The sequence below is a fragment of the Streptomyces sp. NBC_01012 genome (assembly GCF_045162755.1).
Lineage (GTDB): Bacteria > Actinomycetota > Actinomycetes > Streptomycetales > Streptomycetaceae > Streptomyces.
On sequence record NZ_CP108688.1, the window covers coordinates 916887 to 974128 of the forward strand.

At 70.4% G+C, this 57242-nt stretch carries 50 protein-coding genes and 1 pseudogene (2 of these 51 cut by a window edge); 18 read left to right on the forward strand and 33 right to left on the reverse strand.

The window, feature by feature from the left end; genetic code table 11:
• From OG623_RS04085 to OG623_RS04160, 16 genes are all read right to left on the reverse strand, one after another.
• A protein-coding gene (locus OG623_RS04085) for an alkaline phosphatase family protein (protein ID WP_406144348.1) crosses the window boundary here: on the reverse strand, positions 1-1303 show its 5' portion. 95 nt of this gene lie to the left of the window's left edge; the window shows 1303 of its 1398 coding nt (coding positions 1-1303); its start codon is at positions 1301-1303; the stop codon falls past the left edge of the window.
• The gene (gene eboE, locus OG623_RS04090; RefSeq protein WP_406144350.1) at positions 1300-2475 is read right to left on the reverse strand and encodes a metabolite traffic protein EboE; all 1176 of its coding nucleotides are present in this window, start codon (positions 2473-2475) and stop codon (positions 1300-1302) included. The genes OG623_RS04085 and eboE overlap by 4 nt, the downstream gene beginning before the upstream one ends.
• 3 nt (positions 2476-2478) lie before the next feature.
• On the reverse strand, positions 2479-3327 hold the full coding sequence (locus OG623_RS04095; protein WP_406144351.1) for a TatD family hydrolase: 849 nt from the start codon (positions 3325-3327) through the stop codon (positions 2479-2481).
• Complete coding sequence (locus tag OG623_RS04100; protein ID WP_406144352.1) at positions 3324-3962, reverse strand: EboA domain-containing protein; 639 nt, start codon at positions 3960-3962, stop codon at positions 3324-3326. Before OG623_RS04100 ends, OG623_RS04095 begins: the two co-directional genes overlap by 4 nt.
• Complete coding sequence (locus OG623_RS04105; protein ID WP_406144354.1) at positions 3956-4822, reverse strand: sugar phosphate isomerase/epimerase family protein; 867 nt, start codon at positions 4820-4822, stop codon at positions 3956-3958. Before OG623_RS04105 ends, OG623_RS04100 begins: the two co-directional genes overlap by 7 nt.
• Positions 4819-5994, reverse strand: a complete 1176-nt coding sequence (locus OG623_RS04110) for an SCO3242 family prenyltransferase (protein WP_406144356.1) — start codon at positions 5992-5994, stop codon at positions 4819-4821. Before OG623_RS04110 ends, OG623_RS04105 begins: the two co-directional genes overlap by 4 nt.
• Positions 5991-7163, reverse strand: a complete 1173-nt coding sequence (locus OG623_RS04115) for an inositol-3-phosphate synthase (protein ID WP_406144357.1) — start codon at positions 7161-7163, stop codon at positions 5991-5993. The genes OG623_RS04110 and OG623_RS04115 overlap by 4 nt, the downstream gene beginning before the upstream one ends.
• Before the next feature lie 38 nt (positions 7164-7201).
• On the reverse strand, positions 7202-10918 hold the full coding sequence (locus OG623_RS04120; protein ID WP_406144359.1) for a ThuA domain-containing protein: 3717 nt from the start codon (positions 10916-10918) through the stop codon (positions 7202-7204).
• A 351-nt stretch (positions 10919-11269) separates the two neighbouring features.
• The gene (locus tag OG623_RS04125; protein WP_406144360.1) at positions 11270-12277 is read right to left on the reverse strand and encodes a sugar phosphate isomerase/epimerase family protein; all 1008 of its coding nucleotides are present in this window, start codon (positions 12275-12277) and stop codon (positions 11270-11272) included.
• A gap of 11 nt (positions 12278-12288) precedes the next feature.
• Positions 12289-13509, reverse strand: coding sequence for a Gfo/Idh/MocA family protein (locus tag OG623_RS04130; protein WP_406144362.1), 1221 nt, complete (start codon positions 13507-13509; stop codon positions 12289-12291).
• A gap of 47 nt (positions 13510-13556) precedes the next feature.
• Positions 13557-14597, reverse strand: coding sequence for a substrate-binding domain-containing protein (locus OG623_RS04135; RefSeq protein ID WP_406144363.1), 1041 nt, complete (start codon positions 14595-14597; stop codon positions 13557-13559).
• A gap of 79 nt (positions 14598-14676) precedes the next feature.
• Positions 14677-15732 carry an ABC transporter permease gene (locus OG623_RS04140; protein ID WP_406144364.1) on the reverse strand — a complete coding sequence of 352 codons (1056 nt, stop codon included), beginning with the start codon at positions 15730-15732 and terminating at the stop codon, positions 14677-14679.
• A complete protein-coding gene (locus OG623_RS04145) occupies positions 15729-17255 on the reverse strand; it encodes a sugar ABC transporter ATP-binding protein (RefSeq protein ID WP_406144366.1) in 1527 nt (508 codons plus the stop codon). Before OG623_RS04145 ends, OG623_RS04140 begins: the two co-directional genes overlap by 4 nt.
• A 313-nt stretch (positions 17256-17568) precedes the next feature.
• Positions 17569-18750 carry an ROK family protein gene (locus OG623_RS04150; protein ID WP_406144368.1) on the reverse strand — a complete coding sequence of 394 codons (1182 nt, stop codon included), beginning with the start codon at positions 18748-18750 and terminating at the stop codon, positions 17569-17571.
• Between the two features lie 257 nt (positions 18751-19007).
• Positions 19008-19685 carry a GntR family transcriptional regulator gene (locus OG623_RS04155; RefSeq protein WP_406144370.1) on the reverse strand — a complete coding sequence of 226 codons (678 nt, stop codon included), beginning with the start codon at positions 19683-19685 and terminating at the stop codon, positions 19008-19010.
• 74 nt (positions 19686-19759) lie between these two features.
• Entirely contained in the window at positions 19760-20710 is a 951-nt protein-coding gene (locus OG623_RS04160) for a beta-ketoacyl-ACP synthase III (protein WP_406144371.1), read from the reverse strand.
• Between the two features lie 289 nt (positions 20711-20999).
• On the opposite strand from OG623_RS04160, the gene fdhD reads away from it, so the two are divergent.
• Both fdhD and OG623_RS04170 read left to right on the forward strand, forming a co-directional pair.
• A complete protein-coding gene (fdhD, locus tag OG623_RS04165; RefSeq protein ID WP_406144373.1) occupies positions 21000-21848 on the forward strand; it encodes a formate dehydrogenase accessory sulfurtransferase FdhD in 849 nt (282 codons plus the stop codon).
• 236 nt (positions 21849-22084) lie between these two features.
• A complete protein-coding gene (locus tag OG623_RS04170; RefSeq protein WP_406144375.1) occupies positions 22085-22570 on the forward strand; it encodes a hypothetical protein in 486 nt (161 codons plus the stop codon).
• Positions 22571-22897: 327 nt separating this feature from the next.
• Here OG623_RS04170 and OG623_RS04175 read toward each other — a convergent pair whose 3' ends face one another.
• A complete protein-coding gene (locus tag OG623_RS04175) occupies positions 22898-24097 on the reverse strand; it encodes a pentapeptide repeat-containing protein (protein ID WP_406144376.1) in 1200 nt (399 codons plus the stop codon).
• Positions 24098-24225: 128 nt separating this feature from the next.
• Between OG623_RS04175 and OG623_RS04180 the strand changes: the two genes are divergently transcribed.
• Genes OG623_RS04180 through OG623_RS04190 form a run of 3 tightly spaced genes read left to right on the forward strand, consistent with a single transcriptional unit; the run spans position 24226 to position 25829 of the window.
• Positions 24226-25017: a DUF1963 domain-containing protein gene (locus tag OG623_RS04180; RefSeq protein ID WP_406144378.1), complete on the forward strand. Its 792-nt coding sequence runs from the start codon at positions 24226-24228 to the stop codon at positions 25015-25017.
• 1 nt (position 25018) lies between these two features.
• Positions 25019-25147 carry a transposase gene (locus OG623_RS04185; RefSeq protein ID WP_406144380.1) on the forward strand — a complete coding sequence of 43 codons (129 nt, stop codon included), beginning with the start codon at positions 25019-25021 and terminating at the stop codon, positions 25145-25147.
• Positions 25148-25181: 34 nt separating this feature from the next.
• On the forward strand, positions 25182-25829 hold the full coding sequence (locus OG623_RS04190) for a dihydrofolate reductase family protein (protein WP_406144382.1): 648 nt from the start codon (positions 25182-25184) through the stop codon (positions 25827-25829).
• Positions 25830-25848: 19 nt separating this feature from the next.
• Here OG623_RS04190 and OG623_RS04195 read toward each other — a convergent pair whose 3' ends face one another.
• The 3 genes and pseudogenes from OG623_RS04195 to OG623_RS04205 all read right to left on the reverse strand — a co-directional run.
• Positions 25849-26061, reverse strand: a complete 213-nt coding sequence (locus OG623_RS04195; protein ID WP_406144383.1) for a DUF397 domain-containing protein — start codon at positions 26059-26061, stop codon at positions 25849-25851.
• Positions 26062-26096: 35 nt separating this feature from the next.
• Positions 26097-26294: a DUF397 domain-containing protein gene (locus tag OG623_RS04200; RefSeq protein WP_406144384.1), complete on the reverse strand. Its 198-nt coding sequence runs from the start codon at positions 26292-26294 to the stop codon at positions 26097-26099.
• Positions 26288-27118: pseudogene (locus OG623_RS04205) on the reverse strand (helix-turn-helix domain-containing protein); the annotation flags it as partial. The gene OG623_RS04200 and the pseudogene OG623_RS04205, both read right to left, overlap by 7 nt.
• A gap of 176 nt (positions 27119-27294) precedes the next feature.
• On the opposite strand from OG623_RS04205, the gene OG623_RS04210 reads away from it, so the two are divergent.
• From OG623_RS04210 to OG623_RS04225, 4 genes are all read left to right on the forward strand, one after another.
• The gene (locus OG623_RS04210; RefSeq protein ID WP_406144386.1) at positions 27295-27582 is read left to right on the forward strand and encodes a hypothetical protein; all 288 of its coding nucleotides are present in this window, start codon (positions 27295-27297) and stop codon (positions 27580-27582) included.
• Positions 27579-27860 carry a hypothetical protein gene (locus OG623_RS04215; protein ID WP_406144388.1) on the forward strand — a complete coding sequence of 94 codons (282 nt, stop codon included), beginning with the start codon at positions 27579-27581 and terminating at the stop codon, positions 27858-27860. Before OG623_RS04210 ends, OG623_RS04215 begins: the two co-directional genes overlap by 4 nt.
• Positions 27861-28009: 149 nt before the next feature.
• Entirely contained in the window at positions 28010-29236 is a 1227-nt protein-coding gene (locus OG623_RS04220; RefSeq protein ID WP_406144389.1) for a helix-turn-helix domain-containing protein, read from the forward strand.
• Positions 29233-29883 carry a hypothetical protein gene (locus OG623_RS04225; RefSeq protein ID WP_406144391.1) on the forward strand — a complete coding sequence of 217 codons (651 nt, stop codon included), beginning with the start codon at positions 29233-29235 and terminating at the stop codon, positions 29881-29883. The genes OG623_RS04220 and OG623_RS04225 overlap by 4 nt, the downstream gene beginning before the upstream one ends.
• 43 nt (positions 29884-29926) lie before the next feature.
• On the opposite strand, the gene OG623_RS04230 is transcribed toward OG623_RS04225, so the two are convergent.
• The gene (locus OG623_RS04230; protein WP_406144392.1) at positions 29927-30961 is read right to left on the reverse strand and encodes a bile acid:sodium symporter family protein; all 1035 of its coding nucleotides are present in this window, start codon (positions 30959-30961) and stop codon (positions 29927-29929) included.
• Between the two features lie 127 nt (positions 30962-31088).
• On the opposite strand from OG623_RS04230, the gene OG623_RS04235 reads away from it, so the two are divergent.
• The 3 genes from OG623_RS04235 (at position 31089) to OG623_RS04245 (ending at position 35039) form a co-directional block, all read left to right on the forward strand.
• Positions 31089-31982, forward strand: a complete 894-nt coding sequence (locus OG623_RS04235; protein ID WP_406144394.1) for a LysR substrate-binding domain-containing protein — start codon at positions 31089-31091, stop codon at positions 31980-31982.
• Between the two features lie 265 nt (positions 31983-32247).
• The gene (locus OG623_RS04240; RefSeq protein WP_406144396.1) at positions 32248-34047 is read left to right on the forward strand and encodes an AMP-dependent synthetase/ligase; all 1800 of its coding nucleotides are present in this window, start codon (positions 32248-32250) and stop codon (positions 34045-34047) included.
• A gap of 155 nt (positions 34048-34202) precedes the next feature.
• Entirely contained in the window at positions 34203-35039 is an 837-nt protein-coding gene (locus OG623_RS04245; protein ID WP_406144398.1) for an aldo/keto reductase, read from the forward strand.
• Between the two features lie 69 nt (positions 35040-35108).
• Here OG623_RS04245 and OG623_RS04250 read toward each other — a convergent pair whose 3' ends face one another.
• The 5 genes from OG623_RS04250 to OG623_RS04270 all read right to left on the reverse strand — a co-directional run bounded on the left by OG623_RS04250 (position 35109) and on the right by OG623_RS04270 (position 42705).
• Positions 35109-38138 (reverse strand): alpha-mannosidase, encoded by a 3030-nt coding sequence (locus OG623_RS04250; RefSeq protein ID WP_406144399.1) that lies wholly within the window; start codon positions 38136-38138, stop codon positions 35109-35111.
• A 99-nt stretch (positions 38139-38237) separates the two neighbouring features.
• Positions 38238-39491, reverse strand: coding sequence for a glycosyl hydrolase (locus tag OG623_RS04255; protein WP_406144401.1), 1254 nt, complete (start codon positions 39489-39491; stop codon positions 38238-38240).
• 83 nt (positions 39492-39574) lie between these two features.
• A complete protein-coding gene (locus OG623_RS04260) occupies positions 39575-40435 on the reverse strand; it encodes a carbohydrate ABC transporter permease (RefSeq protein ID WP_406144403.1) in 861 nt (286 codons plus the stop codon).
• Positions 40432-41412, reverse strand: coding sequence for a carbohydrate ABC transporter permease (locus OG623_RS04265; RefSeq protein ID WP_406144405.1), 981 nt, complete (start codon positions 41410-41412; stop codon positions 40432-40434). Before OG623_RS04265 ends, OG623_RS04260 begins: the two co-directional genes overlap by 4 nt.
• A gap of 6 nt (positions 41413-41418) precedes the next feature.
• Positions 41419-42705 (reverse strand): ABC transporter substrate-binding protein, encoded by a 1287-nt coding sequence (locus tag OG623_RS04270; RefSeq protein WP_406144406.1) that lies wholly within the window; start codon positions 42703-42705, stop codon positions 41419-41421.
• Between the two features lie 407 nt (positions 42706-43112).
• Between OG623_RS04270 and OG623_RS04275 the strand changes: the two genes are divergently transcribed.
• Positions 43113-44162 (forward strand): LacI family DNA-binding transcriptional regulator, encoded by a 1050-nt coding sequence (locus tag OG623_RS04275; protein WP_406144407.1) that lies wholly within the window; start codon positions 43113-43115, stop codon positions 44160-44162.
• Between the two features lie 86 nt (positions 44163-44248).
• On the opposite strand, the gene OG623_RS04280 is transcribed toward OG623_RS04275, so the two are convergent.
• Positions 44249-45061 carry a TetR/AcrR family transcriptional regulator gene (locus OG623_RS04280; RefSeq protein WP_406144409.1) on the reverse strand — a complete coding sequence of 271 codons (813 nt, stop codon included), beginning with the start codon at positions 45059-45061 and terminating at the stop codon, positions 44249-44251.
• On the opposite strand from OG623_RS04280, the gene OG623_RS04285 reads away from it, so the two are divergent.
• Positions 44982-45176 (forward strand): aldo/keto reductase, encoded by a 195-nt coding sequence (locus OG623_RS04285; protein WP_406144410.1) that lies wholly within the window; start codon positions 44982-44984, stop codon positions 45174-45176. The genes OG623_RS04280 and OG623_RS04285 overlap by 80 nt on opposite strands.
• Positions 45177-45451: 275 nt before the next feature.
• Here OG623_RS04285 and OG623_RS04290 read toward each other — a convergent pair whose 3' ends face one another.
• Complete coding sequence (locus tag OG623_RS04290; protein ID WP_406144412.1) at positions 45452-46393, reverse strand: aldo/keto reductase; 942 nt, start codon at positions 46391-46393, stop codon at positions 45452-45454.
• 85 nt (positions 46394-46478) lie between these two features.
• On the opposite strand from OG623_RS04290, the gene OG623_RS04295 reads away from it, so the two are divergent.
• Positions 46479-47096: a TetR/AcrR family transcriptional regulator gene (locus OG623_RS04295; protein WP_406144414.1), complete on the forward strand. Its 618-nt coding sequence runs from the start codon at positions 46479-46481 to the stop codon at positions 47094-47096.
• A gap of 81 nt (positions 47097-47177) precedes the next feature.
• Here the strand turns inward: OG623_RS04295 and OG623_RS04300 are convergent, their stop codons facing one another.
• The 5 genes from OG623_RS04300 to ligA all read right to left on the reverse strand — a co-directional run bounded on the left by OG623_RS04300 (position 47178) and on the right by ligA (position 54673).
• Positions 47178-47483 carry a 4a-hydroxytetrahydrobiopterin dehydratase gene (locus OG623_RS04300; RefSeq protein ID WP_362890678.1) on the reverse strand — a complete coding sequence of 102 codons (306 nt, stop codon included), beginning with the start codon at positions 47481-47483 and terminating at the stop codon, positions 47178-47180.
• A gap of 102 nt (positions 47484-47585) precedes the next feature.
• A complete protein-coding gene (locus OG623_RS04305; protein WP_406144416.1) occupies positions 47586-48329 on the reverse strand; it encodes a YoaK family protein in 744 nt (247 codons plus the stop codon).
• Between the two features lie 181 nt (positions 48330-48510).
• Positions 48511-50829, reverse strand: a complete 2319-nt coding sequence (gene secD / locus OG623_RS04310; RefSeq protein WP_406144418.1) for a protein translocase subunit SecD — start codon at positions 50827-50829, stop codon at positions 48511-48513.
• Between the two features lie 769 nt (positions 50830-51598).
• The gene (locus OG623_RS04315) at positions 51599-52396 is read right to left on the reverse strand and encodes a rod shape-determining protein (protein WP_406144419.1); all 798 of its coding nucleotides are present in this window, start codon (positions 52394-52396) and stop codon (positions 51599-51601) included.
• Positions 52397-52543: 147 nt separating this feature from the next.
• Positions 52544-54673 carry an NAD-dependent DNA ligase LigA gene (gene ligA / locus OG623_RS04320; RefSeq protein WP_406144421.1) on the reverse strand — a complete coding sequence of 710 codons (2130 nt, stop codon included), beginning with the start codon at positions 54671-54673 and terminating at the stop codon, positions 52544-52546.
• Between the two features lie 239 nt (positions 54674-54912).
• On the opposite strand from ligA, the gene OG623_RS04325 reads away from it, so the two are divergent.
• The 3 genes from OG623_RS04325 to OG623_RS04335 all read left to right on the forward strand — a co-directional run.
• Positions 54913-55845 (forward strand): DUF1996 domain-containing protein, encoded by a 933-nt coding sequence (locus tag OG623_RS04325; protein WP_406144422.1) that lies wholly within the window; start codon positions 54913-54915, stop codon positions 55843-55845.
• Between the two features lie 280 nt (positions 55846-56125).
• Positions 56126-56599 carry a DUF305 domain-containing protein gene (locus OG623_RS04330; protein WP_406144424.1) on the forward strand — a complete coding sequence of 158 codons (474 nt, stop codon included), beginning with the start codon at positions 56126-56128 and terminating at the stop codon, positions 56597-56599.
• An 8-nt stretch (positions 56600-56607) separates the two neighbouring features.
• Positions 56608-57242, forward strand: the 5' portion of a protein-coding gene (locus OG623_RS04335) for a LacI family DNA-binding transcriptional regulator (RefSeq protein WP_406144426.1). It continues 421 nt past the right edge of the window; the window shows 635 of its 1056 coding nt (coding positions 1-635); it begins with the start codon at positions 56608-56610; the stop codon falls past the right edge of the window.

Genomic DNA, 57242 nt, shown 5'->3' on the forward strand with positions numbered 1-57242 from the left:
GACCTTCGTCGTCGCTCTCGGGAAGGCGGCCGTGGCTGCCTCGAATAGGTGTGGGATCCAGCGGGACGACCGCCATGCGGTAGCGCATCCCGAGCTTCTTGCGGGCGACCGCCGATGCGGCCTTGACCCGGACATAGGGGTCCTGGGGGTCCATGAAGAGCTCCACCGGGTCGTAGCCCGGTTTGCGGTGGATCTCGACGAGCTGCGCGAAGTCGGGCGCGTGGTCGTCGTCGAGCCAGTAGTAGTACGTGAACCAGGCGTCCTTCTCCGCGACGGCGACGAGCTCACCGGAGCGTGGATGGTCCAGGTGGTGGGCCTTCTTGCCCTCGTCGTCGAGGAGTTCGGCGATGCCGGGGAGGTCGGCGAGTGCCTCCCGGGTCGCGTCGAGGTCCTCGGGGCGGCGGACGTAGACGTGGGCGAGCTGGTGGTCGGCGACCGCGAAGGCCCGGGAGGCCATGGTGTCGAGGTACTCCATGCCGTCCTGGGTGTGGACCTCCAGGAGCCCGGCGCGGCGCAGGGCGCGGTTGATGTCCACGTGCCGGTCGACGCGGGTGATGCCGTACTCCGACAGGGCGACGACGGTGCGGCCTTCGGCCCTGGCGTCGTCGAGCAGGGGCGCCATGGCGCGGTCGAGTTCGGCCGCCGCCCGGTGGGAGCGGGGGTCGTCGGGACCGTAGCGCTGGAGGTCGTAGTCGAGGTGCGGGAGGTAGCAGAGTGCCAGGTCGGGGCTTCGGGTGGTGAGGATGTGCCGGGTGGCGTCGATGATCCACTGCGAGGAGACGAGGTCGGCTCCGGGACCCCAGAAGTGGAAGAGGGGGAAGGTGCCGAGCTTCTCGGTCAGTTCGTCGTGCAGTGCAGGGGGCCTGGTGTAGCAGTCGGGTTCCTTGCGGCCGTCGGCGTAGTACACGGGGCGGGGGGTGACGGTCCAGTCGGTGTCGGCGCCCATCGCGTACCACCAGCAGATGTTGGCGACGGTGTAGCCGGGGTGGGCGCGCCGGGCGGCGTCCCAGAGCTTGTCGCCGGCGACAAGCCCGTTGTGCTGGCGCCACAGGAGGACGTCGCCGAGCTCGCGGAAGTACCAGCCGTTGGCGACGATGCCGTGTTCGGAGGGGGTGGTGCCGGTGAGGAAGGTGGACTGGGCGGCGCAGGTGACGGCGGGCAGGACGGTGCTGAGGGGAGCTTGTGCGCCGGTGCCGGCCAGGGCCCGCAGACGGGGCATGTGCCGCAGCAGCTGGGGGGTGAGGCCGACGACGTCGAGGACGAGGAGCGGGGTGGGGCGCTCGCCGGTGGCGGGGGCGGTCATGGCAGCTCCTTGAGTCCGAGGTCGACGAGGAGGTCGCGGGCCAGGGTGAGTTCGGCGGCGATGCCGTCGGCGAGCTGGGGTCGGGTGCGCGGCCGCAGCGCGTCGGGAAGCGCCTGCCAGGTGTACGTCTCGACTTCGAGGTGCCGGGTGAGGGGCACGGGTCCGCCGACGAGCCGGTTCAGCGCGGCCTGGAGTACGGGGAGTGTGGAGGTCAGAGGGGGTGCGGGAGGCGCGTGGAGGGGGACGTGGAAGTGGGAGCGCCAGGGCGTGCCGTCGGGGAGCACCCCGCCGGACACCGCCTCGTCGAGGTCGTCGGTGCCGCGCAGGCCGGCCGTGGTGAGGGTGCGTGTCTGGTGCAGGAAGCGGGGTTCGGCGAAGGCGCCGAGGGCGGCGCGCACCTCGGGCAGGTGCGGGTTCTCGGCGTGCAGCGCCGCGGAGAGCTGGGCCTTGGCGACGCGGATACCGGCCGTGCCGAGGGCGTCGAGCGCGGTGTCCGGGTCCTCGAAGGAGGTGGCGAGGTGGCAGGTGTCGACGCAGACGCCGATGCGGTCGTGACCCACGGCGGTGAGGGGTCCGATGGCGTCGGCGGTGGTCTCCACGGTGCAGCCCGGTTCGGGTTCGAGGCCGATCCTGATGGACTTCCCGGTGAGTTCGGCGAGGGCGTCGAGCCGCTGGCCGAGTGTGACGAGTGCCTTGCGCGCGGTGTCCGCGGCTGTGGGGTCGCCCGTGTACGGGGTGCGCCAGGCGATCGGCAGGGTGGAGACGGTGCCTTCGGCGACGTCGTCGGGGAGCAGGGCGGCGAGCAGCCTGGCCAGGTCGGTGGTGTGGGCGAGCCGCTCGGGGTCGGTCCAGTCCGGGGTGTAGACGCGGTACTTGACCTCCTGGGCCCCGAAGCCCTCGTAGGGGAAGCCGTTGAGTGTGACCACTTCGAGGCCACGGCGTTCGAGCTCGCCGCGCAGCGAGCGCAGTGCGGCGGGGTCGTTGATCAGGGCGCGGGCGGCGTCCCTGGCGAGCCAGAGTCCGATGCCGAGGCGGTCACGGCCGAGCCGTCTGCGTACGGGCTCGCAGTGGTCGCGCAGCTGGGCGCGGACCCCTTCGAGTGTCTCGGCGGGGTGCACGTTGGTGCAGTAGGCGAGGTGGACGGTGGACCCGTCGGGGTGGCGGAAGCGCATGGTTCACTCCCCGCCGCGGAGGATGGAGTTGCCCTCGTGGAGGGGGCCGGGGGTGGCGGTGTCGAGCTGGAGCCGGCCGCTCTGCCCGTAGAAGGCGACGGGGTTGCGCCAGAGGACCTTGTCGACGTCGTCCTCGTCGAATCCGGCCTTCAGCATGGTGTCGGCGACCTCGCGGGTCTTCAGCGGGTCGCTCTTTCCCCAGTCGGCGGCCGAGTTGACGAGGATGCGGTCGGTGCCGTGGTTCCGCAGGACCGTGATCATGCGGTCCGGGTCCATCTTGGTGTCCGGGTAGATGGAGAAGCCGGCCCAGCAGCCGCTGTCGAGGGCGTCCTTCACGGTCGTCTCGTTGAGGTGGTCGAGCAGGACCAGCTCGGGGGCGAGGGCCGATTCGCGGACGACGTCGATGGTGCGGCGCAGGCCGGCGAGCTTGTCGCGGTGCGGGGTGTGGACGAGCGCGGGAAGGCCGTGGTCGGCGGCGAGTTGCAGCTGGGCGGCGAGGGCGGTGTCCTCGGCGGGGGTCATCGAGTCGTAGCCGATCTCACCGACGGCGACGACGGAGTCCTTGACGAGATAGCGGGGCAGGGCGTCCAGGACGGGGGTGCAGCGGGGGTCGTTGGCCTCCTTGGGGTTGAGGGCGAGCGTGCAGTGGTGGGCGATGCCGTACTGCGAGGCGCGGAAGGGTTCCCAGCCGAGGAGGGCGTCGAAGTAGTCGAGGAAGCTGGCCGGGGAGGTGCGGGGCTGGCCGAGCCAGAAGGAGGGCTCGACGAGGGCGCGGACCCCGGCGTCGTACATCGCCTGGTAGTCGTCCGTGGTGCGGGAGGTCATGTGGATGTGGGGGTCGAAGATCCTCATGAGGTTTCCTCCGTCGATGTGGGGGCGGGAGCGGGAGCCGGGGCCGTGAGGTCGAGGACGGTCCGCAGACCGGCGGGGACCGGGCGCCCCGCCGCGGTGCGTTCGGCGGCGAAGTCACCGAGCATGCGGGCGAGTTCGCTGTCGCCGCGGGCCCGCTCGCCGAGCCGGTCGAGGGCGTCGACGGGGACCTCGGTGAAGAGGCACTTGAGGACGGCGTGCCGCCAGCCGTGCGCGTCGAGGTGGGCCGCGCCGTAGGGTCCGACGGCTGCGGCGACCAGCCGGGTGTCGTTGGTGCGCAGGGCGTCCTCGACGAGCGGGAGGGCGGTGGCGCCGAGGCCGAGCCGGTGCAGGGTGAGCAGGACGGCGCGGCGCTCGGCTGCGGTGCCCTGCTCGTAGAGCCTGGTCACCGCGGGCAGCCCCGCGCGGGCCTCGACGAGCAGCAGGGCGCGCACGGAGTCGGCGTTCTCCGGCCCGCAGTGTCTTCCCGCCGCTGCGAAGCGCAGCTCCCAGGGCGGGTCGCCGCTGTCCGCGTCCTGGTGCGTCGCGGCGTGCGCGGCCTCGGCGAGGGCTTCGTCGAGCCAGGCCCTGGCCGCTCCCCCGAGCCGGTGGTCGAGTTCCTTTCGGCTGATCAGCACGGTGCGGCTCCGTCCGTCGTGCCGGCGGCGGCTCGGCGTAGGAAGTCGATCGAGCTGCGGGCGAGTTCGGGGCCCGCGTGGGAGTGCCGGGGCAGTTCGACGACGGTGAGGCCGTCGTAACCGGTGGCGGCGAGTGCGTCGAGCACCGGTGGGAAGTCGATCTCACCGTCACCGAACGGCAGGTGTTCGTGGACGCCGCGTCGCATGTCCTCGATCTGGACGTGGCGCAGCCAGGGTCCTGCTTCCTTGACGCAGTCGACGGGTGCGGCGGGTTCCAGGCACTGGCAGTGGCCTATGTCGAGGGTGAGTCCGAGCGGGCCCGGGTCACCGAGGAGGGTGCGCAGATGGTGGAAGTCGGCGAGCGTGGCGAGGAGGTGGCCGGGTTCCGGTTCGATGGCGAGCGGGATGCCCGCGCTGTCCGCGGCGTCGAGTACGGGTGCGAGGGCGTCGGTGAGCCGTTGCCATGCGGTGTCCGTGGTGGTGCCCGGCGGGGTGACACCGCTGAAGCAGTGCACGGCGTGGGCACCGAGCCCGGCCGCCACGTCGACGGCCCGGACGAGCAGTGCGGTGCGGGCCGCGCGGGCGTCGGGGTCGGGGTCCAGGAGGGAAGGGCCGTGTTTGCGCCGGGCGTCGAGGACGTAGCGCGCGCCGGTCTCGACGGTGACACCGAGGCCGAGCCCGGAGAGCCTGCGTGCCACGCGGCTGGTGCGGGCGGCGAGGTCCGGGGCGAGGGGGTCGAGGTGCATGTGGTCGAGGGTGAGGCCGACCCCGTCGTAGCCGAGGTCGGCGAGGAGGCCGAGGGCGTCGTCGAGCCGGAGGTCGGTCAGTCCGTTGGTGCCGTAGCCGAGTCGGAGGGTCACGTGGGGCTCACCTTCCGGGCGAGTGCGCGGGCGAGTGGGACGAGCCCCATGACCGCGAGTCCCCCGATGGGAGCCCCTGCCCTGACCGCGAGGGCGGCCTGCATCGGGATCATCGCCCGGATGCCGCCGCCGACGGCGCGTTGGGTGAGGGGCGGGGACGGGTTGAGTGCGGCGTGGAGGAGGGGGACGGCGGAGGTACGGAGGTAGGCGCCGACGAAGGCGGGCAGCAGGACCCGTTCGGTGGTCGGGGGAGGCCCGGCCGGCTCCCCCGGCGCGAGCCGGCCACGCACGACGACGGCTCCGATCCCGGCGACACCGGCCAGCGCCGCGAGCGGCACGACGGTGGACCCGCCGTGCACCTCGTGGCGGGAGACGGAGGTGACGGCGTAGGTGTGCGCACCGAGGAGAAGGGCGGCGGGAAGCGCGGCGAGGGGTGCGGGAGAGCCGGCCGCCGCCCGGTGGGCCCGCGTGGGCGCGACGGTGGCGGGCGCCGTCGCCGACCGGACGCTCGGGGCGCCCGCAGGCCCCGTGGCCGCGACGTCGGCAGGCCCCGTGTCGGGGCGGCGGCGCCCCGGTGTTGTCCCAGGCCCGGGTCCCGCGTCGGCCGTCGCGCCCAGGAGGAGGTCCAGGGTGCGGGCCGTGGCCATCGCGGCCGGGCCCAGTTTCGTGTGCTTGAGGTGCAGGTCGTAGGCCCAGACCGTGGCCGCGAGGCCGGAGGCCACGACCAGCGCGGGCCGGCCGGCGCGGCCCGCCAGGGCCAGACCCGCCGCCGTCAGGGCACCCGCCGCCGCGAGGGCGGCGCCCGGAGTGACACGGCCCGAGGGGATCGGGCGGTGCGGGCGGTCGACGGCGTCCTCCTCCCGGTCCGCCCAGTCGTTCAGGGCCATGCCCGCCTCGTACAGGCACAGCGAGGCGCCGACCGCGAGTGCCGTGCCCCTGCTGGGGCGCCGGCCGGCGGCGGCCGCCCCGGCGAGCGCGTCACCGGGCACGGTGAACAGCGCCGACACACGCAGCAGTTCGGCCCAGGCACCGAGGCGCGCGCGGGTGGTGGGCCTGTCCGGCGCGGGCGCAGTCCCACCCGCACCGGACAGGCTGTTCAGGGGTGCCGCGGGCCTGGCACCGAGCAACCGCGGGGACGCGGTCACCGCCGCGAGCAGCCGCAGCGGCCTCACCGGGCGGCCCGCAGGCGCTCGGCGAAGGCCAGCAGTTCGGCGTACTGCTCGGACAGACCGGCCGGGCCGCCGTCCGGGTCCTTGAAGTAGAAGCCGAGTTCGGGCCGTGGCCCGGTCAGGCCCGCCTCGTGGGAGCGTGCGAGCAGCCGGGCCAGGTCCAGGACCAGCGGTGCGGCGAGGGCGGAGTCGCAGCCCTGCCAGATCGTCTGGAGGATCATCCGGGAGCCGAGGAAGCCGTCGAAGGCGATGTGGTCCCACGCGGTCTTCCAGTCCCCCATCGCCGGTACGTCGTCGATGTGGACCTCGCCCTCGGGGGCGGACCCGAGTGTGTCGGCGAGCACGCGTTCCTTGCCCGCGTTCTTCGCGGCGGCCGCGGCCGGGTCGGCCAGCGCCGCCCCGTCCCCGCCGCCCAGCAGGTTCGTGCCCGACCATGCCCGCACCGGCAGTGCGCGCTGGACGAACATGGGTGCGAGCACGGAGCGGAGCAGGGTCTGGCCCGTCTTGCCGTCACGTCCGGCGTGGGGAAGCCCGCAGGAGGTGACGGCGTCCTGGAGGTGGGGGCTGCGCAGCCCCGTGGACGGGGTGAAGTTGGCGTACGGGCAGCCGGCGCGGAGCGCGGCCGCCGCGTAGAGAGAGCTGGCGGGCAGCCGGGAGTCGCCCTCGGCGGGGGCGGGTTCGGTCGAGGCGACGTTGACGACGACCGTACGGGCCAGTTCATGGCGGTCCGTGAAGTCCCGGATGTCGGCGGCGAAGCCCGCGATGAGCTCCTCGTCGGTGCGGGTGTCGCCGGGGAACGGCCCGCCGGGGCGTATCTCCGCGTCGGCGGCGGTGAGTTCGGCCTCGACGGCCGAGGGGAGCCCGTGCGGAAGCACTCCGGCGGCGGCGAGGGCCTCCGCCCGCTTGGGTAGGGGACAGTCGAGGGTGTCGTGTCCTCCGAAGACCAGGCCGGTCAGCGGTGGCAGTCCGGTGCCGGTGAAGGGCGCGGTCTCGGTGACCATGCCGGTCGGCGGCTGGAGGCCTGCCGCGATGGCCGCGCACCCCGCGGTGGCGGTGGTCGCGACGGAGCCGCGTGCTCCGATGAACCAGACTCCGGTACGAACGGCATGTGCGGTCACGGGCTGCCTCCCTGGGGGCGCTAGAGGGGTGGTGGACGGTGGGCGGGGAGGCATCACGCTTCCCCGCCCACCACCGGTGCAGGAGGTTCGCCCTAGGTGGAGGGCAGCTCCTTCAGTTGGATGTTGCGGAAGGACACCTGGTCGTCGTCCCCGTGGTTCTGGAGACCGATGTAGCCGTCCTTCAGACTGCGGACCGGGTCGGTGTTGGTGAAGTCGTTGATCTTCACCCCGTTGAGGAAGATCTGGAGCCGCTCGCCCTCGACCTTGATCTCGTAGCTGTTCCACTCGCCGGGCGGCAGCAGCGCCTGGTCACGGGCCTCGATGTCGGCGGACTGGAAGGTGTAGACGGCGCCGGTCGTGCGGTCCGGCTCGTCGGTGGCGTCGATCTGGACCTCGTAGCCGTTGTCCACCGCGGACCAGGGGTCCTCCGACTCGGGGAAGCCGACGAAGACTCCGGAGTTGTCGTCGCCCGCCAGCTTCCAGTCGAGCTTCAGCGAGTAGGAGCTCAGCTCCTTCTCCTGGTAGCTCAGCAGACCCATGCCGCCCTGCGAGCGGAGCTCACCGTCGACCACGTCGAACTTCCCGGGGCCCGCCTGCTTCCAGCCGTCGAGCGTCTTCCCGTCGAAGATCGGCCGATAGCCGGTGTCCTCGTCCGTGTCCGGGGCGCAGTCGGCCTCGGCCTGGCCGGCGGCGTAGCGCAGGCCACCCAGCAGGTGCTGGCGGAAGTCGGGGTCGGCGTAGGACTCCTTGGTGTGGCCGAGGCCGGTGTAGAAGGACCGGCCGCCCTGGTATTCCTGGCACCAGGCGATCGGGTGGTCGCCGTCCATGGTGCCGCCCGTGTAGCTGGTCTCGTCGAGAGTGGCGAGGACCTGGGCCTTGTCCCGGGGGTTGGTGCGGTAGTTGTACCACTCGTCGGTACGGTCCCAGGCGTCGTCCAGGTGCTCGGTCGCCGGGTGGTCGTGGTTCTCCACCCGGACGGTCGCGGGCTGGATCTCGGGGTGCGAGTCGAAGTAGGCACCGACGAGTCCGCCGTAGAACTCCCAGTCGTACTCGGTGTCGGCGGCGGCGTGGACGCCCATGTAGCCGCCTCCGTCCGCCACATAGTCCTCGAACGCCTTCTGCTGGTCGGCGTTCAGGACGTCACCGGTCGTCGAGAGGAAGACGACCGCGTCGTAGCCGGCCAGGTTGTCGGCCGTGAACTGGCCGGCGTCCTCGGTGGAGTCGACCGCGAGGTCGGCTTCCTGGCCCAGTTCCTCCAGCGCGGCGATCCCCTCGGGGATCGAGTCGTGCCGGAAGCCCTCCGTCTTGGAGAAGACGAGGACCTTCTGGGCATCCTTGACCGGGGCGTCCCCGGTGATCTCGAAGTCGTCGAGGTCGAAGAGCGAGCCGTCGCCGCCCTTGAACACCAGATACAGGTCCGTGGTCTCCTCCGGGATGTTCTCCAGGGCGACGTCCACGTCCTCGAAGGTCTCCCAGCCGCCCGTGACGGGGACGGTCGCCGAACCCAGCAGGGTTCCGTCCGCCGATCCGGTGCGCACCTCGAGGGTGCCGCCCGCGCCGCCGGAGGAGATCCGGGCGGTCAGCTTGTCGGCGCCGGTGAGGTTGTAGGGAGTGAACGAGATCCAGTCGCCGTCGTTGATGTCGCCGACGGTCCTGCCGCCGTTGGCCTCGGCCTTGTCCTGAAGCGTGATGCCCTGCTGCTTCGTGAAGTGCTCGGCCTGGCGGTGGCGCGGCTGCAGCTGCAGCTGGTCGTGGCTGGTGAGCGGCGCCTGGCCGCCTCCGCCGCCGTCGGTGTACTCGGCGTCGAGCACACCGTAGATGTTGGCGTTGGGGTCGTGTTCGGCGTCGGCCGGCGCGGTGATGGTGCCCTCGCAGCCGGTGGCCGATGTGATGGCGTGGGCGTGGTTGTCGTGGCCGAGGAGGTAGCGCACGGTGACCTTGGAGCAGTCGATCGTGCCGTCCTCGGGATCGCTCACGTCCACCTTGAACGGGATGGTGTCACCGAACTTGAACAGGGCGCCGTCGGCCGGGGAGCCGAAGGTCACGGTCGGCGCGGTGTTGCCGACGACCACGTGGACGCTGGCGGTGCCGGTGCGTCCTGTGCCGTCGTCGCCGGTGACGGTCGCGACGTAGGTGCCGTCCTTCTCGTAGGTGTGGCTGGGCGTGGCGCCGGTGCCGTCCGTGCCGTCGCCGAAGTCCCAGCTGTAGGAGATCGGGTCGTCGTCGGCGTCGGTGCCTGTGGCGGTGAAGTCGGTGCTCAGCGGCGCCTGGCCCGAGGTCTTGGTGGCCTTGGCCTCGACGATCGGCGAGTGGCCGCCGGTGGCGTTCTCGATGCGGTAGAGCGCGGAGTTCTCGTCACCGCCGAACCACGAGAGTCCGTAGTCGAGGACGTACAGGGCGCCGTCGGGCCCGAAGGCGCTGTCCATCACCTGGGTGCCGGACCACGGGAAGTCGTTGATCTTCTCGACGTTGCCCGCGCCGTCCTGCTCGATCCGCTTGATCCACTGGCGGCCGAACTCGGTGGCGAAGAAGTCCCCGTCGTAGGCCTCGGGGAACTTCACCGGGGAGTCGAGGTCCGCGTCGTAGTGGTAGACGGGTCCCGCCATCGGCGACTCGGAACCGCTGCCGAACTCGGGCACGGATCCGCCGTCGTACGGGATCCAGGCGGGCTGGGCCGGCGGCAGGTCGGTGATGCCGGTGTTGTTCGGCGATGTGTTCTTCGGCGCGTCGCAGTCGAAGGTGTCGCCGGACGTCTTGGTCGCGAAGTCGTAGTCGACGTACGGGTCGTTGTCGCCCGTGCAGTACGGCCAGCCGAAGTTGCCCGCCTCGGTGACCTTGGCGAACTCGACCTGTCCTGCCGGGCCGCGCGCGGGGTCGGCCGCGCCGGCGTCCGGCCCGTAGTCACCGACGTAGACGGTGCCGGTGGGCTTGTCGACGCTGATGCGGAACGGGTTGCGGAAGCCCATCGCGTAGATCTCGGGGCGGGTCTTCTCGGTGCCCGGCGCGAAGAGGTTGCCGTCGGGGATCTCGTACGAGCCGTCCTCCTTCACCTTGACGCGCAGGACCTTGCCGCGCAGGTCGTTGGTGTTGCCCGCGCTGCGCTGGGCGTCGAAGGCGGGGTTACGGCTCGCCTGCTCGTCGATGGGTGTGTAGCCGTCGGAGGCGAAGGGGTTGGTGTCGTCGCCGGTCGACAGGTACAGGTTGCCGTCGGCGTCGAAGTCGATGTCACCGCCGACGTGGCAGCAGGTGCCGCGGGAGGTCTTGACCTCGAGGACCTTCTTCTCGCTGTCCTGGTCGAGGGTGCCGTCCTCGTCGAGCACGAAGCGGGAGAGCCGGTTCACGCCGTCGAAGGGGGTGAAGTCCTCCGTGGTGCCGTTCTCGGGGGCGTCGCCCTCCGGGGTGTCCATGGGCGGCGCGTAGTAGAGGTAGATGGCCCGGTTCTCCTCGAACCCGGGGTCGATGCCGACTCCCTGGAGCCCTTCCTCGTCGTGGTCGTACACGTCGAGCTTGCCGGCGACGACGGTGTTGCCGCCCTCGTCGGTGAGCCTCAGCGTGCCGTCGCGGGCGGTGTGCAGGACACTGCGGTCCGGGAGGACGGCGAGCGACATGGGCTCGCCGGTCTCCTCCGCGCCCTTGGCGAGGGTGACCTGCTGGAAGTCCTCCTCCGCCGCCTTGGTGGACGCGGCCTGTGGTGCGTCGGCCGTCGCCGCGGGCGACGAGGTCAGGGTGAGGGTGGCGGCGGCGAGCAGTCCGCCGGTGAGGAGTGCGAGTGTTTTTCGGGCGCGTAGCCGTCTGCTGCTTCGGTGCACGTGCGTCCTCCGGGAGGGGTCCGGTTGTACGGGCGGATGCGTTCTGCCGTTGCACGCGGGGACTGCCGCGCTCGCCCCGGGGCTCGATGGGCCCCGGGGAACAGGGTCATGTCGTGTACACGTAAGGGACCGTAGCCGGGTTCGTCCTGTACGGAAAGCCCTTGCGCAGAGGGTGCCTCGAACTTTTACCCACGCCAGGACAAAGCCGCTCCAGGGCAGGCGGGATCGCCCCGTGGGGCCTGGGCCCTGCGGGGCTGTTCCCCTACCCGCCCCTTCCCGAACCGGGGCGCTGCCCCGGACCCCGCGCCTCAATCGCCGGCGAGGCTCAGAGTTGGGGCGGAGCCCCCGGGATCAGTCGGCGCCGCCGCCGAACGCCGCGTCGAAGGACGCGCTCGGCGGGTCGAAGTCGAACCTCTTCAGCGAGGCCAGCGACTCCGGCGCCCCCGCCAGCCGGTCCATGCCCGCGTCCTCCCACTCCACGGAGACCGGCCCCTCGTACCCGATGGACCGCAGCATCCGGAAGACGTCCTCCCAGGGCACATCGCCGTGTCCCGCGGAGACGAAGTCCCAGCCGCGCCGGGGATCACCCCACGGCAGGTGGGAGCCCAGGCGCCCGTTGCGGCCGTCGAGGCGCTTGCGGGCCTCCTTGCAGTCCACGTGGTAGATGCGGTCACGGAAGTCGTACAGGAAGCCGACCGGGTCGAGGTCCTGCCACACGAAGTGGCTCGGGTCGAAGTTCAGCCCGAACGCGGGCCGGTGGTCCACGGCCTCCAGGGCGCGGTGCGTGGTCCAGTAGTCGTAGGCGATCTCACTGGGATGCACCTCGTGCGCGAACCGCACGCCCTCCGCGTCGAAGACGTCCAGGATCGGGTTCCACCGCTCCGCGAAGTCCTCGTAACCGCGCTCGATCATGTGCGGCGGTACGGGCGGGAACATGGCGACCAGATGCCAGATCGAGGACCCGGTGAAGCCGATGACCGTGTCCACCCCGAAGGCGGCGGCCGCCCGCGCGGTGTTCTTGATCTCCTCGGCCGCCCGCCTGCGGACGCCCTCGGGGTCACCGTCCCCCCAGATGCGGGCGGGAACGATGCCCTGGTGGCGCTCGTCGATCGGACTGTCGCAGACGGCCTGGCCGACCAGATGGTTGGAGATCGCCCAGCACTTGAGGCCGTACTTGTCGAGGAGCTGGTGCCTGCCGTCGAGGTAACCGGGATCGGACAGGGCCTTGTCGACCTCGAAGTGATCGCCCCAGCAGGCGAGTTCGAGTCCGTCGTAACCGAAGTCCCGGGCGAGCCGGCAGACCTCCTCCAGCGGCAGGTCGGCCCACTGACCGGTGAAGAGAGTGAAGGGACGGGGCATGCGCGGGCCTCCTAGAAGGGAACCGGGGTGTAGGTGGAGTTCTTGGCTGCGCTCTCCTCGACGGCGGCGAGCACCCGCTGCACCTGGAGCCCGTCGGCGAACGACGGGAGCGGGGCGTGCCCTTCGGTGATGGTGCGCACCACGTCATGGGCCTGGTGGACGAAGGTGTGCTCGTAGCCCAGACCGTGGCCCGGCGGCCACCATGCCTCCAGGTAGGGGTGCTGGGGTTCGGTGACGAGGATCCTGCGGAAGCCGGCGCTGGTGGCGGGCTCGGTGTGGTCGTGGAAGGAGAGCTCGTTGAGCCGTTCCAGGTCGAAGGCGATCGATCCGAACTCCCCGTTGATCTCCAGCCGCAGGGCGTTCTTGCGCCCCGCCGCCATCCGGGTCGCCTCGAAGGAGGCCAGCGCCCCCGATGCCATCCGCCCGCTGAACAGCGTCGCGTCGTCGACGGTGACCGCCCGCCGCTCGGCACTGTCCGCGGCGCCCGAGAGCCCGGTGGCAGCCCCGGCGAGCACCGGCCTCTCCCGTACGAAGGTCTCGCTCATCGCCGACACCCCGACCAGCGGCTCCCCCGCCAGGTACTGGGCGAGATCGACGATGTGTGCCCCCAGGTCTCCCAGCGCGCCGGATCCGGCGCGCTCGCGCTCCAGCCGCCAGGTGAGCGGTGATCCGGGGTCGACGAGCCAGTCCTGGAGGTAGGTGGCCCGTACGTGCCTGAGCTTGCCCAACCTGCCTTCCTCGATCATCGAGCGGGCGTAGGTGAGGGCGGGCACCTTGCGGTAGTTGAAGCCCACGATCGCCACCTGGCCGCGGGCCGCCGCCCGTTCCGCGGCGTCAGCCATGGCCTCCGCCTCGGCGACCGTGTTGGCGAGCGGCTTCTCGCACAGCACGTGCTTGCCCGCGTCGAGCGCGGCGATGGCGATCTCCGCATGGCTGTCGCCCGGTGTGCAGATGTCGACCAGTTGTACGTCGTCGCGCGCGATCAGGGCGCGCCAGTCGGTCTCCGCGGCAGCCCACCCGTGCCGGGCGGCGGCGGCCTCGACGGCCGTTCGGTCGCGCCCGCAGATCGCGGCGAGAGCGGGACGCACCGGCAGGTCGAAGACGTGTCCCGCGGTGCGCCACCCCTGGGAGTGGGCGGCGCCCATGAACGCGTATCCGACCATGCCGACACCGAGCGTCGCCGTCGGCGGTGACACCTCGGTCTCCTGCTCCGTTTCTTCCCTGCGGACCATGCGGGCTTCCTCCTCGTCGGTGGTTCGGTGGCGGCGGCGGTGCGGGATCAGCTGAAGCCCGTCGGCAGGTACTGGTCGACGTTGTCCTTGGTGACCACGGCCGAGTACAGGGTCAGCGAGGTCGGGATCTCCATCTCGGCGAGGCCGGCGACCCCCTTGCTCTGGCCGAGCGCGCGCGCCAGGTCGACCGCGGACGCGGCCATGGTGGGCGGGTAGAGCACGGTGGCCTTCAGGACACTGTTGTCGGCCTTGATGGCGTCCATCGCGGACTTGGCGCCCGCCCCGCCGACCATGATGAACTCGTCGCGGCCGGCCTGCTGGATGGCGCGGAGCGCACCGACACCCTGGTCGTCGTCGTGGTTCCACAGGGCGTCGAACTGCTTCTGTGCCTGGAGGAGTTGCGCCATCTTGGCCTGGCCGGACTCCACGGTGAAGTCGGCGGCCTGACGGGCCACCAGCTTGATGTTGGAGTAGTTCTTCAGGCCGTCGGCGAACCCCTGGCTGCGCTGCTTGGTCAGTTCCAGGTTGTCGATGCCGGCGAGCTCCACGACCTTGGCGTTCGACTTGCCCTTGAGCTGCTCGCCGATGTACTGGGCGGCGTTGAGGCCCATGCCGTAGCTGTCGCCGCCGACCCAGCAGCGGTAGGCCTGCGGTGAGGCGAACACACGGTCCAGGTTGACGACCGGGATCCCGGCCTTCATGGCCTCCAGGCCGACCTGGGTGAGCGCCTTCCCGTCGGCGGGCAGGACGATCAGGACGTCGACCTTCTTGTTGATGAGGGTCTTGACCTGACCGATCTGGGCCGCGGTGTCGTTGGAGCCCTCGGTGATCTCCAGGGTCACCTCGGAGTACTTCTCGGCCCGGTTCCTGGCCTGGACGTTGATGGCGTTCAGCCACCCGTGGTCGGCCTGCGGTCCGGCGAAGCCGATGGTGAGGGGTTTGCCCGGCTTGTCATCGGCGGCAGGCTGGTCACTGCTCTGGTCGGACGCCTTCTCCTTGGGATCGTTGCTGGTGCAGGCGGTGAGGAAGGCTCCCGCGGAGACGGCCGCGGTGCCGAAGAGCAGTCCTCTGCGGCTGGTTTCTGGCATGGCTGTCGAACCCTTCATCCGGTGCGATACGTACGGAACAGCGGGTGGGTGATCAGTTGCCGCGTGGGCGGCCGGGCCGTCAGGTGTCGCTGCCGCGCAGGGTGCGGTGCTGGACGAGGACGGCGGCGACGATGATGGCGCCCTTGGCGATGGACTGGACGTCGCTCTGCAGATTGTTCAGAGCGAAGATGTTGGTGATCGTGGTGAAGATGAGGACGCCGAGCACGGATCCGACGATGGTGCCCCGGCCGCCGCTCAGGAGAGTGCCTCCGATGATCGCGGCGGCGATGGCGTCGAGTTCGTACAGATTGCCGTTGGTGCTCTGCCCCGAGCCGGACAGGACGATCAGCATGAAGGCTGCGATGCCGCAGCACAGGCCGGACAGCAGGTAGAGGTAGAGCCGCTGGCGCCGTACGTCGATGCCGGCGAGCCTGGCCGCCTCCGCGTTGCCTCCGATGGCGACCGTACGGCGCCCGAAGGTGGTCCGGTTCAGGATGAGCCAGCCGGCGACGGTGACCGCGGCGAAGAACAGGACCAGCGGCGGGATACCCAGGACGTACGAGTCGGGCAGGCCCAGGTCGAGGACGGACTGGACGGTGACGATCTGGGTCTTGCCGTCAGTGATCAGCTGGGCGAGTCCACGGGCCGACGCGAGCATGGCGAGGGTCGCGATGAAGGGGACCATGCGCCCGTAGGCGATGAGGACCCCGTTGACGAGACCCGCGGCGAGGCCGACGACCACGGCGGTGAAGAGGATACCGGCGAAGCCGAAGTCCTGGGTGGCGAGTGTCGTCGCCCAGACGGACGCGAGGGCGACCATCGCGCCGACCGAGAGGTCGATACCGCCGCCGATGATGACGAGGGTCACGCCGACGGTGACGACCCCGATGACGGAGGCCTGCGTCAGGATCAGCTGGAGGTTCCCGGTGTCCAGGAACGCGTCGGGTTCGGTGAGACCTCCGACGAGCGCCAGGACGGCGAGGACACCGAGGAGCGAGAGGTTGCGGACATCGGCGCGCAGGCCGAGTGCGCGCAGGCCTCCGCCTCCCTGCTTCGGGGGCGGCGCGTCCTCCGGGCCGGCCGGGGACTCCTTCTCCGGCCCTTGGTACTGCGCCGACGGTGCGGGCTGTGTCATGACGTCGGGCTCCCTTCCATGACGAGGTCGAGGACGCGGTGCTCGTCGAGCTCCGTGGCATCGGCCGTGTGCACGACACGGCCCTCCCGGAGGACCAGCACCCGGTCGGCGAGGCCCAGCACTTCGGGCACTTCGCTGGAGACGAGCAGGACGGCGAGGCCTTCGTCGGCCAGCCGGCGGATCACTGCGTAGAGCTCGGCGCGGGCGCCGACATCGACGCCGCGGGTGGGTTCGTCGAGCAGCAGGACCCGGCAGCCGCGCAGCAGCCAGCGGGCCAGGACCGCCTTCTGCTGGTTGCCGCCGGACAGGGTGCGGACCGCGGCGTCCGGGTTGTCGGGCCGCAGGGACAGCTGCCGGGTGGCGTTCCTCGCGGATGTGCGCTCGGTGCCCCGGTCCAGCCATCCGGCGCGGGCGAAGCGCGACAGGGAGGAGACCGAGACGTTCCGGGTGACCGATTCCGACAACAGCAGGGCCTGCGCCTTGCGTTCCTCCGGGGCGAGACCGATTCCCGCGGCCACGGCGGCCCGTACGCTGCCGGCGCGCAGCGGGGTGCCGTCGACGAGGACACGGCCCGCGGTCGGCTTTCGGGCGCCGTAGACGGTCTCCAGGATCTCGGAGCGCCCGGAGCCGACGAGCCCGGCCAGCCCGACGATCTCACCGGGCCGCAGTTCGAGGTCGACAGGTTCGAACTCGCCCTTGCGGCAGAGGCCTTCGACCCTGAGGACGGGTTCGGCGGTGGCCCGTGCGTCGCCGCTGCCGGGCCGGTCGGGGAAGACGTACGCCACGTTGCGGCCGGTCATCAGGGAGACGACCTCGCTGGTGGGGGTGGACTTGGCGGGGAGTCCGACGGCGACGGCCCTGCCGTCCTTGAGGACGGTCACCCGGTCGCCGATGCGGCGGATCTCCTCCAGCCGGTGCGAGATGTAGACGACGGCCACCCCGTCGGCGGTGAGCCCGTCGACGATACGGAAGAGATTGTCGACCTCGTCGGGGTCCAGGGCGGCGGACGGCTCGTCCATCACGATGAGCTGTACGTCGTGGGAGAGCGCCCGTGCCATGGAGACGATCTGCTGGTGGGCGGCGGAGAGGCTCCCGACCGCGCGGGCCGGGTCGATCTCCGGGTGCCCGAGGCGCTTCAGGAGCGCGGCGGCCGCGGTGCGGGCCTCACGGGTCTTCACGACGAAGCCCGCGCTGGTGGGTTCATGCCCGAGGAAGACGTTCTCGGCGACCGACAGGCCCTCCACCAGGTCGAGTTCCTGGTAGATGGTGGCGATGCCGAGCCGCATCGCGGTGATCGGCGTGGACAGCTGGACGGGCTCGCCGTGCCAGGTGATGGCGCCGTCGTCGGGCTGGTGGGCTCCGGCCAGCACCTTGATGAGGGTGGACTTGCCCGCGCCGTTCTGGCCCAGGAGGCAGTGGACCTCACCGGCCTGCACCTCCAGGTCCACGCCGTCGAGGGCGCGCACTCCGGGGAACGACTTGGTGATGCCGGACATCGTGAGCAGGGGTGGCTCTGGTGCCATGACGAATCCCATCGGCGAGTGGGTCTCCCCTGCTCATGGGGGCCTCGGAAGGGGCCGGGAGCGTGGGTGAGGCCGGTGAGCGGGCAGGGTGCGGTGACGGCGGTGCTGTGCTGCTGACGGAACAACTGACAAAACTGCCGGGTGGCGCTGCGGTGCGGGCGGTCGTCCTGGGTGGAGCTGCGGTGCGGTCCTGCGGGCGCTTGCTGTGCGGTCCTACGGGCGCTTGCTGTGCGGTCCTGCGGGCGGAGCTCGGAACAGACTGCTTACGTGGGTTTCTGCGGAACGCGTGCCGAACGGCGCACCGGCCCTGACATCAGGCCGGCGAGAACAGGTGGTCGCTGATGAGCCTGGCCGCGCCGGTCACTCCGGCGACGGGCCCCAGCTCACCGAGGACGATGGGGAGATTGCCCGTAGCCAGCGGCAGGGACTGCCGGTAGACCTGGGTACGGACGCTGGCCAGCAGATTGTGGCCGAGCCCGGTCACCCCGCCGCCGATCACGACGAGGCCCGGGTTGAAGAAGCTGACGAGTCCGGCGATGACCTGGCCGGCACGGTTGCCGCCCTCACGGATCAGGTCGAGTGCCGCGGGGTCGCCGGCCGCGGCGGCGGCGGCCACATCGACGGCCGAGAGCTTTCCGCCCTCCTCCAGCCGGGCCGCCAGCTCGGGCGACCGGCCGGTGCGGGCCGCGTCCTCGGCGTCGCGGGCCAGGGCCGCGCCGCTGAAGTGTGCTTCCAGGCAGCCCTTGTTGCCGCAGGCGCAGGCGCGGCCGTCCGGCTCCACCTGGATATGGCCGATGTCTCCGGCGCTGCCGGTGGTGCCGCGGTAGACCTCTCCGCCCACCACGATGCCGCAGCCGATACCCGTACCGATCTTGACGCAGAGGAAGTCGCCCACGGAACGGGCCACGCCCGCGTGCTGCTCCCCCAGCGCCATCAGGTTCACGTCGTTGTCCACCATGACGGGGCAGCCCAGCTCCTGGCTGAGCGCCTCGCGGACCGGGAAGCCGTCCCAGCCGGGCATGATCGGAGGTGCGACCGGTACGCCCTCGGGGAAGCGGACGGGCCCTGGTACGCCGATGCCGGCGCCGTCGAAACCGTCGGCAAGCCCGGAGACCCTGAGCTTGGCCGCCAGCGTCAGCACCTGGTCGAAGATCGCAACGGGGCCTTCCCGTACGTCCATCGGATGGTTGAGGTGGCCGAGGACCTCCAACTCGGCGTTGGTGACGGCCACATCTATGGAGGTGGCGCCGATGTCGACGCCGAGGAAGCGCAGTCCGGGAGCGAGCCGGATGTTGTGGGAGCGGCGTCCGCCGCGGGACGCGGCGAGCCCGTCGGCCACGACAAGACCGGTCTCCAGGAGCCGGTCCACCTCGACGGCGAGCTTGGAACGCGACAGGTCGATCTGATCGCCCAGCTGTGCACGGGAGTTGGGTCCCTCGTCGCGCAACAGCCGGAGCAGTCGCGCCTGGTGCGTGTTCGCGGGTCGTGCCGTCATGCGTCTCACGCGTCCCTCCCCGCCACGGCTGGTCCGTCGGGCTTTCGAGGGGAACGTAGCAGCGGTTTACCCGAGTGGGAAGAAGTTGAGCAGGAATCCGCACCAACTTTCTCCTCACTCAGGACAAAGATGCGCGGAGCTTGCGGCGGCGCGCGAAGAAGGCCGGGGCGGTCCGCCCCGGCCTTCGGTCATGCGTCCGTCCCGCGATTCCGGGCGATCAGCCCTGCTCGCGGCACCTGCCTGCCCGCTCCGGGCGATCAGCCTTGCTCGCGCCGGTGGTACGTCTCGCGGGTGTGCTCGGTGTGCGTACGCATGACCTCGGTCGCCCGCTGCTCGTCCCCGGCGGCGATGGCCGCGATCAGCTCCCGGTGCTCGATCCAGGAGCGCGTGCCACGCTGCCGCGCCACGGGCGTGTAGTACCAGCGGACCCTGCGGTCCACCTGGCCGGCGAGCTCGGACAGCACGACATTGCCCGCCAACTCCATGACCTTGGCGTGGAATGCGGCGTTCGTGGCGACGGCGAGGTCCACGTCGTCGGCGGCGACGGCCCGCTCCCCCTGGGAGCACAGCTCCTCCAGGGCCTCGATGCCCCGCCGCCCGGAGTCGGCGGCGGCCAGCCTGGCCGCCTCGGCCTCCAGCAGGGTGCGGACCGAGAGCAGTTGGTCCGCCTCCTCCTCGGTGGGCTCGTGGACGAAGGCGCCCTGCGCGGGGCGCAGGTCGACCCAGCCCTCGGTGTTCAGCCGCTGGAGTGCCTCCCGCACCGGCTGCCTCGACACCCCCAGATGCCCGGCGAGTTCGCTCTCGACCAGATGCTGGCCCGGACTGAGTGCGCGCGTGGTGATCAGCTCCAGGAGCGCCTCGTAGACACGCTCGCGCAGCGGTCCGGGCCGCTCCAGCTTCGGCACCGACCCTGGCGGCAATCCTGCGGACAACATCGCGGTCCCCCTCCGGGCGCCCAGCAATTGCTTATCGTCTACAGTCTACCGAGCGCAATGCCACGCAGAAGGCCTCAGGGGCAGCGGATCACCTGGCCCGCGTACGAGAGGTTCCCGCCGAAGCCGAAGAGCAGGGCCGGTGCACCGCTCTCGACCTCGCCCCGTTCCACCATCTTGGACAGCGCCATCGGGATGGACGCGGCCGAGGTGTTGCCCGAGTCCACCACGTCACGCGCGATGACGGCGTTGACCGCACCGATCTTCCGGGCGACGGGTTCGATGATCCTCAGATTGGCCTGGTGCAGCACCACGGCGGCGAGGTCCTCGGGCGTGACACCGGCCCGTTCGCAGACCTTCCGCGCGATCGGCGGCAGCTGCGTGGTCGCCCAGCGGTAGACGGACTGCCCCTCCTGCGCGAACCGCGGGGGCGTGCCCTCGATCCGTACGGCGTTGCCCATCTCGGGCACCGAGCCCCACAGGACGGGCCCGATCCCGGGCCGCTCGCCCCCCTCCGGGTCGGCGGTGACGACGGCGGCCCCCGCACCGTCGCCCATCAGGACGCATGTGGAGCGGTCCGTCCAGTCGACGATGTCACCCATCTTGTCGGCGCCGATGACCAGCGCCCGGGTCGCGGCTCCGGCCCGGATCGCATGGTCCGCGGTGGCCAGCGCGTGGGTGAACCCGGAGCAGACCACATTGATGTCCATCACGGCGGGTGAACCCATGCCCAGGCGTGTGGCGACCCGCGCCGACATGCTCGGCGAGCGGTCGATGGCCGTGGAGGTGGCGACGAGAACCATGTCGATGTCCGAAGGCTGTAGTCCGGCCGTCGCGAGGGCCTTGGCCGCCGCGTGCGCGGCGAGATCGTCCACCGGCTCGTCCGGGCCGCCCACGTGCCGTGTCCTGATGCCGACCCGACTGGTGATCCACTCGTCGCTGGTGTCGACCATGACCGCCAGGTCGTCGTTGGTGAGGACCTTGGCGGGCTGGTAGTGGCCGAGCGCCACGACACGTGAGCCGGTCATGTACGGGTTCTCCTCGCTACGTTTGGCAGGAACTATCCAGTCTTGGTTGCTACCGACCGGTACAGGGGCACCTAACCCCACAGGAATACGGGTCTCGTGTTGGAGCGTCTCGAACAGCACACCGGGAACTCCTGAGGACACACCGACGTCCCCGTCCGAATCGAAAACGGACCGGCTCTCCGCGCACCTCGCCGCACGACGACCAGGCACCTCGTGGCAACCTCTGTGACAAGGGCCGTTTCGGCTTCCATCACACCTTCCACCACACAAGGAATCGGGGTTCACGGTCATGGGACGGGTCACCGAGCGTCGCCGCACCATCCGCATCCGGGACGGAGCGGTCACGACCCGCCCCGACACCCTCGTCGCGGAGGAACCCCTGGAGATCCGGCTGAACGGCAAGCCGCTCGCCATCACGATGCGTACCCCGGGTGACGACTTCGCACTCGCGGCGGGATTCCTCGTCAGCGAGGGCGTGATCGGCGAGGGGTCCGATGTGCGGTCCATCGTGTACTGCGCGGGGGCGACGGCCGACGGCGTGAACACCTACAACGTGGTGGACGTACAGCTCGCGCCCGGCGTCGTGGTCCCCGACATCACGCTCGAACGCAACGTCTACACGACCTCGTCCTGCGGGCTCTGCGGCAAGGCGAGCCTCGACGCCGTACGCACCACGACCCGCCACCCCGTCGCCGACACTCCCCCGCTCCGGGTGACCCCCGCGCTGCTCTCCGAGCTGCCCGACCGGCTGCGCGAGGCGCAGAAGGTGTTCGACCGGACGGGGGGCCTGCACGCCGCGGCCCTGTTCTCCCCCGAGGGCGAGCTGATCGACGTCCGGGAGGACGTCGGCCGCCACAACGCGGTCGACAAGCTCGTGGGACGCGCCCTCACCGACGACAGGCTGCCGCTCTCGCAGGCGATCCTGCTGGTCTCGGGGCGCGCCTCCTTCGAACTGGCGCAGAAGGCGGTGATGGCCGGGATCCCGATGCTCGCCGCAGTCTCCGCACCGTCGTCACTGGCCGTGGACCTGGCGGCCGAGAGCGGCCTGACCCTCGTCGGCTTCCTGCGGGGCCGGTCCATGAACGTGTACGCGGGCGACCACCGCATCGCCCTGGAGCCGGCGGTGAGCCAGGGCTGACACTCCAGCTGTGGATCGTGATCCTCACGTCGGGGGCTTCCCCGCCATGAGCCTTCGCCAACTTGAAGTAGCAGGTCAAAGGGCTGGTGTGACCGGCCTCCGGAGTACTCGTGCTGGTAGCGGGCGGGAGTCTGGGGCAAAGATCATCTGACGGAGTCCCATCGGGGCTCTGACCTGTGCGCATGGGTTGCAAGCCACGGCCCGTCCTGCTGGTCGGCGCATGACATCCTGACTCGGTGCTCCTGAACGATCCCGCAATCAGCGTCGACCTTCGCCCAGTGCGCTACCAGTTCGCCGAGGTCCGAGGCGACTCGTATGACGACAACTGGCTGATCATTGATGGCACGGTGACAACTCCCGAGGGGAACTGGTCTTTCGCCGATCCGTGTTTGCTCACGGATGAGGCTCGCCAGATAGCCGCGTGGCTGCGCACGGTGGCCGCGGGGACGGTGGCCGTGACCGAACCTGATGCCGAAGGTGAGCTTTCGCCGGACACCTGGTTCATCGAGCCGCTCGTGGCCTTCAGCCTCGCCGATCGGAGCGAGAGCGGGCACGCGGTAATTCGAATTCATCTGTCCTTGGAGGCAGCGCCCCCGTGGCAACAGAGTGACGACCTGGCCGACATCTACCAGTACGTCGTGGAGGTCAGGATGGACGTTACGGCGCTGCTTCACGCGGCTGACCAGTGGGACCTCGCCCTGGCTTCCTTCCCGCCCCGCTGATCACACCGTTCATGTGCCACAACCCGACGTACGTTCTCGTAGGATCCACCTCAGCCCCGGGCCGCCTGACACTTCCAGTACGACCGGTCCCTGCTCGCAGTGGCCCGGCAAGCTCCGCACCGATCCCACCCGCGCCACCCGAATTCTGCGCGCTCTGCTCGTCCTGACGGACCTTGAAGTTAACCGCTGACGGCTGATCTTCTTCGTGGACTCCCGCCCATGATCAGCACGAGTACCCCGGGGACTGGTCACACCAGCCCTTTGACCTACTACTTCAAGTTGGCGGAGGCTCCATCCGGGGCATCGGGCCGCACGGGGCATCGGATGTCAGGCCATCGGGGGAGAGCTCGTGGAGGTGTCCTCCTGGCGGAGCCGGTCCAGGTGCACCACGCCGGTGAGCGCGCATCCGGTCACGTCCACGTCCGTGAGGGTCAGGTGGGCGGCGTCCACACCGCCGAGGGAGTTCAGCCGCACCTTCGCGTCGCGGCCCGTGAGAGCCGCCTCGGACAGGTCCTCTCCCTGCGGATCGGTGAAGGGAACCGGATAGGTCACCACGGTGACCGGCTGTTCCAGCACCGCCCCGGCGAGGTGTACCTCGGCGCGGCGGATGCGCAGCGCCGCGGTGGACTCCCATCGCGTCCGCCGGAACGATGCCCCGGCGGCCGCGATCTCCACGGTCACCGGCGCGCCGAACTGCGCGTTGTCCAGACGTACGGTGCCGCCGCACACCAGCGGCCCGAGCCGCCGTACGGTCTGGAGCCGGGACCGTTCGAGACCGAGGTCGCCGACGAAGGACGCCCCGGCGAGGTGAACGTCGCCACCGAAGGACACGTCGGCGAATTCGGCCTCGCCGCCGAAGTGTGCCGAGCCGAACCGGGCGTCGCGGGCGAACGTCACCTCTCCGAACCACGCGTGACCGGTGAAGGCAGCACCCCCGAACCACGCACCGCTCGCGAAGACCGTCATGCCGAACTCGACGCCGCCGCTGAAGGTCGCTGCGTCGAAGCGGGCGTCCCCGTGGAAGGCCACCCCGCCGAGGTGCGTCTCGCCCTCGAAGGAGGCCCCGCCGAAGTCGGCGACGTGGGCGAACGAGGCGTCGGTGAAGTCGGCGCCTCCACGGAACGTCGTTCCGTGGAGGTCTGCGTGACCGGTGAACGTCACGTCGTTGAAGTCGGCGTCGCCGGCGAAGACCGCCCCGTGGAAGTCGACATCACCGGCGAAAGACGCCTCTCTGAACACGGCCCCACCGACATACGGGCCCTGCCGAGCCGGGGCGTGGAGGGCCGTGAGGAGCTGATCGAGCAGGTCACGGGTGAAGGGGGTGCCGCGGTGGTCGAGGTCGTCGCCGGGAGACAGGGTGGCCAGATACGCGGGGCGCTCGGCGTCCTCCAGGTGGGCCAGACACACGGAGTGGCCGGCGACCTGCCTGCCCCGGCAGCCGACAGTCTCCTGCGCGGTGGCGCCCTGGCCGCAGTGCGGCCAGGCAGGCCGGGTGCGGGAAGGTGGTTGTGGAGTTGGATCTGTCATGTTCTTCAGGACCGTCTGCGGGGCCGGAGAGTTGACTCCGCGAGTGACGGGATCACCCCCATCCCGTGCCGGGGCACCCTGTAGGTCTGTGTCCGAAGGTGTCGCGGGCACACACCTAAGATGCCGCCATGATCGACGACTGGAACACCGGCCGAGTACACCGCTTCCGCACCGAGGCAGCTTCCCGGGGATGCCCGGCGGAGGAGGTGGAGGAGTGGCTGAAGACCATCAGGCCCGCGGTTTTCTGGACGTTCGAGGGCGACGGGCCTGTCGCGGCGCGGTTGGGCGGCGACGCGCTGCTGCCCGAGGGGGAGCCGAACCCGACCGCCCCCCTCGCCGCCACCGTCGACTGCTCACTCCTGCCGTCGTACACCGGGCTCCCCTTGCCCGCCGACGGCCACCTGCTGTTCTTCGCCGAGCCGTACGTGGGGTTCGACGGCACGAAGGACGGCGTTGTGCGTTACCTTCCCGCCGGTACCCGTCCGACCACCCGTCGCGCCGATTCCGGCTACGACGCGTACCCGCCACATGATCTGCGCATGGCGTGGCTCGGATCCTCCACGCAGGACTCAGAGACGTACTGCCAGCCGATGTGGGACGACGACGACCTGGAGGCCGAGGAGTTCGACCATGCCACGGACCGCGCGGAAGAGATGAAAGACGCCTGGACAAGTGTGGGCGGCCTGTGGCCCATGTGGACCTTCGCGCTCGGCGGCAACACGATCGTGCTGAACTACGACCCGATACTGAGCGTCCGGGAGGAAGAACCGGAGGACGCCGAGGATTGGGTACTGCTGGCCACCTGGCGCTGCGACGAGGAGGTCAAGGAACTGGACATGGGCGTCATCAGCTGGCTGATCCGCCGCAAGGACCTGGCATCTCTCCGCTTCGACCGCGTCCATGTCTGCGTCGACATGTGACGTGGTGAGCAGTGTTGCCGGGCAGCTCGGCATCAGTTCCGAGAGCCTGCGCGGCTGGGTCAAGAAGGCCGAGGCCGGTCCTGCTGCGATGAGTTTTGCCGGGCTCGCCGGTCTACCGTTCACCAAGTGATCGGAAAGCGCGGAGCAGGAGCGTGAGGAGCGACATGAGTCAATTGCTGCGGGTCCAGAACTTCACCGTGTCGAGCGACGGATTCGGCGCCGGCGAGGACCAGACCCTGGAAAGGCCGTTCGGCCATGCGGATCCGGGTGAGCTGTTCGCCTGGGCCTTCGCCACCGAGCACCCACCGGTCAAGCGCTCAGAACCCGGTGGCAGCCGAGGCCTGGACGACTACCTCACGCGGGACTACGCCCGCAACATCGGCGCCGAGATCATGGGCCGCAACAAGTTCGGGCCGCAGCGGGGGCCCTGGCAGGACCATGAGTGGCAGGGCTGGTGGGGCGACGAACCGCCGTTCCACACGCCGGTGTTCGTGATGACGCACCACGAGCGCCCGTCGTTCACGCTCTCCGACACCACGTTCCACTTCGTCGACGGCGACCCGGCGACGGTGCTCGCCCAGGCGAAGGAGGCAGCCCAGGGCCAGGACGTGCGGCTGGGCGGTGGCGCCACGACCATCCGGCAGTTCCTCGACGCCGACCTCGTCGACACCCTGCACGTGGCGGTCACCCCGACGAAGCTCGGCTCCGGGACCCGGCTGTGGGAGTCCCCGGACGAACTGCTCGACAGGTTCCACCAGGACATCGTGCCCAGCCGGAGCGGCGTGACGCACCACCTGCTCTGGCGGAAGTAGAACTCGGTATCACCCGAGGTCACCCATCCACGGCACCGCGCCTCACCGCGGCCACGAAGGACGCCCAGCCGTCCGCGGTGAAGGTGAGCGCGGGGCCGTGGGGGTTCTTGCTGTCACGCACGGGGACAACACCTATGAGCGCATCGGAGACCTCAAGGCACTGACCGCCGTCAGAGTTGCTGTAGGAGCTCTTGCGCCAGTTGACGGCGCTCGGATCGAGGGATGATCGCAAGGCATTTCCTCCAAACATGCGCCGGGAGCACCCACTCAGTCTCGCAGGCTGCCGTCCTTTACGGCCGAAACGAACGATGCCCAGCCATCCGCGGCGAACGTCAGCACGGGCCCTTGAGGGTTCTTGCTGTCCCGAACCGGTACGACGGCGGCGTATCCATCAGCGATCTCGACACAGTCGCCTCCGGTCGAGTTGCTGTAACTGCTCTTGCGCCACTTTGCGGCAGATCGCACGGCACTTCCTCCAAAATGCTCAGGACGAACTTCCGAGACTCGACCGGCGACAATGCCAAGTCACGCATCGCATCGTACGCACGTTGTAGGTGCTCAACAGCCCCGTATTCTTCGACAAGTTCACCCCTGTAGGCGTTCTCGACATAGGCTACGGTCCGCGCGTCCGGCAACCTCAGGAACTTGACAGCCGTGCTGTCCAAGCCGTGCATGCCCGCGCTGAACGGCAACACCTGAAGCGTGATCTTCGGGCGCTCCGACATGCTGGCCAAGTACTCCAGCTGTTCCCGCCATGCGGCTGCATCACGCGGCCTGGTCCGTAGCACGGCCTCCGACAGGATGACGCGAAGCGGCGGGGCATCCGCCCGCTCCAACAGCCCACGTCGGCCCATCCGCGCCTCCACCTGCTGTGTCAGCTCGGGGTCCTGGAGCCCACCGGCCACCAGCAGCTCCCTCGCGTACCCCGGCGTCTGCAACAGCCCCGGCAGCACGCTCACTGCGAAGTGCCACAGGCTGGTCGCGTCCGCCTCCAGGGCCATGTACCGGCGGTACCGCTCCTTGAACTGCGTCTGGTCGCTGACCGCCAGCTCCCACAGCGCCAGGAGCAGCCCCGGCGTCCCGTAGTGCTGGTCCAGGGCCTGCACGACCTCGGGCCCGCCGACCGTCTCGCCCTTCTCCATCTTCCCGAACAACGACCAGTCCCAGCCCAGCCTTTCGCCGAGCTGCCGCAGACTGTCGCCGCGCTCGGTGCGCAGGTGCCGCAGCTCCTCCGCGAACCGTGCGCGTGGTTCCCTGCTGCGGCCCGTGACCGCCCGCCTCGTCGGCATCGCACCCTCCGTGGAACGTGTGGAACATGCGGGACCCACCGGAGAAGCACACCCCGCCCTCGGTGTGTCGTGCCCCTGGCCGGGCCATTCTCGTAACGAGCCCCTCACGCACCGTAGTACCGGCCGCCTGGGCGGGCCGACGAATCGGCGAAAGAACAACCGAAGGAAGAGCTCCCATGGCACCTCCGTCGCAGAAGCCATCACTCCCCCGCAGGACCCCCCGGTCCGCGCACGGGCCGGCGGCCAAGATCCAGGAGGCCGTGAGCGCGCGCGACGACCTCGCCGACGCACTGACCGGCGCGGGAATTCAGCTGCCCGCGATGGATGTGCGCACCCCGTGGCCGGAAACGGACAGCGACGGCAGCGCGCGGCAGGCCCGTTACGCGCTCGTCCACCTCGGCATCTGCTCCGCCCCCGTGGCGCACGCCCTCGCCACGGTGATCCGGAGAGGAGCGGCCGGGTGACCGATGCCGACGACCCCCTCCGCGTCGGGGTGGCCGTACGCGACGGGGACAGCGGCCGGGTGGGCCTGGTGATGGGCCACGAGGGCCCCTACCTCCAGCTCCGCCCGCTCGGCGGTGGCCGGGAGTGGGACGCGGCCCCGGCCCGCCTACGGCCGCTCGGCCCGGCCGAGTTGCTGAGCGCCCGGGTCGCCGAGGCCAACGCCCGCAGCCGCACCGGCCTCGGCCTCGGCGACATACGGGGCTCCCCGCCCACCGACCGGCTCGACGGTGACCGGTGACCGGTGACCGGTGACCGCACAGCCGGCCGCCCCGCCGGCCTCGTAGGGGACTTTCACCGCTACGCGCCCGAGTCGCTCCGAATTGGCTGGAATAACCCTGCAAGTATCACTGAATCAATCGGTAATCTTGATTCAAGGAGGTGCGGGGGATGAACCTCGAAGAGATCGGAAGACGTGTGGCGCTGGAACGGTCACATGCAGGCATGACACAACGAGATCTGGCCGCACGGGCGGAATTGAGCCAGCCGACACTCCATCGCATCGAGGCTGGCGAGCGGTCTGCCCTGACGGCGGCCGAGCTGGACCGGCTGGCGGTCGCCCTCGACGTACCGCTGACGCGGCTCACGCGGGCCAATCCGGTGGGGAAGCGCATGCGGGTCGCGGCTCGCGCGGGACGGAGCGCGGCCGAGGATCTATCGGTTGCCACCCGTAAGGCCGAGGACATCCTGACTCTCGACGACAGGATGGATGCGTTCGCCCTGCGGTCCGAGCACCGCGGCGACGTGGGAGGGGCCGGCCTGACCTGCGAGCTGCCGCCTGAGTCCTTGACTGCCGAGGACCAAGGCCGTGGGCTGGCCAGAGCGGTCCGGGGCAAATTGGAACTCGGTCTGGGGCCTGTGGCCAATCTCGCCGAGTTCGCGGAGTCCGTTGTGGGCGTCGACACGGCCGTGGTCGACCTGCCGCACCGTGTTTCCGGCTTTACCGCGACTGACCCCGACAGGAACGTCATCCTTGTCCTGGTCAATTCGGCCGATGTCCCCGAGCGTCAGCGTTTTACCCTGGCTCATGAGTTGGGGCACGTGCTGTTCGGGGACGGCAGCGACGCACACCTGCTGGACGGCGAGCGCACGCACGCCGAGATGCGATGCGATGCCTTCGCCCGGCATCTCCTTCTTCCCGAGCCCGGACTTGCCCGCTGGATGCGGGAGAATGCCCCGGCCGGTCCTGGGCTCAAGGAATGTGCCCTGGCAGCGCACCACTACGAGGTGAGTCTCCGAGTCGTACTGATCCAGTGCCGCCGGCTCGGCCTGTTGACCGACGACGCGGCGAAGTCGTTGGAGGGACCTACCGGCCGTCAGCTCGCCTGGTCCTACGGCTGGGGCCCTCAGTACACCGCGGCGTGTGGCGCAGCGTCACAGGCCCGACCGCCCCGGCGCGTGCTGGAGCGGGCCGTCGAGGCCTACCGCGCCGGGAAGATCGGGGTCAGGGCAGTGGCCGCTCTGCAAGGATCGGAACCGAATGCGACAGCGCTTGAGCTCGCAGATGCGGGGATCACACCCCCGCCGCCGCCCTCCCCCAAGAGGATTGATGTCTCTACGCTCATCGCCCGCCGGGCAGGCCACCGCGAGCGCAGGGACGGAGACGCCTGGGAATGACCGTCCGAGCAAGTGAACGGGACGACGGCGAGAGCACACTGCCGACGCAGGACTCGGTCTGCGTCCTCGACGCAGTGGCATGTGTCCACTTCGCGGGCGCCAATCTGAATCGTGTGCTCACCACCGCACTCGCGCACGCGGGCTGGGTGATTCTCGTGCCTCAGGAAGTGTGCGACGAGATCCGTGGGAAGGAGCGCAAGTTCCCCGGCCTTGAGAAGCGGTGGGCCGCACTCGAACGCAGCCCCTATGTCCGTGTCTTACCCAGGCTCGAAATGACCAGGCCGTCAGACCTCCGAGTGATTACCGTCCTCGAGGAACTGCGCGACGCGGAGTTCGAGCGGGCACTGCTCCAGCGGAAAGACCTCGGAGAGTGTGTCGTGGTGGCCCACGGCGTAGGCCTCCGTGAGCAGGGCCACGACGTCACACTACTGATGGACGACCACGGTGGCCAGACAATGGCAGCGGAGCGAGGCCTGGCTTACGCGACCATCGAGGACGTACTCGTACTTGCTGTGGATGCGGGGTGTTTCGCGACAGGGCAGGATCTGATGAAAGCGTACGCGCGCCTCCAGGAGTTCGGCTCGGGTCTGCCGGACTACCGGCGGACCGCCCTCCCCGGTGCGTACCGCACATGGGCGGAGGCATAGGCGGGCGCTGAGGCCATCACCCTGCGGGCCTGGCCTCGAGGGCTCAGTTCACCACCTTCGCCGGCGCAGGTCCGACGAGGGTGTCGCTCGGGAGCGGGTCGCGGGAGCGGCGTTTGGCTATGACGGCGCAGACCATCAGCTGCATCTGGTGGAAGAGCATCAGCGGCAGCACCGCGAGGCTCGCGTGGGCGCCGAACAGGACGCTGGCCATCGGCAGCCCCGCCGCCAGGCTCTTCTTCGATCCGGCGAACTGGATCGCTATCCGGTCTTCCCGGTCGAAGCCGAGCCGCTTGGAGCCGTACCAGCTGATCGCGAGCATCAGGGCCAGCAGTACCGCCTCGACGGCGAGCAGGGCTCCGAGCCTGAGTGCGGTGACCTGGTGCCAGATTCCGGCCACCATGCCCTCACTGAAGGCCGTGTAGACGACGAGCAGGATCGAGCCCCGGTCGACGTAGCCCAGCACCTTGCGGTGGCGGCTGATGAATCCCCCGATCCAGCGGCGCAGCAGCTGGCCGGCCAGGAACGGCACCAGGAGCTGGAGGACGATCTTGACCAGGGAGTCCGCGGAGAATCCGCCCCCGCTCCCGCCCAGCAGCGCGGCCGCCAGCAGCGGTGTCAGCACGATCCCGGCGAGGCTGGAGAAGGAGCCGGCGCAGATGGCGGCCGGTACGTTGCCACGGGCGATGGAGGTGAACGCGATCGAGGACTGGATGGTCGAGGGCACCAGGCACAGGAAGAGGAAGCCGTCCTGGAGCTGCGGGGTCAGCACATGGGGCACAAGGCCGTGGCTCGCCAGACCGAACAGCGGGAACACCACGAAGGTGCAGGCCATGACGGTGAGGTGGAGCCGCCAGTGCTTGAGGCCGTCCATCGCCTCGGCGGTCGAGAGCCGCGCTCCGTAGAGGAAGAAGAGCAGGGCCACCGCACCGGTCGACGCACCGCCCGCCGCATCCGCGCCTGTCCCGGACGCGGGCAGCAGCGCCGCCAGGACCACGGTGCCGATCAGCGCCAGGATGTAGGCGTCGACCGGCAGCCAGGACGGCAGCGCGGGGATTCGGCGGCTGGTGCGGCTACTCATGTGCTCCGGACTCTCTCGGCGATCAATGGACTCGTGCAGTCACCATCCATCCTGCTTCCGAACGCCGCGATCGGGAATCAGGTATACCGAACTGACTGTCATCACGAAGCGCGATAGCCTCGGCCCCATGTACGACCCCGTTCAGCTCCGTACCTTCCTGGCCGTCGCCCAGACCCTCAGCTTCACCCAGGCGGCACGCCGGCTGGGCGTCCGCCAGTCCACGGTCAGCCAGCACGTGCGGCGGCTGGAGTCCGAGGCGGGGCGGCAGCTGTTCGACCGGGACACGCACCGGGTCGATCTCACCCAGGACGGCGAGGCCATGCTGGGCTTCGCGCGGACGATCCTCCAGGCCAACGAGCGGGCGGCGGCGTTCTTCACCGGCACCCGACTGCGCGGACGGCTGCGCTTCGGGGCGTCCGAGGACTTCGTCCTGACGCGTCTCCCGGAGATCCTGGAGTCCTTCAGGCGCGAGCACCCCGAGGTCGAGCTCGAACTCACGGTGGAGCTGTCCGGCGCGCTGCACCGACAGCTGGAGGCGGGGCGGCTCGATCTGGTGCTGGCCAAGCGCCGGGCCGGGGACACCCATGGGGAGCTGGTCTGGCAGGACACCCTGACCTGGATCGGCGCCCCGCAGCTGCGGATCGACCCCGAGCGGCCCCTGCCGCTGATCGCCTTCCCGCCGCCCGGCATCACGAGAGCGCGCGCCCTGGAGGTACTGGAGGAGCACGGCAGGCCCTGGCGCTTCGCGTGTACGAGCGCGAGCCTCAGCGCGCTCGTGGCGGCGGCCCGCGCGGGCCTGGGAGTGATGGCGCACACCCGTGGCCTGATCCCGCCCGGACTCGTCCCGGTGTCTGCCCGAGCGGGCCTGCCCGAGCTGGGCGACGTGGATTTCGTCCTGCTGCACGGGCGGCGCAGGAACACCGCCCAGGAGGCGGCCGACGCACTCGCCGCGGCGATTCTCGCGGGCGGCGACCGCCTCCACCGCGGTCCTGTGATGCCTTCGCATCCGGAGCCCGCGTAGCGCTCCCACCGGTGGCAGCGGCGGCCCGTGCGTAATTTCCGCGTACAGATTCGGTGGAGATTCCCGCGCCTGCTGCTTACTCCGTGGTCAGAAGTCCGCCCGAGCCTGGCCAATCTGGCCCGATTTCTACGGTTGGCCTGGCCAGATGGCACGTTTTCCGGCCACTTCGGACCCTCCCGCGCCCTCGCCCGGTGAGGTAGCGTCGCGGCTCGCCGTGCGGAGCGCCACAAGGAGCAGGTCATTGCGCGAGTTCACTGTCCCACCCATGGCGGCTGCCCCTCAAGTCGGCGGTCTTGCCGATACCGTCTTCGATTTCGCGGAGGAGGACCCCCACAGGATCGCCCTCGGCCGCAAGGACGCGGAGGGCCGATGGCACGATGTGTCGGCGGCCACCTTCCGTGACGAGGTGCTGGCTCTCGCCAAGGGTCTGATCGCACACGGCGTGCGGTTCGGCGACCGGGTCGCCCTCATGTCGCGTACGCGCTACGAGTGGACGCTCTTCGACTTCGCCCTGTGGACGGTGGGCGCCCAGTCCGTGCCGATCTATCCGACGTCGTCGGCCGAGCAGGTCCTGTGGATGCTGCACGACGCCGAGGTCGCGGCCGTCATGGTCGAGCACGAGGACCACGCGATGACGATCGGTTCGGTGATCGACCGGCTGCCGAATCTTCACAGGCTCTGGCAGTTGGACGCCGATGTGGTGAACGAACTCTTCGAGGCCGGGGCGCTGGTCGACGACGAGGTCGTGCACCGGCACCGTCGCGCGGTGACTCCCGACTCGGTGGCGACCGTGATCTACACCTCCGGGACGACGGGGCGCCCCAAGGGTTGTGTCATCACCCACGCCAACTTCATGTTCGAGGCCGACACCATGGTCGGCCGCTGGCATCCGGTGTTCCTCTCCAAGCCGGGCGAGGAGGCGGCGACGCTGCTCTTCCTGCCGCTCGCGCATGTCTTCGGCCGCATGGTGGAGATCGCGGCGCTGCGGGGCCGGGTGAAGCTGGGGCACCAGCCCGAGCTGTCGGCGAAGGCGCTGATGCCGGACCTCGTGGCCTTCCGGCCCACCTTCATCCTGGCGGTGCCGTACATCTTCGAGAAAGTCTTCAACGGCGCACGGCGCAAGGCCGAGTCGGAGGGCCGCGCCGGGGCGTTCGACAAGGCCGTCGACATCGCGGTCAAGTACGCGGAGGCGCTGGAGGAGCGGTCCTTCGGCACCGGCCCCGGACCGTCAGCGGGGCTGCGGATGCAGCACCAGTTCTTCGACAAGGTCGTCTATCGCAAGGTCCGCGACGCGATGGGCGGCCGCGTGCGGCACGCCATGTCGGGCGGCTCCGGCATGGACCGCAGCCTCGGGCTGTTCTTCGCGGGCGCGGGCGTCACGGTCTACGAGGGCTACGGCCTGACCGAGACGACCGCGGCCGCCGCCGCCAATCCGCCGGAGCGCACCCGCTACGGCACCGTCGGTCTGCCGATCCCCGGCTCCACCGTGCACATCGCCCGGGACGGCGAGATATGGGTGCACGGCGCCAACGTCTTCTCCGGATACCTGAGCGACCCGAAGGCCACGGACTCCGTGCTGCACGACGGATGGCTGGCCACCGGCGACCTGGGGGCACTCGACGAGGACGGCTATCTCACCATCACCGGGCGCAAGAAGGAGATCCTGGTGACGTCCGGCGGCAAGAGCGTTTCCCCCGGGGGTCTTGAGGAGCGGGTACGCGCGCATCCGCTGGTGGCCCAGTGCATCGTCGTCGGGAACGACCGGCCCTACATCGCGGCGCTGGTCACCCTGGACCACGAGGCGATCGAGCACTGGCTCGCCATGCAGGGCCGTACGCCGATGCGCCCCGCGGATCTGGTGCGCGACCCCGACCTGGAGATGGAGGTGCGCCGGGCGGTGGTGGCCGCGAACACGGCGGTGTCCCAGGCGGAGTCCATCCGTACCTTCCGTATCCTGGCGCACCAGTTCACCGAGGAGCACGGTCTGCTGACCCCCTCGCTCAAGCTGAAGCGGAAGGCGATCGAGACGGCGTACTCGGCGGAGGTCGACGCCCTGTACCGCTGAGCGATGGCTGCCTCCGACGGGCCGCCCCTGCACAGCTCTTCTCCGGTTCGCCGGATGGCGACGGCCGGGAATGCTTAGGCTTTTCCGATCGTTCACCGGGGAGCACCCGTGCCCGATCGGGAGCACCCACCCCACAACGTAAGGATCGACTGCTCGTGAGCCAGGTCCCCACCATCACCCTCAACAACGGCCTCGACATGCCGCAGCTCGGCTTCGGTGTGTGGCAGGTACCGGACACCGAGGCCACGGCGGCGGTGGCCACCGCCCTGGAGGCCGGGTACCGGAGCATCGACACCGCCGCGCTCTACGGGAACGAGGCGGGCACCGGCAAGGCCATCGCAGCCTCGGGCGTGCCCCGTGAGGAACTCTTCGTCACCACCAAGCTGTGGAACACCGATCAGGGTCATGACTCGACGCTGCGCGCGTTCGACGCCTCGCTGGACAAGCTGGGTCTTGACTACGTCGACCTCTATCTCATCCACTGGCCGGTGCCGGCCAAGGACGCCTACGTCGAGTCGTACAAGGCGTTCGAGCGGATCCTCGCCGACGGCCGGGCGAAGGCCATCGGTGTGTCCAACTTCCACCCGGAGCATCTGGAGCGCCTGCTGGGCGAGACCTCCGTCGTCCCCGCGGTCAACCAGATCGAGCTGCACCCCCAGCTCCAGCAGGCCGTCCCCCGCGCCCTGCACGCCGAGCACGGCATCGTCACCGAGGCCTGGTCGCCGCTGGGCTCGGGCAAGGGCCTGCTGGAGGTCCCGACGGTCGTCGCCGTCGCGCAGAAGCACGGCCGCAGCCCCGCCCAGGCGGTGCTCCGCTGGCATCTGCAAACCGGCCATGTGGTGATCCCCAAGTCCGTGACGCCGTCACGGATCGCGGAGAACATCGATGTGTTCGACTTCGAGCTGGACGCCGACGACCTGGCGGCGTTCGCCGCGCTCGACGAGGGCAAGCGGACCGGGTCCGACCCGGCCGAGATGAACGTCGGCGCCTGATCCCCGGCTTCACAGCCGTGAGCGGTGTGCGGGGGCCGGGACGTCGTCCCGGCCCCCGCACACCGTTCTTCAGCGTCGGGCCAGCCGCAGTGTGACCAGCTCGAACGGGCGCAGCGAGAGGCTCACGCCCTCCTCGGTGAGCTCCGGCACCGTCACATCGGCCAGCGGCCGCTCCAGCAGGTCGGTCACCGCGAGGCCTGAGGCGTCGAAGCCGGTGGTGAGGCGTACCCGGGCCCGGCCTCCGGTGGACTCGTAGAGCCGGACGACGAGGTCACCGCTCGCGTCGTCGGCGAGCTTGACCGCGCTGACGACGACCGCGTCGTTGTCGACGGTCACCAGTGGTGCCACCTCATGCTCGCCGGTGACGCGGCGCTCGGGCAGATTGACGCGGAAGCCCTCACGCACCGCGTCACCGATCGCGGCGCCCGGCGCGAGTGCGTGCCGGAAGCGGTGCACGCCCTGGTCGGTCTCCGGGTCGGGGAACCGCGGGGCGCGCAGCAGTGACACCCGCACCGTGGTGGTGGTTCCCGCGTCGGTGGTGCGCACCGTGCGGGTCACATCGTGCCCGTACGTCGAGTCGTTGACGAGCGCCACGCCCCAGCCCGGCTCCTCCAGATGGACGAACCGGTGGTTGCACGCCTCGAACTTGGCGGCCTCCCAGCTGGTGTTGGTGTGGGTGGCGCGGTAGAAGTGCCCGAACTGCGTCTCGGACGCGTACCGTTCGGCGTGCACGTCGAGCGGGAAGGCGGCCTTGAGGAACTTCTCCGTCTCGTGCCAGTCGACCTCGGTGTCGATGTCGAGGCGCTTGGCACCGGCGGTGAGGGTCAGCAGCTGGGTGACCTTGGACGCGCCGAAGCTCCGTACGATCCGCACGCCGGCCCTGCCGTCCTCCTCGACGGGGGTGAGCTCGTCCAGGTCGGTGAGGTCGGTGACGGTGTTCCGGTAGAACGCGTCGACGTCCCAGGCATCCCACATGTTCGGGAAGTCGGGGTGGATCTGGAGGAGGTTCGCGGCCTGCCCCGGTGCGACGGTCTCGCGCTCGGCGCCGATGTCGTACGCCGATACGACCAGGCCCCTGGCGTCGATCTCGACCCGCAGGAGTCCGTTGTCGAGGACGTGACCGCCGCCCTCGCGCGGGGCCGGCCGGCCCTCCCCCGCGACGGGTGCGGCGCCGGCCGCGCCCGCCGGAACGCCGGCCCTGGCGTGCGGGGCGGAGTTGAAGACGAGCTCGTGTCCGGCAGCGGGGTCGCCGGCCAGGGCGCGCTGCGCTGCGTCCACGATGCCGTTCAGTTCCTCGGCGACGGCCGCATAGGTCTTCTCCGCCTCGCGGTGCACCCAGGCGATCGACGACCCCGGCAGGATGTCGTGGAACTGGTGGAGCAGGACGGTCTTCCAGATCCGGTCCAACTGCTCGTACGGGTAGGTGAAGTCGCCCCGCACGGCGGCCGTCGCGGCCCACAGCTCGGCCTCGCGCAGCAGGTGTTCGCTCCGGCGGTTGCCCTGCTTGGTCTTCGCCTGGCTGGTGAGGGTGGCGCGGTGGAGCTCCAGGTACAGCTCACCGACCCACACCGGCGCGTCGGGGTACTCCGCCTCGGCCTTGGTGAAGAAGTCGGCGGGCTTCTCCCACTCGACGGTGGCGGAGCCCTCCAGGCTGCGCATCCGGCCGGCCTTCGCGATCATCTCGCGGGTCGTACCGCCGCCGCCGTCGCCCCAGCCGGTCGGCGCGAGCGAGTGGCGGGCGACGCCCTTGTCCTTGAAGTTGTCGGCGGCGTGGGCGATCTCGCTGCCCTTCATGGAGCAGTTGTACGTGTCGACGGGCGGGAAGTGCGTGAAGATCCGCGTGCCGTCGATGCCCTCCCAACGGAAGGTGTGGTGGGGGAACTTGTTGGTCTGGCTCCATGAGATCTTCTGCGTGAGCAGCCACTTGGAGCCGGCCGCCTTGATGATCTGCGGCAGTCCCGCGGCGAAGCCGAAGGTGTCGGGCAGCCACGCCTCGTCGTTCTCGATGCCGAACTCGTCGATGAAGAAGCGCTTGCCGTGCACGAACTGACGGGCCATCGCCTCCGATCCGGGCATGTTGGTGTCGGACTCGACCCACATGCCGCCGGACGGCACGAACCTTCCGTCGGCGACGGCCTTCTTGACCTTGGCGTACACCTCGGGGCGGTGTTCCTTGATCCAGGCGAACTGCTGGGCCTGGGACATCGCGAAGACGAAGTCCGGCTCGTCGTCGAGCAGGGCCGTCATGTTGGACGTCGTACGCGCGACCTTGCGGACCGTCTCACGCAGCGGCCACAGCCAGGCGGAGTCGATGTGGGCGTGTCCCACCGCGCTGATGCGGTGCGCGGACGGCTGCGCTGGGGTGGCGAGCACCTCGGCGAGCTCCGCGCGGGCGGCGGCCGCCGTGCCGTTGACGTCCTGGAGATCGACCGCGTCGAGCGCCCTGCCGATCGCCCGCAGGATGTCCCAGCGTCGGGCGCCCTCTACGGGCAGCTCCGCCATCAGCTCCCCCAGCACCTCCAGGTCCTGGACGAGGTTCCAGACGTGCTCGTCGAAGACGGCGAGGTCCATCCGGGCGAGGGTGTACTGGAGCTCGCCGCCGGCGGTCTCCTTGTCGCCGAGCCGGGTCGGCAGGAAGGGGTGGTAGTCCAGGATGACGGGGTTGGACGCGGCCTCGATGTGCAGCAGGACCGCTTCGCCGCCCTCGACGGGAGCCCCCACGCGCACCCACTGGTTGCGCGGGTTGAGGCCCTTCACCGGGGTGCCGTCGGGCCTGTACACGAGGCCCTCGCACTGGAAGCCGGGCATGTTCTCGTCGAAGCCCAGGTCGAGGAGCGCCTCGACGGTGCGGCCCGCCCAGTGCGCGGGGACGGTCCCGGAGACACGGAACCAGCAGGTGCTCCAGGGGGCTCCCCACCGGTCACCGACCGCGATGGGCTCGACAGGTCCTGCCAGGCCTTCGGCGACCGGGACGGGCTCTCCCGGGGCGTTCCAGACGGCGACGTCCAGCGGTACGGACTCCGGGTGTACGGCGGGCCTGATGCGCTCGTCGAGTACGCGCTTCAGACGGGCTTCGACCAGGCTGCGGTCGTCGTGCATGAGGGTGACTCCGTAGGGATGTGAGTGCGGGTGAGGGTGTGTTACCAGCGGCCTGCGGCGCGGTTCCGCTGCCGCCGTGAAGCGGCGTACATCAGGGGATCACAGGACCTGGCCGGGTGTGACGACCTCGGTGATCGCACGGGCGGCGAGGTGGTCCCGGTCCTCGGCGTGGCTCGCGAGGACCGTGGTGGGGCGGGCGCCGTCGGCGGTGAGCCGGGCGAACGCCTCGAAGACCGGGCCACCCGGGGCGCACACCGAGCGGTGGGGCGCGGTGGCGTCGTCCCCGGTGTCGACGACGAGCGCGGTGGTACGCGGCGCCGGGCGGTGGGGCGCGGCGCGCTGTTCCTCGACGATCCGGGCGATGGACTGCCCGGCGGGCTTGACCTGCCCGTCGTTGGTCAGCAGTCCGAGGCCGTATTCCAGTTCGGGGAAGTCGGCCAGTGAGCGTGAGACGTCGTGGGAGCACCACCAGGTGACACCCCACACGTCCGGGCAGTCCAGGGCGTTCGCGACGGTCGCCTCGGTGAACGAGGCGGCGTGCTCGGGGGCGATCAAGGGGGCGGGGGCGCCCACCTCCTGGAGCCACACCGGGCGGTGCGGGTCCTGCGCCCACGCCTTGGAGAGTTCGATCAGATACGCCGCGTGGTGCTCGGTCGCCGTGCCGGTACGGCCGTGGCGCTGGGCGGTGCCGTTGAAGACCCAGGAGTGGATGGCGGTGAGCGCGCCGATCCGGGCCGCGTGCGCCGGGGTGAACGCGTGGTCGTCCTGGTACCAGGAGGCGTCGTACTCCGCGTGCAGATGGAGCTTCCCGGGTGCGCCCTCCTCGCAGGCGTCGAGCAGGGTCCGCAGCCAGTCGCCGGCCTGTCCCGGGGTGATCGGGTCGGGGTCGGGGTGCGGGCTGCCGGAGAACTGGTTGACCTCGTTGCCCAGGGTCATGCCGATGAAGTTGGGGCGGTCGGCGAGTGCCCCGGCCAGTGTCCGCAGATACGCGGCCTGGCCGGCGACGACGTCCGGTTCGGTGAACAGGTTGCGGCGGTGCCAGGTCTGGGTCCAGGCGGGCAGGAAGTCGAAGCTCGACAGGTGCCCCTGGAGCCCGTCCACGTTGACGTCGAGCCCGCGTTCGGCCGCCGCGTCGGCGAGTTGGACGAGCTGCTCGACGGCGCGAGGACGGATCAGGGTGCGGTTGGGCTGGAAGAGCGGCCAGAGCGGGAAGACACGGATGTGGTCGAGGCCCAGACCCGCGATGGAGTCCAGGTCGGCGCGCACGGCGTCGAGGTCGAAGTCCAGCCAGTGGTGGAACCAGCCCTGGCTGGGCGTGTAGTTGGCACCGAAGCGGGGCGCGGTGGAGCTCATGAAAGGGGTGATCCTGGTTCTGTGGTGGGGGGGCGTACGGTCATATCCACTCGACCGTTCATCCACTGCTGGGTGACGGGCAGTCAGCCCTTCACTGCGCCTTCGCCGACTCCACGGAAGAAGAAGCGCTGCAGACAGGCGAAGAGCGCGATGAGCGGGGCGACGGCGATGATCGTGCCGGCCGCGACGAGCCGTTCGTCGTTGGCGAAGGTGCCGTGCAGATAGTTCAGACCGATGGTCAGCGTGAAGTTCTCCGGGTCGCTGAGCACGATCAGCGGCCACAGGAAGTCGTCCCAGGCACCCATGAAGGCGAAGATCGCGACGACGGCGAGGGTGCCCTTGACGGAGGGCAGCGCGATCCGCAGGAAGCGCTGCCAGACGTTGGCACCGTCGACGAACGCGGCTTCCTCCACCTCCTGCGGGAGGTTCAGGAAGGCGTTGCGCATCAGCAGGACGTTGATCGCGCCGATGGACCCAGGGAGGAGCACGCCGAGCAGGGTGTTGTTGAGACCGAGATCCCGCATGGTGGTGAACTGCGCGATGATGATGCCCTCCACGGGCACCAGCATGGCGAGGATGAACGCCAGGGTGGCGGCCCGGCGTCCCCGGTAGCGCAGCCTGGCCAGCGCGTAGCCGGCCAGGGCCGCGCCCACGCAGTTGGTGACCACGTTGGCGGCGGCGACCTTCAGGGAGTTCAGCGCGTAGCCCCAGACGGGGATGGTGTCGGCGACCCGGGTGTAGTTGTCCAGGGTGGGGTCGCTGGGGAGGAACTTCGGCGGGGAGCTGAAGATGTCCTCGTTCGGGCCCTTGAGAGAGGTCGACAGCTGCCACAGGAACGGCCCGACGGTCAGGGCCAGCACGAGCAGCAGCAGCACGTACCGCAGGGCGAGCTGCCAGGCCGGGATGCGGCGGCCCTCGGCGTCGGTGATCCTCAGGATGCTCACGCGTCCTCCTTGCGGTCGGCGCGGAGCACCAGCAGCATCAGCCCGACGGTGACGACGAAGATGACGACCGAGATGGCGGAGGCGTACCCGACGCGCCCGCTCAGACCGGTGCCGACCCGCTGGACCAGCATCACCAGGGTGGTGTCCTCGCCGGCCGGACCGCCGGAGGGGCCGGCCATCAGATAGACCTCGGAGAAGACCTTGAAGGCCGACACCGAGGCCAGCGCCGCGACGAGCACCATGGTCGAGCGGACGGCGGGCACGGTGACGGTGATGAAGCGGCGTATCGCGCCGGCACCGTCCACGGCGGCGGCCTCGTGCAGCTCGCGTGGCACGTTGGCGAGGGCAGCCAGGTAGATGATCATGTAGTAGCCGAGGCCCTTCCAGACCGTGACCGTCATCGCGCTCAGCAGCAGCAGCCACTGGTCGCTGAGGAAGCCGACCCTGCCGATGCCCACGGCCTCCAGCAGGGAGTTGATCAGTCCGCGGTCGTCGAGCATCCACACCCAGATCAGACCGACGACCACGATGGACGCCACGACAGGGGTGTAGAAGGCGGAGCGGAAGAAGCTGATGCCGGGGATGTGCCGCTGGACGAGCATGGCGAGCAGCAGAGGAAGAAGGACGAGCGCGGGAACGACGCCCAGGACGTAGAGCGCGCTGTTGCGGAGCCCGATCCAGAACATCTCGTCGTGCAGCAGCTCCCGGAAGTTGTCCAGGCCGACGAACGTGCCGGGGACCAGCGTCCGGCGGTCGGTGAAGGCGTTGACCAGGGTGCTGAAGAACGGGTACAGACTGAAGGCGCCGACGACCAGCAGCCCCGGTGCCGCGAACAGCCAAGGGCTGAGGGGCAGATGGCGGGTGATCCGGCGGACCGGCCGGCCGCCGCGCGCCGCGGTTGCATGTGCGGCGGGGGCGGCCAGGGTCGCGGAGGTGGCGGAGGCGGCGGGTGTGCCGGGGGCGGCAGGGGATTTCATCAGTTCTCAGCTCTGCTGCAGGAGCCGGTCACAGGCCTTGACAGCGTTGTCAAGGGCTTCCTTGGGGCTCTGCTTCCCCTGGAGCGCCTTGGCGATCTGGTTGCGGAGCTCGGTCTTCATCTGCTCGCTGAACAGGACCGGCGTGTAATTGACCGCCGTCTTCAGCGACTTGGCCGCGGCGACCCGGACGCGCGTCTCGTCCGTGCCGTCCTCGTCGGTGAAGTAGGAGTCGTCGAGAGAGCCCTTGGTGCTCGGGAAGATGGCGACCTTCTTCGCGAACTGCATCTGCCGGGTCGCGTCGGTGACGTAGTGGGCGAAGGCCACGGACGCGGGCTTCTGCTTCGTCTGGGCGTTCACCATGAGGCCCATGACGTACATGTTGGCCTTGCCGGTGTTGCTGACCTGGTCGGTGATGCCGATGTTCTTGTAGAGCCCGGGGGCCTGCTTCTTGAAGTTGTCCAGGTCCAGCGCGCTGCCCGGGTTCATCGCCACGGACTCCGTGAGGAACTTGTGGCCCGAGGACTCGGGGGTCGCGGTCAGCGCCTGCGGATCGAGTGCCTTGGCGTCGTACAACTCCTTGTACTTGGTGAGGAGTTGTACGCCCTTGGCATCGTTGAAGGCGAAGCCGGTGCCCTCGTCGTTCATCAGCGCGCCGCCGTAACGGCCGAAGTCCTCGATGGTCGGCACGTTCGCGAGGGCCGCGACCTTCCCGCCGCTCGATCCGGCCAGCTTCAGTCCCGCGTCGAAGACCTCGTCGTAGGTGGTCGGCGGCTTCGCGGGGTCGAGCCCGGCCTTCTCCAGCAGCCGCTTGTTGTAGAACATCGGCCCGGTGTTGAGATACCAGGGGAACGCGAACGTGCCGTCGGAGCCCGGCACCTGATGGCTGGCCCAGGCCTCCGGCAGATACTCGGCACGGTACTTGGACGCCGCCTTGTCGAGGTCCAGGGCTATCCCCGCCTGGGCCAGCGGAGCCACCAGGTCGGGCGAGACGTTCACGACGTCCGGGAGGGTGCCGCCGGCTGCGTCGGCGCTGATCTTGTCGGCGTACCCCTCGCCCGGGCGGTCGACCCACTTGACCTCGGTCCCGGGGTACTTCTTCTCGAAGTCGGCGATCACGCCGTTGAAGTAGTCCTTGAAGTTCGCCTGGAGGTTCCAGGTCTGGAAGGTGATCTTCCCTTCGACCTTGCCCGACGCGTCGGCGGAGTCCGATCCGGAGCCGCCCCCGCAGGCGCTCAACGGCAGGACGGTGGCGAGTACGGCGGCAGCGGCGACTGCTCTGCGGGAGATGCGCACGGTGAACGGCTCCTTTGCTCGGACCAGGCATGCGAAGTCGGGCGGAGTGACGAACCCCGGGCCGCCTTCGCTCGGCTGAGACTGCAAGGCACCCGCCGGAAAGTCAATACATTCATCGAAAGTTGAACTAAACTTTCGGCATATGCGCAGGTCAGAGGAGTACACCACCCCTGTTGCGCTCCATCACTAAAGCGCATTAGAGTTCCGCAACTCAAGCGCATTAGTTGTCCGTTGACTTCTATCGACCCAGCGGCGGGCACGGCATACACTGCCCCGGGGCCCGGCGAGCGCGCCGTCCCCGTACGGGGATCACGGGGATCGCAGGAGAGAGGCATCGGGTGACACCGAAGGGGACGTCGGCCGAGGACATTTCACGGGCCAGACGCGCACCGGCTCGCCGGCCGACCATGAAGGACATCGCTCAACGCGCGGGGGTCTCGGAGAGCGCTGTCTCCTTCGCGCTCAACGGACGTCCCGGCGTCTCGGAGATCACCCGCGACCGGATCCGGCGCGTGGCCGAACAGTTGGGCTGGCGGCCCAGCACGGCGGCGCGCGCCCTGTCCGGCGAGGGGTCGGCCACCGTGGGGCTCGTCGTGGCGCGCCCGGCGGCCAACCTGGGCGTGGACTCCTTCTTCCTCCAGCTGATCTCCGGAATCCAGGAGGTGCTCGCCGAGCGCCAACTGGGCCTGCTCTTCCAGGTGGTGGAGGATGTGGCGGCCGAGTGCGCGGTCTACAGGCGCTGGTGGGCCGAGAACAGGGTCGACGGCGTGCTGGTGGTCGACCCGCGTACGGACGACCCCCGGGCCGCCCTCCTGGACGAACTGGGCCTGCACGCCGTCGTCATCGGTACCCTTCCGGGCAGTGACACGGGCCCGCACCCGGGGCTCTCACAGATCCGGGCGGACGACGCGGGGGCCATGGCCGCGGTGGTGGGCCGTCTGCACGAGCTGGGTCACCGGCGCATCGTGCACATCGCGGGCCTCCCCACGCTCGCCCACACCGACCGGCGCATCGGGTCCCTGCGGATCGAGGCCGACCGGCGCGGGCTGACCGAGGCGCACTCGGTGACCACGGACTACTCCGACATCGAGGGGGCTGCGGCCACGAGGCGGGTGCTGGAGCGGCCGACCCGGCCGACGGCCCTGATCTACGACAACGACGTGATGGCTGCGGCGGGTTCGGCCGTCACCGCCGGCCTCGGCCTCTCGGTCCCCGACGACGTGTCGGTCGTGTCGTGGGAGGACTCCGCCCTCTGCCGGCTGACCGCGCCATGGCTGACCGCACTGTCCCGCGACCCGGTCGCGTTCGGCCGTCTCGCTGCGCGGGAACTGACGGCACTGCTCGACGGCCGCCCCGCCCGCACCGTGCAGGTCCCACTCCCCCGGCTGATCGAGCGGGGCAGTACGGCAGCGGCACATGACGGCGGGGGCGGGGTGGGCGCGGCGTCGGCGGGGTGAGCCACGCCGGGAGGCCGGAGCCCCGGCCCCGCACCCGGTCATCTGCCGACCATCTGCCCCTTGCCCCGGGTGCCCGACTCGTCGTCCTAGCGGGCGAGATGCTGGAGCCAGTCCTGAAGGAGCGCGGTCTCGACGGGACGGAGCGGGACGGCCGCTGGATCCGCGCCACTGAGGGTGGCGTCGAGCGCGAGGGCGCGAGCGGCGAGGGTGGAGTCCGGAACCGGGCTCGTTTCGGTGGTCAGGGCGTCGATGAGCGCTTCCCGCATGCGCGGTGAGACCTCCGGGTCGCGTTCGCTCTCGGGGATGCCGATCAGGGTGAGCGTCACGCCGGTCACCGCCGCCAGTGTGAGGTGGGCGGCAAGGACGGGCGGTACGCGCAGACGGCCGTCGGAGGCGGCGCGGCCGAGGAACGCCATGAGCAGTTCCTGAGCCTCCCGCGCGGCAGGCGGACGCCGACCGGGGCGGTCGGTTCCGTACATCAGCAGGTAGAGCGCGGGGTGTTCCAGGCCGAAGTCGACATGCATGTCCCATCCGCGGCGCATGTCGTCGACCGGGTCGCCGCTCGACGCCAGGGTGTGCTTCTGCGCCAGGTAGACGTCGAACGCGTGGACGGCCAGCGCCGAAAGCAGCCCGTCCTTGTCACCGAAGAGCTGGTACAAGGAGGCGGCCCGGATACCTGCCGCCGCGGCGACGGCGCGGGTGGACAGCGCCTGGGCACCCTTCCGCTCCAGGAGCTCGGCTGCGACTTCCAGGATCTGCCGGCGGCCGGAACTGACCGGCCCGGCAGAGCGCCTGGGCGCCGCACCGACCCAGATCGCATTGGCCTGGCTGCTGCGCCGTTCGCCCTCCATCGTCGTCATCCCCGGCACGAGCGATCCCGACCACCTGCGGTCCAACATCGCGGCTTCCGAAGTCGCAGGGCAATTGACCGACACCGAGGTTGCGGGCCTGACCGCACTCGTCGACGAGTCGCAGGCGGTCCTCGGCGTGCCCACACCCTCAACCGGCGAATGATCGTCGAGGGGCAGTACGGTCGGCGCAGTTGAGTGGACCGCGCCGATGAGCGGGCGCCCGCAAAAAGGGGCGGTCGGGGCGGGAACGAACCAGCCGAATCACACGCCCGGGCAATCCGGCACCACGACGCCACCGGATGAACCGCCCTACGCCGCCGACCGCCCACGATCAATTTTTTTGCCCCATTGACACAGATCACCCCAGGCCGGGAGGGGAACACTGAGACCTTTCACTCCGCTCCCAGTCTCCCCTCCCCAACTCTCGACTCCCGTCCCTCAGTCGCGCATGATGTCCCCCGTCCTGGACGGGATGGCGTCGAGCGCGGCGGTCGTCGCATCGTCGAGCGTGATCGCCCCTACGCCGACGTTCGCCTCCAGGTGTTCGGGGTCGGCCGTGCCGGGGATCAGCAGCAGATTCGGGGCGTGGCGGAGCAGCCAGGCCAGACCGACCTGCGCGGGCGTGGCGTCCAGGTCGCGGGCGGCAGCGATCACGGCGGGCTCATCGGACACCTTCGGCATGCCGGCGAAGGCGCTGCCGAGGGGGAAGTACGGCACCCACGCGATGTCCTCGGCGAGGCACAGCCGAAGCATGTCCTCGTCGCCGCGCGAAAGCAGGCTGTACGCGTTCTGCACGCAGGCGATGCCCGCGGGGAGGGCCGCGCGCACCTTGTCATCCGTGACGCTGCTGAGGCCGATCGCGCCGATCTTGCCCTCGTCGCGCAGGGCGGTCATGACGGCGAGCTGGTCGTCGATGCCGACGACCTGGTCGCCCTCGGCGCGCAGACCTGGCCCACGGTCCGCGCGGCGCAGGTTGACGAGGGGGATCTGCTCGATGCCGAGGCTGGACAGATTGTCCTCCACGGCGGCTCGCAGCTCTTCCGGACGCTGCGCGAGACGCATGGGGTAGGGGCCGCCGGGGTCGGGGGTGGCGCCGACCTTGCTGACCACGATGACGTCGTCGCTGGGGCGGATGGCTTCCCGGATGACGTCGTTGACGAATCCGTGGCCGTAAAACTGAGCGGTGTCGATGTGGTCGATCCCCAGCTCGACGGTGCGGCGCAGGAGCGCCACGGCCGCTTTGCGGTCACCGCTCAGACGTTCGAGCTGCATCGCACCGAAGCCGATCCGGGAGACGGTGCGGCCCGCGAGCTGTCCGGGCCCGCCCGCACGCGGCGCGCCGGAGGCTGTGTGCTGGAGAGATCGGGTGATAGAGGCCATGACGGGTCCCGTTCTCGTGAGACGATAGGGCTAAGCGGAGCTACTCCGCTTATTGCAGCCTAGCAGTAAACGGAGGCCCTCCGCTTTGTCAGAGTCCAGAACGCCGGCCACGAGCGGCACCACGGCAGGTTCCGGCCGGCCTGTGCGCGCCGACGCGCGGCGCAACCGCGACCGGATCCTCGCCATCGCCCGTGCCGCCTTCGCCTCGACGGCCGAAACCGTGCCCCTGGACGCCATCGCCCGAGAGGCCGGTGTGGGGATCGGCACGCTCTACCGGCACTTCCCGACCCGTGAGGCGCTCGTGGAGGCTGTCTACTCCGCCGAGCTGGACGAGGTCGTCGCCAGCGCGCCCACGCTGCTCGCCGAGCTACCTCCCGAAGCCGCACTCCGGGCGTGGATGGACAGATACGCGGCGTTCTTCCAGGTCAAGCGCGGCATGTCCGCCACGCTGCGTGCGGGCTGGGCCTCGGGCAGCATCGCCACGCCTGCGACCCGGGAACGGATCACCCGGACCATCGCGACATTCCTGGCCGACGGTGTGCGTGCAGGTTCGCTGCGCGCAGACGTCGAGCCGGATGACATCACGATGATGCTGCTCGGGGTCTTCCTCTCCACCACGGCAAGCGAATCGCCGGAGAAGACCGGCCAGCTCCTGGACCTGGTCGTCGACGCGCTCCGGTACTCGGCGGGCGGGAAGAAGTAGCGGACCGGACCGGAAGCCGACCGGCTCGGGAAACCGACCCGGCTCGGGCCGACCGGTCCGCACCGCGCTCCCGCTACTCCGCTATTCCGCGCCGTGCCCGGCTGCGACGGCCTCCACCCGGGCCGCCAGCTCGAAGTCCTTGTGCGTCACTGCGCCACCCGCGTCATGCGTGTTCACGGCGAGGGCCACCGTGTTGTATCCCAGCGTCAGATCCGAGTGATGGTTGAGCTCGTCCTGGATCTGCGCGACATGGACGGTCAGCCCGGCGGCGGCGAAGTGGGAGGGCAGCCGATAGGTCCGGATGATCCGGTCCCCCTTCAGCCGCCAGCCGGGCAGCTCGCGCAGACCGTCCTGGATCTCGGCTGCGGACAGCGGTTCGGTGGGCATACGGCGGCTCCTGCGCGTATCGATGCGGTTGGTCGACGGTGCCCGTGAGATTACGGTCCGGGACCCCGCCTGTCCCGCCTGACACGACGGGCAGGCCCCGGCTCACCCCTCGTCGGACGGCCGCGTCCAGGGCGCGTCGCTCCGGGCCAGCAGGCTCGCCCCCACGCTCACGACCGCCAGGACGGCCACGGCAAGGACCAACGGCAGCACCGGGTGCGCGTTCAGCAGGACCAGGGCTCCGAGGAAGGCTCCCAGCAGCAGGGCGGCGGCTGACAGGACGCGGCGCCCCGCCTGACTGCCGGGCCCCTTGGCGAGCCGGCTGTCGGCCACGGCCCCGGTGAGCGTGCGGGTCACCACCGTCGTGGTGAGGTCGGGTACGGCGAGCGCCCTGACCGAGGCGTTCTGCACACCGAGCCCCAAGCCCAGCAGCGCGATGAGCGTGAAGCGGACACCCCCGGTGTACGGTCCGCCCGAGATCAGCGCGACGGTCATCGCGGCGGCGACGAACGCGGTCTCGATGAGGGCCGCGTGCTGCAACTGCCGTCCCCGGTGCGCCCTGACCCGGTGGACTGCGCGGCCACCCATCAGGGCCCCGGCCACGAACGATGCGAGCGCCACCACCGAGGCGAGCGTCGAGAAGCTCGCCGCGCCCGCGAAGGCGAAGCCCATGAAGACGACGTTGCCCGTCATGTTGGCGACGAAGACATGCCCGAGGAGCAGATAGCTGAACGCGTCGACCAGTCCGGTGAGCACCGTCAGGACCAGCATCAGCGGCGGCAGCGGACCGTGCGGCCCATGCATGTCCGGGACGAGTGTGTCCCGGGCCTCACGCAGCACGGCGGCCATGAGCGGCACACTCCGATCACTCGATGTGATCCGGATTGTGCCGCAGCCCGGTCCTCGTGCTCTCCGTACGCGCCGGGTGGGACGGCAGCTGTCCCACCCGGCGCGATGAGGCCGGGGTCCTGCCTCGTCCGGCCTGATCAGGCCGGATCCAGCCTGATCCGGCCTCATCCGAACGGCGGTCCTACACGCGCGCCCCGTTGTCTGCCGGGTCCCTGCGTGTCCGTGCGGCTGCCTTCCCGCGCCCCGGGGCCCGCTTACGGGCCGGCGGCGGGGCCTTGCTGCTGCGCTCCAGGAGGAGCGCCCCCGGTACGGCGGTCATCACCGAGGAGTACGTCCCCACGCAGATGCCGATGAGGAGGGCGAGCGCGAAGTCCCCCAGCGAGTCCCCGCCCAGCAACGCGAGGGCGACCAGGATGAACAGGGCGCCCATCCCCGTGTTGATGGTGCGCGGGACGGTCTGGAGGACGGCGCGGTTGGCCACGTCGCCGACCGGGGCGCGCCGGTTCTTGGCCCACAGCTCCCGTACCCGGTCGAACACCACCACGGAGTCGTTGACGGAGTAGCCGATGACGGTGAGCAGGGCTGCCAGGAAGATCCCGTCGACGGGGCGTCCGAGCCAGGCGAAGGCGCCCACCAGGACGATGACGTCGTGGATCAGGGCCCCGACCGAGGCCACCGCGAACGTCCAGCGGAACCTGGCCGCGAGATAGGCGAGTTGCACCAGCACCGCCACGCCCAGGGCGATCAGGGCGTTGCGCCGCAGCTCGTCGCCGAGACTCGGCCCGATCAGCTCGTCGCGCACCTTGGTGGCCTCGCCGCCCTCCTCGGCCAGCGCGGCCCGCAGGGCGTGCTCCCCGTCGTTGTCCAGGTCGCCGGTGCGCACCGAGAGGTCGTTCTCGCCCGCCGTGGTGACCTCGGCGTCGGTGAAGCCCGCGGCGGCGATGGCGTCCCGGGCGGCCTCGACGTCGACGGGGCGGCTGGTGGAGTACTCCACCAGCCGCCCGCCGGTGAAATCGACCCCCAGGTCGATACCGCGCACGAGGATGCCGGTCACGGCGACGAGTACGAGGGCGGTGGACACCATCAGCCAACGGCGCGGCGACCGGAACAGCTGGGGGTCGCGTGCGTTCAGCCAGGTACGGACGCGGCCCGGCCTGGCGATGCCGTTGACGCCCCGGTAGTCGCTGACGAACCGGGACCCCGAGGCGATCTCGGTGAGCGCCCGGGCGATGACGAGCGCGGAGAACATCGAGACCAGGACACCGATGGCAAGGGTGACTCCGAAGCCCTTGACCGGCCCGGACCCGAGGAAGAAGAGCAGGCCGGCGGCGATGAGTGTGGTGACGTTGGAGTCGGCGACGGCGCTCCAGGCGCCACGGAATCCGGCGCTCATCGCGGTGCGCAGCGAACCCTTCCCCCGGTCCACGTACTCCTCGCGGGCCCGCTCGAAGACAAGGACGTTCGCATCGACCGCCATCCCGATGGCGAGGACGAAGCCGGCGAGACCCGGCAGGGTCAGGGTGACACCCAGGCCGACGAGCGCGGCGTACGAGATCACTCCGTAGGCGGCGAGAGCGAGTGCGGCGAGCGCTCCGAAGAGCCGGTACATGAAGGTGATGAAGAGAGCCGTGGCCGCGGCGCCGATCAGCGCGGCCTGGGCACTGGCGTCGATCGCGGCTGCCCCGAGCGTCGGGCCGACGGTCCGCTGCTCCACGATCTCGACGGGTACGGGGAGTGCGCCGCCCTTGATGAGCAGGGCGAGGTCGCGTGCCTCGTCGGCGCTGAACGAGCCGGTGATCTGGGTGGACGCCGAGGGCAGGCCGACCTCGCAGCCGACCGAGGGCGAGACCTGCGGCGAGGAGATGACCTTGCCGTCGAGGACGATCGCGACGCGGCGCCGTTCGTCACCGGCCGGGTTGCACGCGGCTTCGCCGGTCAGCTCCGTCCACTTCTTGCCCGCGTCCTTCTGGAAGTCCAGCGAGACGCTCCAGCCCGTGCCCTGCTGGGGGTCGAAGTTCGCGGCGGCGTCCTTGACGCCCGCGCCGGAGAGCCGCGAGGGGCCGAGGTCGAGGAGGCCGCCCTGTTCGTCGGGGAGCGTCGGCCCTTCCTCGGCCGAGCCGGCCTCCCCGTCCTTCTGTTCCTCGGTTCCTGGACCCTGGACGGCGTGGAAGCTCAGCTGGGCGGTCCTGCCGATGACTTCCTCCGCCTGGCGCGGGTCCTGCACGTCGGGCAGTTCGACGATGATCCGGTCCTCCCCCGAGCGGGTCAGGACGGGTTCGGCGACGCCGAGGGAGTCGATGCGCTGCCGCAGCACCTCCAGAGTGCGGTCGGTACTCTCCCGGTCCGCCTTCGCGGTGTCGGAGTCCTTGGCCTGGAGCACCATCCGGGTGCCGCCCTGGAGGTCGAGGCCGAGTCTGGGTGACATGGTCAGCGTGATGAACACGGAGACGAGCAGAACGGCGGCAGCCAGAACCGCTCGCACCGTGGTGGCGCGAGTCATGGGATCCCCTTGAGTGGGCGTCGTCCGCCCTGGCCTCAGTGGGAAGGGCGGGGCGACGGTTCGGGTGAACGGGGCCGATGAGGGGCCGTCCGGGCGGCCTTCACCTCTGGCGGACCGCGCACTCCCGGCAGGGCCGCCCACACGCGTACGACGACGAGGGACCCGGCGTCCGCAGCCCCCGGGGCGATGCCCCGGGGTGACGGAAGGCCCTGCGGGCGTGGCGGCAGGGCACCGTGGCCGGGCGGGGGAACATGAGGCGGGGCGTGCGGGCGGTCCGCGCCCGCACGAGGCCCTGGCAGGGGGACGGCCTCCGCCCACCAGGCCAGAACCTGCCGGGCGTTCGCGGTCGGCCCTGAGAGCTGAGAGGGCGAGTCGGCCGAGTAGGCAGGTACGGCGGAACCGGCGGCGCGGGCAGCGGTTGCGGCCGGGGCTCCGGCCAGGGCTGGGGAACCGGTGGCGAACGCGGATGCGGCCGAACCGGCGGCGTACGCGGATGCGGCGGAACCGGCACCGGGCATGGCGCCGGGGCGCGGCACCGGAAGTGCCGCCCCGGCCGCCGCCGGTGCGCCGCCGAGCAGAGTCAGGACCGTGAGCAGCAGCGCGGCAAGGAGGTGCCGCGCGTGGTGCGTCGGTGTGCGGGGCGTCGGCGTAGGACGCGGGTGCGTCGGTGTGCCGCCCGGTGGTGTGCCGCGTGGCCCTGTGCGGTGCGGTCGTGTGCGGTGCGGTGCCCTCGGGGGCGCGTTCCCCCGGGGAGCCCCCGGGAGGGGGCTCACCTCAGCCGGACCGGGCGGAGGGAGACCGCGCCTTCACCGGAGCGGTCCAGGACGGAGTCCAGGATCAGCGCGGCGCCCCGTACGACCGCGGTCGCGGGGTCGGCGACGATGCGCACCGGCACGCCGAGGCAGCCCTCGATCAGGTCGGTGACATCGCGGCGAAGCGCTCCGCCGCCGGTGAGCACGGGGCCACGGCGCAACGCTCCGCGCACCGCACCGTGCTGGTCCTCACGCCACATGGACGTGATCATATCCAGGACGCTGCGGACGAGTTCGGCGGGCAGCGACCTGGGGTCGAGATCGCTGAGTCCCGCGTCGGCCTGGCGGGCGTCGACGACCTTCCCGTCCACGAGCAGGGCGACCTCGGTGAGTTCGGCGCCCATGTCGACGACCAGCACCGGCCCGCCGCCCAGCGGTCCCGCACACGCGGCGACCGCGCTGGCGCTGTTGACGACCACGGCGCCGGAGGCGCCGAGAGCCGCGAGGAGCTCCCCCGCCAGCGTGCGGTGTTCGCGTCCTGCCAGGACCGGGTGGCTGAGCACGATCACGCTGTCCTGCCGGTGGTCGCCCAGCGCGGTGTCGGCGAGGCGGCCCAGCAGTCCCGCGCAGGAGGCCGCGTCGACGATACGCCCCCGCCGGACCGGCCGGCCGGCGTGTTCCTCCCAGCCCGCGGTGCCCCCTGGGAGGAGGCCCCGTCCCGGGACCCAGGCACGGGTCCCGGAGCTGCCCAGGTCGATGGCGAGTCCCCTGACGGGCGGCCGGCCACGGCGCCGGCCGTCACACGAAGCACGCATCGGGCCCTCACCCTCGGGTCTGCCGCCACAGCCGCCACTGGTTATCGACCGCTGATAGCGAGGCATGATCGAGCCCTCACTATGCAATACAAAGGATCGAAAAGCCACTCCCTTGGCAATTCCAAGGCATGCACCCGCACATGCCTTTTACGCGTCCACGGACAGGAAACTCTCGACGAGCTCGGCGAACTCCTCCGGCACGGCAATCCGGACCCCCAGGTCCTCGGCCTTGGTCCGCTTGGATCCGGCCTTCTCCCCGGCGACGAGCAGACTCGTGCGCTTGGAGACACTGGAGGAGGACTTCCCGCCGGCCCGCTCGATCAGCTCGTTCATCTGATTGCGCGAGAGGCTCTCCAGGGCTCCGGTCATGGCGCCGGTGACCACCACGGTCATTCCGGCCAGCGGCAGACCATCCCCCGGTCGGCCCCCCTCGCCGCCCTCCTGCTCCGCCCCGTCCTCCTGCCCGACCCCGCCCTCCGGCTCGGCTCCCGGCTCCGGCGGCGGAGTCGCTCCCGGCTCCGTCATGTTGACGCCTGCGGCCACCAGCTTGCCGATCAGCGGCGCCAGTTCCGCCAGCTCGGTGACGACGGCCGCCGCCTTCTCCTTGCCTATTCCGTCGACCTTCTGCAACTCCTCCGCGTCGGCGGCGACGATCCGGTCCATCGAGGCGAAGTAGCGGGCGATCCTCCGGGACATGGAGCGACCGGTGCCGCGCACACCGAGGGCGCAGAAGACCCGGGACAGCGGCCGGGTCCTGGCCACCTCGACGGCCGCCAGCAGATTGTCGGTGGAGGTCTCCCCCATCCGCTCCAGGGCGAGCAGCCGGTCCCGCTCCAGGGTGAAGAGATCGGCGAAGTCCTGGACGAGACCCGCCTCGACGAGCTGCACGACCCGGGTGGCACCGAGCCCCTCGATGTCCAGCTGATCACGGCCGGCCGCATAGGAGATGGAGGCGACCAGCCGGCAGTCGCGGCCACGGGTGCAGCGCCAGCGCTGCTCGCTCATGTCGATCTCCGACCCGCACTGCGGGCAGACCTCGGGGAATTCGACCGGCCGCTCCTCCCCCGTCCGCAGATGCGCGACCGGGGCCTCGATCCGGGGGATGATGTCACCCGCCTTGTAGACCATCACATGGTCGCCCAGGCGCAGATCGCGGCGGGTGATGTCGGCCGGATTGTGCAGGGTGGCGTAGCCGACGGTGGAGCCGTCGATCTCGACGGGCTCCAGCACGGCGCGCGGCGCGATGATGCCGGTCCTGCCGACGTTCCACTCGACGCCGATGAGCCGGGTGATCTTCTCCACGGCCGGGAGCTTGTAGGCGATGGCCCAGCGTGGCGCCCGGGTCCCCGATCCCGCGTCGCGCTGGTCGGCCGCCAGGTCGGCCTTGATCACGATGCCGTCGATGCCGAACGGCAGTGAGGCGCGCAGCCCCGCGATGTCCTCGACCCCGGCCTGCACCTCCTCGACCGTGGTGACGCTGCGCGGCGCGACAGCTGTGTCAGCGGCGGTGTGCACGCCGAGGCCCGCGACGTACTCCAGGACCTCGCTGTGCGGGAGCCCCGAGAGGGCCGCAGGCTCGCCGGGTCCGGGCAGCGCGAGTGCCCCGTACGCGAAGAAGGTCATCTCCACGCGATACGGACGGTCCTTGGCCCGGAGGGTGCCCGCCGCGCCGTTCCTCGGATTGACGAAGGGGGCCGCGCCGTGCTCCGTGCGCACCGCGTTGGCCTGCTCGAACTGCCCGTCCGTCATGAGGATCTCGCCGCGCACCTCCAGGGTGACGGGAGAGGAGAGCCGCCCGGGCAGGCCGAGCACCGTCCCGATCGCGTGCGAGACGTCCTCGCCCGCCGTCCCGTCTCCCCGGGTGATCAGCTGATCCAGACGGCCCTGCCGGTACCGCGCGGCAACCGCGAGACCGTCGAGCTTGGGCTCCACGCTCCAGGCCGCGACCGGCCTGCCTATCCGCCGCTCCACGGATGCCGTCCAGCTGACGAACTGCTCCGCGGAGAACACATTGTCCAGCGACAGCATCGGGACGGTGTGCGGCACATCCCCCGAGGCCGCACCGCCCGCGACCTTCCCCGTCGGTGAGGCGTCCAGCACCTCCTGCGGGTGCTCCGCCTCGTAGGCCGCGATCCCGCGCACGAGGCGGTCGTACGCGTCGTCGTCGAGCGCGCTCTCACCCGCGGTGTAATACGCGGCGGCAGCACGTCCGGCCTCTTCCACCGCAGCCGCGTAGGCGGCGCTGTCGGCGAGCACACCAGCTGAGTTCGTCGTCATGGGCACCATCCTGCCGTGCACCACTGACAACGCCCCGTGACGACGACCTGAGCCTCCCGATGAGAGAGCGCTCTCCCATGATCCGGACCCCTAAATTCGTTCAAATAGCAGGTAGTTGAGGGCCCTGCGCAGAGTCTTGACATGCTTACTTCACACTTCTACTTTCATCGAGAGAGCGCTCTCTCCCCTCTCCGGACGACCGGTCAGGGGACCCCCCACTTCCCCGGAACAGGAGTGCCGTGCTCTTCAACAGACGTACGACCGAACACCGCGGACGCAGATCCCTGCCACCGTGGCGCTACCGGATCGCAGGGCTGGCGGCCGCCGCGCTCGCCCTGTCCTTCATCCAGGCCAATGTGGGCAACGCGGCGGGTGACCAGGGCGCGCGGCCCGAGGCGAAGGCGGCGGCCGACGTGGTCAAGGTCGCCGAATTCGTCGCCGAGTGCCCCTACACACACAGCGCCCCCGACGACCCGATCGTGTTCCCCGATCTGCCGGGCGCCTCGCACATGCACAGCTTCTTCGGGAACGACTCCACCAACGCCCATTCCGACCTGACCTCGTTGGAGGGGGGCCGCACCACCTGCTCGCCCGACATCGACCTGTCGTCGTACTGGACTCCCACGCTGTACGACGGCGACAAGGTGGTGGAGCCCACAGGAACCACCTTCTACTACCTCGGCGAGGGCGTACGGGACGACGTCATCCGTGACATCCAGCCACTGCCCCGCGGACTGCGGATCGTCGCGGGCAACGCCGTGGCCACCGGGCCCGACGACAACACCATCTCGCGCTGGTCCTGCCTGCACGCCGGTGAGGTCAACCCGTCCCACGACTTCGTCAACTGCCCCGAGGGATCGATGCTGGAGAGCTACCTCGACTTCCCGCAGTGCTGGAACGGCACCGATCTCGACTCGGCCGACCACAAGAGCCACATGGCCTACCCGGTGGACGGCGGCTGCCCGTCGACCCATCCGGTCGCGGTGCCGAAGCTGCGTCAGGTCATGCGCTATCCGGTGAACGGTGACTCGTCGAACTTCCGGCTGGCTTCGGGGGCCGGATACACGATGCACGGTGACTTCTTCAACGTATGGCCCGAGGAAGAGATGGCGCAGCGGGTGCGCGACTGCATCAACGCCATCGTCAAGTGCGGTGCCGACGGCACCCCCTGAGAGATCCGGTCGGTTCATGTCCACCGGTGCCTGTCCGAGCCCCTGAGGCCCGGGCAGGCGCCCTCGTGCAAGGGATCACCCGCCGATGCCGGCTCGTCGCACAGCAGCACTGCTTCTCCTGCTCACCGTCCTCACCTCATGCGCCCCGGACGGAGAACGCCCCACGGACTCCCGGCCCGTACCTTCGCGTACGACGGCCGGGTCTTCCCCCTCCGTGGACCCCGCTTCCCCCTCCGGGGACCCTGCTTCCCCCTCCGGGGACCCGACGGACTCCGCCTGGGTGCAGTTGATGATCCCGATGGACGAGGGAGCCGTGACCCTGCTGGACCTGGCCGGCAAGAAGGCCTCCGATCCCCGGCTCCCGCCCTGGGCTGCCCGTCTGCGGACCGCCCAGGCAGCCGAACTGGCGGAACTGCGGGGGCTGCGGGACCGGATGGGACTGCCGGAGACCGATGTGCACAAGGGGCACGACATGCCCGGCATGGTGACGGCCCAGGACCTCCAGGACGCCCGTACGGCCGAGGGGGCGGCCTTCGACCGCCTGCTGGTGACGCAGATCCACGACCATCTGCGCCAGTCGCAGCAGGTCTCCCGCTCCGAGACGACGGCGGGCACGCGCCCGGAGGCCACAGCTCGTGCACAGACACTCGCCACCGCCCGTGGGAGGCAACTGGCCACCCTGACGGCCCTGTGCGCGGCCCAGGCCGCTGACGTGCCCGAACCCTTCGCCTGCCCGGGGGATCACCCGGTATAAAGAGGGGCATGACTGCCGACGTGTCGCCCCCCGTACGCCCAGCCACCTTGGAGGACGTGGCCGCGGTGGCGGGCGTCTCGCGGGCGACGGTGTCCCGTGTGATCAACGGTGCGACCACCGTGGATCCCGCGCTGCGGCGCGTCGTGGAGGAGGCGGTGGTCACCACGGGCTACGTCCCCAACCGCGCGGCGCGCTCGCTGGTGACGCGGCGGACCGATTCGGTCGCCCTGGTGGTGTCCGAGCGTGAACGGCGCCCGGTGTCCGAGCCGTTCATCGGCCGGATGTTCTCCGACCCGCACTTCGGGCGCGTCGTCGCCGGACTGATGGACGTCCTGCGCCCCGCCGGGATCCAGATGGTGCTGATGCTCGTCGACGACCAGGCCTCCCGCGACCAGCTGCTGTCGTATCTGCGCCAGGGGCACGTCGACGGGGTGGTGCTGATCTCCTCGCACGCCGACGACCCGCTGCCCGGGCTGATCCACGACACCCGGCTGCCCGCCGTGGTGTCAGGCCGGCCCCGACGGCCCTCGCCGCTCACCTATGTCGAGGCGGACCAGCGGGCCGGCGCTCAGATGGCGGCCGACCACCTCGCGGGCCTCGGACGGCGGTGCATCGGTACGGTCGCGGGCCCCCAGGACATGCC

What these genes read in the sequence shown, in the direction of transcription:
- eboE (WP_406144350.1), bottom strand. Translation starts at nt 2,475, where the DNA reads ATGCGCTTCCGCCACCCCGACGGGTCCACCGTCCACCTCGCCTACTGC.
- OG623_RS04095 (WP_406144351.1), bottom strand. Translation starts at nt 3,327, where the DNA reads ATGAGGATCTTCGACCCCCACATCCACATGACCTCCCGCACCACGGAC.
- OG623_RS04115 (WP_406144357.1), bottom strand. Translation starts at nt 7,163, where the DNA reads ATGCCTCCCCGCCCACCGTCCACCACCCCTCTAGCGCCCCCAGGGAGG.
- OG623_RS04125 (WP_406144360.1), bottom strand. Translation starts at nt 12,277, where the DNA reads ATGCCCCGTCCCTTCACTCTCTTCACCGGTCAGTGGGCCGACCTGCCG.
- OG623_RS04130 (WP_406144362.1), bottom strand. Translation starts at nt 13,509, where the DNA reads ATGGTCCGCAGGGAAGAAACGGAGCAGGAGACCGAGGTGTCACCGCCG.
- OG623_RS04135 (WP_406144363.1), bottom strand. Translation starts at nt 14,597, where the DNA reads ATGCCAGAAACCAGCCGCAGAGGACTGCTCTTCGGCACCGCGGCCGTC.
- OG623_RS04140 (WP_406144364.1), bottom strand. Translation starts at nt 15,732, where the DNA reads ATGACACAGCCCGCACCGTCGGCGCAGTACCAAGGGCCGGAGAAGGAG.
- OG623_RS04145 (WP_406144366.1), bottom strand. Translation starts at nt 17,255, where the DNA reads ATGGCACCAGAGCCACCCCTGCTCACGATGTCCGGCATCACCAAGTCG.
- OG623_RS04150 (WP_406144368.1), bottom strand. Translation starts at nt 18,750, where the DNA reads ATGACGGCACGACCCGCGAACACGCACCAGGCGCGACTGCTCCGGCTG.
- OG623_RS04155 (WP_406144370.1), bottom strand. Translation starts at nt 19,685, where the DNA reads ATGTTGTCCGCAGGATTGCCGCCAGGGTCGGTGCCGAAGCTGGAGCGG.
- OG623_RS04160 (WP_406144371.1), bottom strand. Translation starts at nt 20,710, where the DNA reads ATGACCGGCTCACGTGTCGTGGCGCTCGGCCACTACCAGCCCGCCAAG.
- fdhD (WP_406144373.1), top strand. Translation starts at nt 21,000, where the DNA reads ATGGGACGGGTCACCGAGCGTCGCCGCACCATCCGCATCCGGGACGGA.
- OG623_RS04175 (WP_406144376.1), bottom strand. Translation starts at nt 24,097, where the DNA reads ATGACAGATCCAACTCCACAACCACCTTCCCGCACCCGGCCTGCCTGG.
- OG623_RS04180 (WP_406144378.1), top strand. Translation starts at nt 24,226, where the DNA reads ATGATCGACGACTGGAACACCGGCCGAGTACACCGCTTCCGCACCGAG.
- OG623_RS04190 (WP_406144382.1), top strand. Translation starts at nt 25,182, where the DNA reads ATGAGTCAATTGCTGCGGGTCCAGAACTTCACCGTGTCGAGCGACGGA.
- OG623_RS04210 (WP_406144386.1), top strand. Translation starts at nt 27,295, where the DNA reads ATGGCACCTCCGTCGCAGAAGCCATCACTCCCCCGCAGGACCCCCCGG.
- OG623_RS04220 (WP_406144389.1), top strand. Translation starts at nt 28,010, where the DNA reads ATGAACCTCGAAGAGATCGGAAGACGTGTGGCGCTGGAACGGTCACAT.
- OG623_RS04225 (WP_406144391.1), top strand. Translation starts at nt 29,233, where the DNA reads ATGACCGTCCGAGCAAGTGAACGGGACGACGGCGAGAGCACACTGCCG.
- OG623_RS04230 (WP_406144392.1), bottom strand. Translation starts at nt 30,961, where the DNA reads ATGAGTAGCCGCACCAGCCGCCGAATCCCCGCGCTGCCGTCCTGGCTG.
- OG623_RS04235 (WP_406144394.1), top strand. Translation starts at nt 31,089, where the DNA reads ATGTACGACCCCGTTCAGCTCCGTACCTTCCTGGCCGTCGCCCAGACC.
- OG623_RS04240 (WP_406144396.1), top strand. Translation starts at nt 32,248, where the DNA reads ATGGCGGCTGCCCCTCAAGTCGGCGGTCTTGCCGATACCGTCTTCGAT.
- OG623_RS04250 (WP_406144399.1), bottom strand. Translation starts at nt 38,138, where the DNA reads ATGCACGACGACCGCAGCCTGGTCGAAGCCCGTCTGAAGCGCGTACTC.
- OG623_RS04255 (WP_406144401.1), bottom strand. Translation starts at nt 39,491, where the DNA reads ATGAGCTCCACCGCGCCCCGCTTCGGTGCCAACTACACGCCCAGCCAG.
- OG623_RS04265 (WP_406144405.1), bottom strand. Translation starts at nt 41,412, where the DNA reads ATGAAATCCCCTGCCGCCCCCGGCACACCCGCCGCCTCCGCCACCTCC.
- OG623_RS04275 (WP_406144407.1), top strand. Translation starts at nt 43,113, where the DNA reads ATGAAGGACATCGCTCAACGCGCGGGGGTCTCGGAGAGCGCTGTCTCC.
- OG623_RS04280 (WP_406144409.1), bottom strand. Translation starts at nt 45,061, where the DNA reads ATGTTGGACCGCAGGTGGTCGGGATCGCTCGTGCCGGGGATGACGACG.
- OG623_RS04290 (WP_406144412.1), bottom strand. Translation starts at nt 46,393, where the DNA reads ATGGCCTCTATCACCCGATCTCTCCAGCACACAGCCTCCGGCGCGCCG.
- OG623_RS04300 (WP_362890678.1), bottom strand. Translation starts at nt 47,483, where the DNA reads ATGCCCACCGAACCGCTGTCCGCAGCCGAGATCCAGGACGGTCTGCGC.
- OG623_RS04305 (WP_406144416.1), bottom strand. Translation starts at nt 48,329, where the DNA reads ATGGCCGCCGTGCTGCGTGAGGCCCGGGACACACTCGTCCCGGACATG.
- secD (WP_406144418.1), bottom strand. Translation starts at nt 50,829, where the DNA reads ATGACTCGCGCCACCACGGTGCGAGCGGTTCTGGCTGCCGCCGTTCTG.
- OG623_RS04315 (WP_406144419.1), bottom strand. Translation starts at nt 52,396, where the DNA reads ATGCGTGCTTCGTGTGACGGCCGGCGCCGTGGCCGGCCGCCCGTCAGG.
- ligA (WP_406144421.1), bottom strand. Translation starts at nt 54,673, where the DNA reads ATGACGACGAACTCAGCTGGTGTGCTCGCCGACAGCGCCGCCTACGCG.